Genomic DNA, 56,480 nt, shown 5'->3' with positions numbered 1-56,480 from the left:
GGACGTCGATGCCCGAGGGGGGCGGCGAAGGGTGGGTCGCGCTGCCCTGAGCCCCCCCGTGGGGGCGTTCGGATCAGTCCTCCCCCGGCGTCGGTGAGGCGAGGTCCAGGACGACGGCGGCCGTCCCGAGCGCCGGTACGTCGACCGGGACGGTGCCGTCCGGGTCCGGCCCGGCTTCACGCGGGGACAGGCCCAGGTAGGTGGTGCGGAAGGCGCGGGCCACCCTGAAGGGGGTGCTCAGGCGACAGGTGACCGGGGTGTCGGCCACCGACTGGAGACGCACCAGCAGACGGCCGTTGTTGGGGACTGTCACCCCGACGAGCCGCACCCTGGGGTCGTTCACCGTCAGGAACCGGGCCTGCGCCGGGACTTCGGCCCGGGCCGAGGCGCGGGCGCGGACCGGGACGAGGGGGTGGCCGGTGACGGCGGCGACGCGCACGCCGAGGGTGTCGGCGTCCTCCCCGCCCGTGCTGAAGCCGACGCTGTAGCGGAAAACGTGGTCGAAGCCCTGCTGAGCGGGGAAGTTGGTGTCCCAGATGTTGTTGTGCACCCAGGAGAAGACCGTGGCAGGCTCCTCCTGCGGCAGCGACTGGGGATAGGGGACGTAGGGGATGGCGATCCCGCCGAGCTGGACGAGCGGGGCGTCCGTCGTGGCCAGTGCGGCGTGGCGGGTGCCGTCGCTCAGGCTGATCCAACGGCGGACGGCGCGCATGTGGGCCGCCGAGCCCGGTACGGTCTCCCGGTCGGTGCCGAGGACGCCGCCGGTGGCCTCCGTGTGCACGACGGGGTGGTCGAGTGCGAAGGGGAAGGCGAAGTAGGCGCTTTCCTTCGTGAGAGTCGCGTCCTTGTCGATGCGGTTCTCGATGTCGATGCGGGCCGCTCCGTGCGGGAGGTGCACCCGCACCCGCAGTCGGCGGGTGCCGGCCGAGGCGCACTCGTAGACGAGGGTGTGCCCGGTGGCGTCGGTCGTGCGGTCGACGAGCGCCGCGGGCGGGGCGGTGCTGCGCGAGGCGAGCAGGTGCATCGAGTCGTCGGCCACGGTCTTGCTGGACTGGTGGTTGAACGCGCCGGGGGTGGCGTACTCGTCGTAGACGTAGCCGTTGAAGCCGACGACGGCGTCCTGGCGGACCAGCTCGCGGCCGGTGGCCCTGTCCACGATCGAGGAGACGCACGCCTCGCGCAGGTCGACCGTCACGCGCAGGTGGTCGTTGACCAGGACGGTGGCGTCGGCGGACCCGAGCGCCGTCCCCTCGACGTCGTGGCCGGCCGGGGACTGTGCGCCGGTGAGGACGTCCAGGCGCACGGCTCCGCACGCCGGCACGTCCGCGACGGGGACGTTGAGGAAGCGGCCGGCCGCGCGGTGGCGTTCGTTGCTCTGGGCCTCCTGCGCGAAGGGCAGCGGTTCGCCGGTGCGGGCGTCAAGGACCCGGACCGGCTCGTCGAGCGCGACCGTGCTCTCCGGGAGGAAGAGCCTGGCGGTCTCGCTCCGCGGCCAGCTGCACGTGTTGACGGTGTAGAAGGACGCCGCCGCGCCGGCGGCGGGGGCGAAGGCCTCGCCGAGCAGGGCGGACGCGGAGTCCAGGAGCGTCTCGGCGTCGTCGTGGGCGCGCATGGCCTGGGCGTACTTCCAGTGCCACTGCTTCTCGCCGGACCCGTGGCCGTGCTCCCCGTGGGTCCAGGGGTCGCCCGCGCCCCAGGTGTGCTCGTTGAACAGCGAGGCGGACCGGTAGACGGCCGGCGCGCCCGTGGTGACGGCCGTGCTGCCGGGGACGCCCATCAGGTGGGCGTAGCCGGCCACGGTCTGCGCCTCGGCGAGGGCCGCCTGGCCGCGCCGGGTGGAGGCGAGCGGGACGGCTCCCGCGCCGACGCCGTCGACCCACCAGTCGCTCCAGTCGCCCCGGTAGGTCTCCAGCCGGTCCCCGACGCGCTTCTCGGCGTCCTCGAAGAAGTCCTGGTTGCGGGAGGCCCGCAGTTGCGGGTAGGCCCACTCCTCGTTCCAGCGGCGCACGGTGTCGGAGATGATACGGCGCGGGGGGCCGTTGTCGGCGAACTTGCCCAGCACGCGCAGGTGCAGCACGTCCCACGGGTAAGGGTCGGCGGTGTCCGGCAGGCCCAGGGCGGGGAAGCCGGGGATGCCGCGTCCCTGATGGGGGTAGGGGAAGCGGGCCAGGGCGCTGAGGTAGGCGGGCAGCAGGTCGTCGACGTGGTCGTAGGACTCGTCGAAGCCGAGGATGGAGCCCTCCATGTAGGCCAGCCCGTGCGGGGTGTCCGTGCGCCAGACCAGGACGCTGTTGCCGCTCGGCGCCTGCCAGCGGAACAGGCGGGGCAGGTGTTCCCCGCCGACCAGGTGGGGCGCGGCGCGGCCCGCCCAGTTGTGCGCCACGGACAGGTGGCGGATGCCGTGGTCCGCGAGGACGTCGGGCAGGCCCACCACCTGGCCGGGCACGTCCGTCTGCATGGCCGTGGTGATGTCGATGCCGTGCCGGTCGCGCAGTTCGGCCACCGGACGCAGCAGTTCGTGCAGTTCGTCGGTGGAGCAGGTCTCGGTGTGCAGGTTGAACGGCATGGCCGTGAGTTCGACGCGTCCCTCGCGCACCCTGTCCAGGAAGCCCTCCACCTGGCGCCGGGGGCGGTTGGCCCGCCAGTCCTGGAAGGAGTGGAACCCCTCGACGGCCCAGCGGAACCGGGCGGGTTCAGGCCAGTCGTCGGTGTCGCGGCAAAGCTCCAGCAGCGAGTCGAGATAGGCGCGGCTCTCGGCCATCACCCGGCCCTGCGGGTCGGTGTAGCCGATGTCGAGGTGGGAGTGCTGCACCAGGTGGAGCGTCCAGTGGCGCTGCGGGTGGGCCTCGAAGGCGAGCAGGGTGCCCTCCTCCAGCTCCGGCAGCTCGATCAGCAGCGGGGTAAGGGCGTCCACCTCCGGGACCAGGAGGCGGGTATCGCCCTCTGGCCCCGGCACGAGCTCGCTGTGGACCGGGGTGCCCCCGCTGGTGGTGACGCGGGCCCTGGTGAGGGTCGGTCGCGGGCGGGCGCCGTCGGGGCTTTCCACCCGCAGCCGTATGGACTGAAGCAGTCCGCCTGTCGCGTCGTGGCGCAGCAGGGGCTCCCCCGACAGCCGCACCCGCAGGCCGCCGAGGCCGACGGTGGTGGCTACGCGCTCCTTGAGGAGGTCGCGCGCGATGTCGGAGTCCCACCAGGACGGCCGGGTCAGCGGTGGCTTGGGCATGTGCGTGGGTGTCCTTTGCGTCGAGGGGTGCGGTGGCGCGGCCGGCCGCGTCAGGAGGACCGGGTGGAGCCAGTGGGCGGCGTCAGGAGGACCGGGTGGCGCAGTGGGCGGCGTCAGGAGGACCGGTGGCGAGGGTGGGTGGCGTCGGCGAGGGTGGCGAAGATCTGGACCATGGCCGACTGGTTGAGCGTCGCGGCCGGCGCGGCGGGGTCGTAGTCGCCGCCGTTCGAGGGCTGGAAGCGGAACAGGCCGTTCGTGGCGTCGCGGTTGGTCCGGTAGGTACTGTCCGCGTACGCGCTCATGGTCTTGAGGTAGGCCCCGTCGGGACGGACGGCGTCCAGGTCGAGCAGGTCCTTGAAGTAGAACGCGTTGAAGACGGCCGGCTGGTCGTGAAGTCGGCTGCCCTCGGTCCAGTACGCCAGGGAGCCGCGGGCGTCCTCCACCGCCCTGCGCAGGTAGCCGGCGTCACCGGTGGCGCGGTGGAGGGCGGTGGCGGTGCCGATCATGGCGCCCGAGTTGTACGTCCACAGCGTCCCGTTGGTGCCGCCGTCGTCGCCGCGGTCGTTGGCGTACAGCCCGGGTGCGGTGCGCATGCACGAGTACACCCAGCCGTACCACTGCTCGGCCTTGGCGAGGTGGGCGGGGTCGCGGGTGTGCTCGTAGAGCCGGGCGGCGAGCTGGGCGGAAAGGGCGGTGACGTTGGTGGCCCGGACGGTGTTGCCGGGACCGTCGTACCAGTCCATGCCGCCGGGGCAGGCCTTGGTGGTGTCGTCGTCCCAGGCCCGGGAGACGACCGGCACGACCGCTTCGGCCCGCTCCAGGTACCGCTCGTCGCCGGTCGCCTCGTACTGGTCCAGCTGGGACAGGGCGACGACGGCGTTGTCGTCGTAGTACACGTCGCCGCCGGTACCCAGGGGGGCGGGCAGGTACGACTCGTAGCCCGGTCGCTCACCGGGGGTGTAGTAGAGCTCGGCCGTCTCGAAGCGCTCGGCGGCGTCGCGACGGTAGGCGGCCCCGGTGCGCGGGAGGTGCTGCATGTCGACGGCCGCCTGTGCGGCCTCGCGGAAGGGCCACAGGTAGGAGTGCTCGGGGTCGGAGGCCTGGCGGGGGGTGTGCTCCAGGTACAGCCCGTGGCGGCCGGGGCCCTCGTACAAGTGCTTCTGCAGGGCCCGGTAGGCGTCGGTGGCGTGGTCGGCCCACTGGGCGGAGGAGAGCGGGCGGGGTTGTGCGGGGCTCTGGGCGTCCGCGGGGGTCCGGGCCTGTGCGGGGGCGGCGGCCCAGAGCAGGCCGGCGCAGAGGACGGGGGCTACGGCGCGGGTGAGGAGCGATCTCGGCATGACGGTGTCCCTTCGCGGTGATGAGGACGTTGAGGGGGAGACGGCGGGCAGGCGTGCCGGCTCAGCGGTGGATCTTGAGGCTGCTGACGAAGAAGCGCTGGGCGGAGAAGAAGAGCAGCAGCGTCGGCAGCGAGACCAGCAGGGCGCCGGCCAGGACGATGGGAGGGCCGACGTTGGAGTAGTTGCCCTGGAGGTCGGCGAGCGCGGCCATGACGGGGCGGATGTTGCGGCTCGTGACCATGGTGATGCCGAACATCAGGTCGTTCCAGACGGCCACGAACTGGAACACGAACACGGCGATCATGGCGGACCGGGTCAACGGGACGTGAATCTGCCAGAACACCCGCCACCACGAGGCGCCGTCCATGCGCGCGGCCTCCACCACCTCACGCGGCAGTGTCAGGGCGTAGTTGCGCATGACGAAGAAGGCGAACGGGACCGCGATGGCCGTGTAGATCAGCACCAGGCCGATCTGGGTGTCGTAGAGCGAGGTGTGCGCGTAGGACAGGAACAGCGGCCTGAGGAAGACCTGGAGGGGCAGGAGGGTGCCGGAGTAGATCACCCAGAACCACAGGGCCTGCCGCCTGACCGGCATGACGATCGTGGCGAAGGCGGCGAAGCCGGCGATCACCGCGGCGGCCACGGCGCTGACCACGGAGTACAGGAGGCTGTTGCCGAGCGCGGGGCCCAGGTCGGCCTTCTCCCAGGCCTGGGACATGTTGTCGAACAGCCCGAAGTCCCGGGGCAGCCAGTGCGGGCTGCCCGTGTAACTCCCGGCGGGTACGAGCGCGTTGACGACCAGGAGCCAGGTGGGGATCAGCCACAGCAGGGCGAGCACCCCGATGACGGCGTTGCGCAGAAGTCGGCCGAGGGGCATCGTCAGTCGCCTTTCACGTCGAGCTGGCGGCGCAGGTAGAGCCAGGAGGCCGCCAGCACGATCACGGTGAGGACGACCGCGATGGCCGCTCCGGCGCCGGGCCGCAGCTCAAGGAAGGTTTCGTTGTACATGGAGACGGCGAGCGTCTCGGTGGCCCGTCCGGGGCCGCCCTGGGTGAGCACCCAGATCAGGTCGAAGGACTTGAGGCCGTTGACCAGGCTCATGCCGATCACGATGATCGAGACCGGACGGAGCTGGGGCAGGACGATGTGCCAGAACTGCTGCCGCCCGTCGGCGCCGTCCAGGGCGCCGGCTTCCAGGGTCTCGGGCGGGATGGACTGGAGTCCGACCAGGAAGAGGATGACGGCGACACCGGTGGCCTGCCAGGCGTTGGCGAGGATCATCACGACGGTGTTGCCGGGCCAGGTCAGCAGCCAGCCCTGGGCCAGCGAGTCGAGTCCCAGGCCGGTCAGGACCTGGTTGACGGCGCCGTCGGTGGTGAGCATGAAGTTCCACACCACCGCGACCGCGGACCCGGAGAGCGCGTAGGGCAGGACGACGCACAGCCGCGCGAGGCGCGAGAAGCGGCCGGCGTTGGTCATGCAGGCGATCGCGAGTCCGAGCACGAAGGGGAGGGCGACCGTGCCCACCACCCACATCAGCGTGTTCTGGATGGAGCGGGCCAGGGCCGGGTCGGACGCGAAGAGCGCGTAGTTGTCGAACCAGCTGAACGGCGAGGTCCGGGTGTCGCTGAAGAAGCCGCGATGGATGGTCCACACGAACGGCGCCAGCAGGAACAGGGTGACGAGCAGGACCGCCGGGGCCATGAAGCCGGCGGCCGCCACCCGTTCCCGCACGGCGACCCACCGGTGGGTCCGGGAGGTGGGCGGGGTGCGCCGGGGGGCAGTGGGTCCGGCGGCGGTCGGAGGGCGTCGGTCGGTCGCAGGAGTGCTCATGCTTCGTCTCGCTTCCAGGCCGCCCATTCGTCGTGCGCACGGTCTTGCATCCGGCGCAGGGTGGTGGCCGGGGAGGTCTGCCCGGCCATGAATCCGCCGAGGTCGTTGGTGTTGCCCTGAATGAGGCTGGGCGGACCGGCCTCCCAGTAGCGGACCAGGGCCGTCCGGCGGTTGCGGGCGATGTCCCGCTGGAGCTCGGCCACCACCGGGTTGCCGGCGCGCACCGTGGGGTTGGCGGAGCTGTCCTGGAGGAAGTCGCTCCACACTCGCTGGACGGAGGGCGTGAGCCAGGCGCCGACGTTGGCCGTCGCCGCCTCGTGCGAGGAGGCGCGGCCGGGCACGACGAAGACCCCCGACTCGGCGATCACGCTCTTGGGCGTGGAGGGCCGCACCGTCGGCAGGATGAAGGCGCCGTAGTCGGTGCCGGGCTTCATGCCGGCGGCCGACATGCCGGAGGCCTGCCAGGTGCCGTGCAGGAACATGCCCACCGTGCCCTCCTTCAGCGCGCCGGGCCCGCGGGCCTGGTCGAAGTCGGGGGGCGTCATCCAGCCCCTGCGCATGAAGTCGTGCCAGATGTCCATCGCTTGGCGGGCCGGTTCGTCGGTGTAGGAGGCCTCGCCGGCCACCAGGCGCCCGTAGAAGCCGGGGTCGACCTTGCTGACCAGTTCCTGGAACCACTCGATCGCGGGCCAGCCGCCCACCTGGCTGGCGAGGAACGGGGTGATCCCGTTGCGCTTGAGGACTTCCGCGCAGTGCAGCAACTGGTCCCAGCTGCCCGGGGCGGACAGGCCCAGTTTCCGGAAGACGGGCTTGCTGTAGAAGAGCACGTAGTACGACTCGTACAGCGGGATGCCGAACGCCTTGCCGCGGTAGGAGACCGCCTCCCGGGACGTGGCACGCACCCACCCCTTGGCCGCGTACCCCTCCCAGACGTGCGTCAGGTCGGTGAGCCCACCGGCCCGCGCCAGGCGCTTGAGCTGGTAGCCCGACGCCCACTTGACGAGGTCCGAGGCCTTCGAGGTCTGCAGGGTCATCTGTACGACCTGCTGGTACGAGGTGACGGACGGATTCGACAGCGGCCGCAGCGCGAAACCGGTGATCTTCTCCAGTTCCCGGCCGGCCGCGCGGTAGCCGTCGTCCCAGGTGGCGTTGTCGTTGGAAATGCTCGTGGTCCCCGGCTGCGCGGATGTGCTCGCTCCCCGTGCGCAGCCCCCCGCCGTGAGGGCGGCCGCACCGGCGGCCGCCCCGACGAGGAGGCGGCGCCGGGCAAGCGGCGCGGTCGCGCTGCTGGTCCTGCCCGATGCTGACATGGATCACCTTCACGGAATCGGGCCACCTGTATGGCCGGATGTGAATCACGGGGCGCGCGGGGCCCGTTGCGGCCCGGAGCTGCCCAGTGCGTGTTGCGTGGAGGTTAACGACACCATTCCGGCCACAGCAAGGCTTCGACTCGAAGAAAATCCAGCTCCATCGCACTTCTTGGCAAATACGCAGCTCACGAGCATGAGGGCGTAGCCGAGAGTCCACGGAACGGGCATGGACTCCTTTAGCCATGCACTGTTATCGTTAACGAGCATCGTGGAGCCGAGTAAGGAGCAGCTGTGCCCGCGTCTCGTTCGTACGACCTCCTCCCCAGCTATGAGCCCGTCGCCGGCGAGGTCGTCGCCGGCTGGCCCGCCCTGGCCGTCGGCCTGCCCCCGGGCCCGCTCGTCCTGGCCGTCGACGGTCCCGCGGCCCTGGACTGGGCCGCTGTGGCCGACGGCCTCGCCGAGGCGGTTCGCGCCACGGGCCGCGAGGCGGACCTGGTCGACGTGCGCGCCCACTACGGGCCGGCCGCCGGCGAGCGGCTGGCGGCCCGGTCCGTTCCCGACCACGACCCGTTCTTCACCCCGCTGTCCCAGGCCCGGGTCGAGGACCTGTTCGACTCCCCTCCGCGGCCCGAGCGCCCCGGCGGAGACGCGGTGGTCGTGGCGTACGGGCCGGGCGCCTCACTGTGCGAGCCGGACCTGCTCTGGTACGCGGACCTGCCCAAGCGGTACGCCGAGGCGGCGGTGTCGAAGGGCGAACTGCCGGTCGGCGTCAACCTGGGCCGCCCCGCCGCACCCGGCGACCTGGTGCGTCTGTTCTACACCGACTGGCCCGTGCTGGACCGGCACCGCGACGCGATCGCGGAACGGATCGACCGATGGATCGACGTCCAGGACCCGGCCGCCCCGGCCGCACTGGACGGGGCGGCCCTGCGCGCCACCCTTGCCCACCTGGCCCGGGGCCCGGTGCGCACCCGTCCGTACTTCAACTCCACCCCGTGGGGCGGCCGGTGGGCGGCGAGCGAACTCGGCTTCACCCCGCAGGCCGGCAACACGGCCCTCGGCTACGAGCTGATCGCGCCCGAGGCGGGCGTCCTGGTCGGCGAGCGGGGCGGACCGCAGGTCGAGGTCCCCTTCCAGCTTCTGTGCGTCACCCACCCCGTGGACCTGCTCGGCGCGGACGTGCACCGCCGGTTCGGCACCTCCTTCCCGATCCGGTTCGACTACCTGGACACGGTGGGCGGGGGCAACCTGTCCCTGCACCTCCACCCACGCGAGCAGTACATGCGGGACGTGTTCGGCTGGCCGTACACCCAGCACGAGACGTACTACGTCACCGCGAGCGAGGACGGCGCCCGGGTGCTCCTCGGCCTCACCGAGGGGGCCGACGTCGACACCCTGCGGCGCCAGGTGGAGGACTCCGTCGAGAACGGCGCCCCGGTGCCCGTCGAGGACCACGTCCAGTCCCACCCGGCGACGGTGGGCCAGCTCTTCATGATCCCGGCGGGCACACCGCACGCCTCCGGCGCGGGCAACCTGGTCCTGGAGGTGAGCGCCACCCCGTACCTCTACTCCCTGCGGCTCTACGACTGGCTGCGCAAGGACGCCGCCGGTGCGTCCCGTCCACTGCCCTACGAGCACGGGTTCGCCAACCTGGACACGGGCCGGCGCGGGGAGGACGTCGTCAAGGACCTCGTCCAGCAGCCGCGCACGCTGCGCGCCGCGGACGGCTGGCGCGAGGAGGTCGTCGGCGCCCTGCCCGAGATGTTCTACGCGGTGCACCGCCTCGTCGTGGAACCGGGTGCCGCGATCCCCGACGACACCGCGGGCCGCTTCCACATCCTCAATGTGGCCGCGGGCGAGGGCGCCGTCGTCGAGACGGCGGACGGCCGCACGCACCCGCTCGCCTTCGCCGAGACCCTCACCGTCCCCGCCGCGGTCGGCCCCTACCGCGTCCGCGCCCTGGGCGACACCGAGGTGCGGATCGTCAAGGCGCTGGTGGTGGAGCCGTGACCGGGTCCCCCACCGGCCGGGCCCCGCTGCCGGTCCCGGTGCTCGACATCGGCGGTACGCACGTCACCGCGGCCCTCGTGGACCCCGCCGCGAGCCGTGTGCTCCCCTCGACGGTGGTCCGCACACCCCTGCGCTCGGACGCGGAGGCCGACGTGGTCCTCGACGCCGTCGCCGCGGCGGCCCTGGCGCTGCCCGCCGGGCACGGCCCGCGCTGGGGTGTGGCGATGCCGGGTCCCTTCGACTACGCCACCGGCGTCGGCCATTTCCAGGGGATGGGCAAGTTCGAGTCCCTGTCCGGCGTCGACGTCGGCGCCGGCCTGCGCGCACGCCTGGCCGGCCGGGCGGAGCGGCTGTGCTTCCTCAACGACGCCGACGCGTTCGCCGTGGGCGAGTACCGCTCCGGTGCCGCCGCGGGCCACGATCGCGTCGTCTGCCTGACGCTGGGCACGGGGGTGGGGTCCTCGTTCCTGTCCCGCGGCCGTCCCGTCCACTCCGGCCCCGTGGTGCCGCCGAGCGGCCACGTGCACCGGTTGCCCGTGTACGGCCGGCCCCTTGAGGACACTGTGTCGCGCCGCGGCCTCCGCGCCCACTACGCCGCGCTCCGCGGGGCGGCGGCGGTCGGGGTCGAGGGTGCGGGGGCGCTTGTGGAGGCCGGCGCGGAGGCGCCCACCCACCCCGCCACCGGTTCCGGCGTGGACGACGCGCTCCTGCCCGACGTCCGGGACATAGCCGCACGCGCCGGGAAGGGGGAGGCCGCCGCCGGCGAAGCCTTCCGCTACGCTTTCGACGCACTCGGCCGGGCCCTGGCTCCCTGGACCGACCGCTTCGAGGCGACCGCGGTGATCATCGGTGGCTCCGTGGCCCGGTCGTGGGACCTGATCCACCCCGCACTCACCGCGGGGCTGGCCTCGGCCGGTGGACGGCGCGTTCCCGTGCTGCCGGCCCGGCGGCCCGAGGCGGCCCCCTTGCTCGGCGCCGCCCACTGGTCGCGTGAGGCAGGGGACGCTCCATGAGGACCGGGGCCGAGACGCAGACGGGCAGAGGAGGGGGCAGGAGCATGACCGCTCGCCGGGGTGGCGGGCCGACGATGCACGACGTCGGCAAGCTCGCGCAGGTCAGCGCCATGACGGTCTCACGCGTACTCAAGAACGACCCGGGCGTGTCGGAAGCGACCCGCGAGCGGGTCTTCGCCGCGGTCGACCGGCTCGGCTACCGCCGCAATCAGACCGCCCGCAGTCTCCGCCTCGGCGGCAGCGGCATGATCGGTCTCGTCGTCACCAACCTCGCCAACCCTTTCTACTCGCGCCTCGCGCTCGGCGTCCAGGAGGTGGCGACGGAGTACGGCTTCCGCATGCTGCTCAGCAACTCGGGCGAGGAGGCCGACCGGGAACCCGAACTCATCGACGGACTCGTCGACCACCAGGTCGAAGGGCTGATCGTCGTACCGGCGGGCAGCCGGCAGCAGCACCTGGCGAGCGCCATGCGGCACGTCCCGGTCGTCTTCGCCGCCCGGCCGCCCGCGGGTCTGGACACGGACTGCGTACTGGTCGAGGACTTCCACGGCGCGCGCGAGGCCACCGCCTGCCTCCTGGCCGACGGACACACCCGCGTCGCCTTCCTCGGCAACCCGCCGGCGCTCTACACCGGTGCCGAGCGCCTGCGCGGGTTCTGGGCGGCGCACGAGGAGGTCGGCATCGAGCCGGACCACTCCCTGATCCGTCAGGGCCTGGTCGACTCCGCGGCCGCGGAGCGGGCCACCCTGGACCTGCTCGGGCGGGTCGATGGCCCCACCGCGCTCTTCTGCACCAACAACCGCATCAGCCAGGGCGCCATCCGGGCCCTGTACAAGGCCGGGACCACCCTGCCCGTCGCCGGCTTCGACGACTTCGACCTGTCCGACGTCCTCGGGCTGCCGCTGACCCTCGTCTCCTACGACGCCGACGAGATCGGCCGCCAGGCCGCACGTCTGCTGATCGACCGCCTGGAACAGGACGACGCGGCGCCGCGGGCCTCCCGCCGCGTCACCGTCCCCACCCACGTGGTCCGCCACGGAGCCCCCTCCGGTACCGGGCCCGACCGCCCGTCGGCCGGCACCTGACACCCGCGTCCGCACCACGCACCCCCCGGCGCCGGACCCACTCCCCACATTGCGGGACGCACCCCCAGCCGATGCGGGACGCGCCCCAGCCGAGCCGAAAGGCCGACCCATGGGCTTCCCCAGCTTCCCCACCAGCGTCAAGGACCACCCCACCGTCCGGGAGGCGGTCCGACGACTCGACGACCTCGGTGATCCGCGCTTCGGCCGGATGCTGACACGCTGTCTGGACGACACCCTGGCCCGCACGGTCCGGCCGATGCCCGATGGCACGGCCTTCGTCGTGACCGGCGACATCCCCGCCATGTGGCTGCGCGACTCCACCACGCAACTGATGCCGTACCTGGCCTTGCTGCGCGACGACGACGGCCTTCAGGAACTGGTACTCGCCGTGCTGCGCCGCCAGTTCGCCCAGATGGCCCGCGATCCGTACGCCAACGCCTTCAACGCCGGACCGTCCGGACAGGCCCACGACCCGGCGGACCTGTGCGAGGACCCCTGGGTGTGGGAGGAGAAGTACGAGGTCGACTCTCTCGCGCTCCCCCTCCTGCTGGCCCACCGCTTCTCGGTGGCGACCGGGCGGACGGACCACGTCCCGGACACGCTGCGGACCGCGCGCACGGTCATCGCGCTGTGGCGCACGGAGCAGGACCACGAACGCCTCTCCACATACCGCTTCCGCCGCGAGGGCGGCTCCCCGAGCGACACGCTGCCGAACGCGGGCCGGGGCACGCCCGTCGCCCGGACCGGCATGACGTGGAGCGGCTTCCGGCCCAGCGACGACGCCTGCGCCTACGGGTACAACGTCCCCGCGAACCTGTGCGCCGCCGCCGCCCTCGACGCCGTCGCCGAACTGGCCCGCCCCGCCCGCGACATGGAGCTGGCCGAGAACGCAGCCCACCTCGCGGCGGAGCTGCGGGCAGCCACCGCGCGGCACGGCACCGTGGAGCACTCCGAGTTCGGCACCGTCTACGCGTACGAGGTGGACGGCCACGGCAGCGCGCTCCTGATGGACGACGCCAACATGCCCGGACTGCTCTCGCTGCCCCTGATCGCGGACGTTCCCGTCACGGACCCGCTCTACCTCGCCACACGGCGGTTCGTCCTCTCCCCGGCCAACCCCACCTGGCACCGGGGCACCGCCGCCGAGGGCATCGGCAGCCCGCACACACCCGACGAGCACATCTGGCCGATCGCCATTGCCGTGCAGGGCCTGACCGGCGGCGAGGACGAGCGCCTGACGGCTCTGCGCAGGCTCCTGTCGACCGACGCGGGCACGGGCCAGATGCACGAGTCGTTCCACAAGGACGACCCCCACCGCTTCACCCGCCCCTGGTTCTCGTGGGCGAACGCGATGTACGCCGAACTCGCCCTGGACGTCGCCGGCCTGGGCACCCGCCCGCTGTGGTGTACTCGCCGGCCCTGACCGGTCAACTCACGACCTGAGCGCCGCACGGCAGCACGTAGCAATGTTGCTCCTCGCCAAGGACGGCATGTTGGTCCGGGGCTTGGGGACCAAACCTGGCTCTCGTCATCCCCAACGGGTGAACGCCGAGATCGACTTCGCCAGGGGCCAGGAGTTCTACACGATCACCGAACCCTCTGGAACCGTCGGCGAGCTTCCACCCCACCAGGTGCACAAGCCCGTCGGCGGACAGGTGAGGGGCGGCTGCGGGTATGGGTGGGCTGACCGGGCCTCAGAGGGCTTGCCCTCAAAGTGCCGCTTCCGTCTCGCCGTACACTCCTGCCCTGGGGAGCGCCCCCGCACCGGCCGTGGCTGCGGCAGCAGCAGGAGCGAAGGCGGGTGTGCCGGCGGCGGGAGTGGTGGTGGCAGAGGCGGCGGTGCGCCGGCCGCGGCCGGCCAGGCGGCAGCCCACGCATCCCGGGTGGCCCGGCGCGGCGGACCGATCGCGTACCCGCCAGCTCCGCTCTGCAGGGGGCCGGGGTCCGCCGGGCTTACCCCACCCGGCCAGGTGCAGCACCCAGGTGGTGCAGGCCGACAGGGCGACCAGGCCCGCTCCCAGCGCGAGTCCCGGGTACCACGCGCCGACCATCGAGCCACCGGCAGCCAAGCTCCCCGCGAGCGCCATGGCGGTGCCCGTCCACCCGGCGACGGTGTGACCGTGGTCGTGGCCGGGGGCGTGGCCGCTGTCGGTTCGGTTCATGACTTTCTCCCGTGGCTTTGTATCTTCGGCAGCACAGCAAGCGGCCGAGAACTCTTAGCTTCTAAGCTAAGTTTCTTAGATGGTAAGGAGATGTCTGGTGGAGGGCAAGCCGCTGGAGGGCACGCCGCGTCGTGACGCGACCGCACAGGAGGCGCTGGACGCGATGGACCGCATGGTCGCCCTCGCCCTGGTGTCCCAGCACGACATCGCGCAGAGGCTGGGGCTGAACGTGACCGACCTGACATGCCTGGGGCACGTCATCGGCGCCGGGGAGCGGCATCTGAGCGCCGGGGACCTGGCGCAGCACGCGAATGTCACCACCGGTGCGGTCACCGGCGTGATCAACCGTCTCGAACGCGCCGGTTACGTGAGCCGGCAGCCCGACCCCGCGGACCGCCGGCGGGTGCGGGTGGTGCTCGACGAGAACGCCGCGGCCCGGGTATACGCCGTCTACGGCCCGCACTACCGGCGGCTGGCCGCTCTGGCCGCCGACTACACCCCGCAGGACAGGGCCGTACTGGCCGACTGGTTCACCCGCGCCCGGCAGGCCATGGAGGAATCACTCCAGGAGATCCGGGAGCCCACGCAGGCCGGCCCGCAGCCCTGACCCCCGCACGCAGGGCCCGGACACGGACCAGCCCCGTCCGGCGTGCACCGGGCGGGGCTGGTCCGCTGATGTGCGGTGATGAAGGGCGGTCGCCTACGCGGCGAAAGGCTCCGCAGGGCTTCAGCCGAACGATCGTCCCTGCAGGCAATGGGTGAGGCCCGGGGACACTGTCCCCTCCACCATCGCACCCCTTCCAACACGGAGCCGCCCGCCGGCATTCCCGTGCCGGTGCACCATGCGGTGGATCACGGTGCGGCGGCGTGACTCGAAGTGCCCGAGGGGGGAACGGCACCCGATCCGGCGGAGGGCAGCCACAGGCGAACCGTGCACAAGCACGCCCCCAAGCCCCGGGTTCTGACCGGCCTGACGGCCGGGACGCTGCCGGCGACCTTGGCGTGTTCTTCGAGGGCGCGCTGCGGGCCTGCTCGCGCGCCAGCGGTCAGCCCATCGGTACGCCGACGGCTGCGGTCACGGCTGTGTAGCCATCTCGACCGAACTGGACGATGCACATCGCCACTGGAGAGTGATGCTCAGGCCTGGACCTACGGACACCTCGGCCCCGGCCCCAGACCCGCCTTCCTCGACGACGAGCGCGGCCACGACTGGGCCCTCTCCACCGGCCGCGCCATGGCATCCAACCTCTTCCACGCGGCGCGGGCGCTCAACGCGATGCCCGTACCCGCCCCGCCCTCCTGGACACTCAGGAGAACCCAGTGGCCCCGTACTGCCGTCGAAACGCTGCTCTGCGACGTGCACGGAGCCACCTGCTGTTGCCGTCCGCCTATGCGGCAAGGGTCTCCTGCTCGGCGGAGAGGCGGGTGCGGCCGGCATGCTGCTCGAGGAGTGTGTCCGCCGTCCGCAGTGCCTGTTCGGCGGTGCGGGACCCGGTCATCACGCACAGCGTGTAGGTGGCGTCCTCCAGAGCCCTGCTGGTGCGGCCGGTGGGCCGCACGTCGTGTTCGATGCGTGCCTGGGCGAACCGGGCCAGCGCCGCCCTCAGGTCCTTCTCCGCCGGCAGGATCATGGTCATGCCTCTCCCTTCAAACAGAACCGCGCATACCCCGCGTAGGCCTGCACACGCAGGGCGCTCATTGCCAGTTGCACGACCGGCCCCGTCACCTGGCTGATACCGGCCAGGCAGAGCACCTCGTCGCGGTGGGTTACGGACGTCCTAGACGGTGACGGCTTCCTCCACAGTGCTCATCACCTTCAACACCGCCTCGACCCCGGTGAGCTGCAGAAGCCGCCGCAGTTGCTGCGTCGGCGCGGCCACGCGCAGGTCGGCTGCCTGGTGGGTGCGGATGAGCAGGTTCAGCACAGTGGAGTCCGCGAAGGTGATACCGGAGGCGTCCAGGACTACCTTCGGGTACGCCTTGGACGCGGTGCACAGCGCCTCGGCCAGCGGCGTAATCGTGTCCATGTCGTACGCGCCCCGTGCGCCGACCACCAGGGCGCCGCACCTCTCGTACTGCACCATCGTCGCCTGCTCCAGAACCCGCAGCCGACCCTCGTCGGTGCCGCCCTGGCACCCCGCTATCGCTCCATCGACCGACACCTCGGGTCCCTCCTCCGGCTCCCCCGACTGGATCACGTCACCTGATGCGCGAAAAGTATGTCATGCATTCTGCGTCATGCAAAGACGGTCCGTAGAATGCGGAGCATGGCTGAAGTGCCCGAATCTCACTCCGGATGGACGTTCGTCACCAACCACGCGCGCGTGCTGGCGGCCATCGCCGACAACCCGAACGTCCGGATCCGTGACATCGCCGCCCACTGCCGCCTCACCGAGCGCGCCGTCCAGCGGATCATCTCCGACCTCGAGCAGGACGGTTACCTCTCCCACACCCGCGACGGCCGCACCAACACCTACCGCATCGAGCCCGACAAGGTCCTGCGCCACCCGGCCGAAGCAGGCCTGACCGTGGCCGCGCTCCTCTCTCTCCTCGTCCACGCCGAGAACGGCCACACATCACAACCTGTCATGTCCGGCACCGAACACCCCCGGTAACCACCCCCCGGCGGCCGTGATCGAGGACGAGCACCATCACATCGACCACCCGTTTCTGCCGCGCTCGCGAGGCCGGCCGGCCCACCGGCCGGGCTCCCACCCCACCAACTCGCCGTTTATGTGGGCTGCCAGGTGTCTCATCGACGGCCCTCTCGCAGGAGACGCTCTGCAAGGCGAAGTAGGTCTGTCAGGTGGAGCACTCGTCCGCCGAAGCCGGGGAGGGGGACGTGTAGTGGCTGGGTCCAGCGGGCGGGGATAGCGTCCAGTCCGTAGTACGCGCCCGCGAGGCCTCCGGTCACCGCGGCGACGGTGTCCGTGTCCCCGCCGAGGTCGATCGCCGCGCGTATGGCGTCTTCGAAGCCGGTGGTGGTGCGCAGGGCCCAGACGGCGGAGCCCAGGCAGGGCCAGACGGCACCCGTTGAACTCGGTTGCCTGATCGGGGTGCCAGTCGGGCGAGAGGACGGTGGCGTAGCGGCTGCGGTGCTCGGGGTGGACATGAGCCAGGATGTCCGGCAGCGCGGTGAGGGGATCGGTGTCCTCGAACGTGACGCGGATGAGTTCGTGGAAGATTGCATTTCCTTCCCAGGCCGCGCGGTCACCGTGGGTGAGAGCAGCTATGCGGCGCGCGGCGTCCATGGTGGCTTCTTGGCCGACGGCCGCGAAGTGGACTGCGGAGGTCGATGCCCGCATCAAGGAGCCGTTTCCGGCCGCTCGTTGGTTGACCTGGAAATGGATCGCGGCGGCAAGGTCCCAGGGCATGCCGTTGGTCAGGACATCTTCGGTCTGGAGGCCCATGTCCTTGGGGTCTGATGCTGCCCACCGCTGGAAGCGGGCGAAGATGTCCGGAAGATCCAGTCCGCCCTGCTCCAGCAGCGACTCCGCGACCAAGACGGCCATCTGCGTGTCGTCAGTGGCCTCGCCGGGGTCCCAGCCACCGCCTCCGCACATCTCGCCACCGGCAGCAGGCGCGGGAAACCGCGCGGAGAACGCTCCCTGGGGACCGAACTCGAAGGGGCCGCCCAGGGCGTCACCCACCGCTGAGCCGACCACCACGCCCGCGGCCCGCTGACTCCGCTTCATTCGCGCAGGTTATCTGTGCCGCGCTGACGGCCGCACGGCCCTGTTCCTTCTTCGGCTCCCGGAAGCATCGGCGGCGAACGCCTCTCGTCTACAGAGGTGCGCCACCTGAGACACCGGCACAGGTCACATAACTCCGTCGAGGCCGGTGTCCTCGGGCAGCGGCACGAGGGCGGCCTCACGAACTTCGGGGAACGCGGCGGTCATGTCCGTGCCCTGCCGCGAGCGCAGCAGCACCCGTCCGTCCGAGTAGCGGGCGTGCTGGGCACCGTAGCCGTCCCTCCTGGGCTTCCCCGCCGCGCCTGCTGGCAGATCGGGGCTGGGCCACGAGGGCGGTAAACATCGGCTGCGGCAGCGTCCAGGTCATGGCAAAGGCCTTCCACCCCGCCCCTGCCCGTCACTGGTCAGACGGCGGCGCACAGCGTCACCGCGCCGGATCGGGGACGGGAGGCTCGCAGGACGGCGTAGTCGGGGGCGGTACGGGAGCAGGCGCGTGAGGTCGAAGCCTGTGTTGAGGTCGGTGGCGAGGGTCAACAGCCTCATCGGCTGAACGCTCAGCCTGGTCACCGTCGCCCACAGAGGGTCGCTGCCAGGCGGAGTGGGATCGAAGAAGAGGTGCAGACCCGCGGACGTCCATGAACCGGGCCTCCCTCAGGCCCCAGAGCAGTTCGGTCACGCTCGCTGGGAGGGCGGTGACCGCTGCGCGCAATCAAGGGCAGGACGTGGAAGTCAATACCTCCTCCCACGGCGGCGAACGGGCTCCCCGCCCGTATTAGCAGGTCGGCCGGCGGCTTCTCCGCACTTCGGCCGGACCGTCCTGCTCGATGGACGCAGCCCGGTATCGACCCGGGGCCGCGCGGCCGCTGCCCGCTCCGAGAGCCACACGGCCTGCACGACCGCAATTGGTCCAGGGGCCGTCATCTCTTCCCTCCTCACGGCCCGCGCGTCGAACCGATGAGTTTGCCCGTTGCACAAGGTCCACCTTGTAGCGTTTCCGCCCCGCCGGCGGATCAGGAAACATCATGTCTATGGTCGGAGAAGATGGAGGGCAGGATGAACAATCCGATTCGGCTGTACATGTCGATGTCGCTCGACGGCTATATCGCCGGCCCGGACGATCGGCCAGGGCAGGAGCTCGGACGCGACGGTGGACGGCTCTTCAACTGGCTCGACGACCGGGAGTCCGATGGTCCGAGCGGCCAGGTCTTTCGCGAAGCGATGGCGACCGGCGCGGTGATCTCCGGCCGTCGGACTTTCGAACTCGCTGGGCGGTGGCAGGGCGACCACCATGACGGGGTGCCGATCTTCGTTCTCACCCACCGGGTGGATGACGGGGACGTACCACCGGGCCACGCGCGTTTCGTCACCGATGTCGAAGAGTGCGCCCGTCAGGCGCGAGCAGCCGCGGGCGACCGGCCGGTCATGGTTCATGGGGCGGGGGCGGCCCAAGCACTTCTCCGATGCGGGCAGGTGGACGAGATGGAAATTCACCTCGTTCCGGTCCTCCTCGGCGACGGCCGACGGCTGTTCGACCACCTCGGTAGTGATCACATCGAGCTCGACCTTGTCCGACGGCTCGCGGACCGAGACGTCACGCACCTCCGATACCGGGTGTCTCGACGCGAGGAGGCCACGTGAAGACTCTCTTCGTCTCCTACCGCGTCACCGACCTGGACCGCTCGCTCGGCTTCTACACCACCGTGGGCTACGTCGAACTGGGCAGGATCGAGGTCGACGACGGAACCCGCCTAGTGATCCTCAAGTTTCCCGACGAACCGGCGGCCTCGCTCGAACTGGTCCACCGCCCCGGCGACGGGCCGGTCGACGTGGGCAGCGGTTTCGACCACCTCGCGATCCAGGTGGAAACCCTCGCCACCACCCTGGAGAGCCTGACCGAAGCCGGCCTGTCGCCGGAACCGCTCCAGTACCCGGGCGGACCTCACGGTCCGCAAACGTCGTGGCTCAAGGACCCGGACGGATACCGGATCGAGTTGGTGGAATGGCCGTCCGGACACCCCGATGGCATCACCGCAGCGGACTTCACCTGACACGGCCCCAGTTCTGCGAGGCAACGCGCCCCACGGCGACCGCGCCGCAACGCGAGGTGACCGCACACGCCACCTGACCTGTCCCGATGGATCTGAGCCACTGCGGCTCCCTGACCAACCGCGCCTCAGATCGAGCGAGACGTAGGGGCCGGGGTCGTCTCGCTCAACCTGGGTTTTCAGTCACCGAGTTGCCCTTCGGGGGTGCCATTGCCGGGGCTCAACGTCGTCGTGGCCCGCGCAGCGGTGCCGGCTCTCACCCGTGTGCTGACAGGACGTCGCGGAGAGCGAGGGGGGAGCGGCCGGTCAGCTGGGTGTAGTCGTTTCGGACTCGATCCCAGCGCTGCTCACGCACCGAGGCAAACATGGACGAAAAGGCGTACAGCCACCAGGGATCCAGGCCGGTCGCCGCAGCCTCGGTGATGTACATGTCAGCCGAGATGTCCAGGTAGGCGACAGGCGTTCCCCACGCCTCCGCCGTGATCGCGGCGATGCCCGCCAGGTCCACCGACTCGGGCCCCGTGATGTCATGGTGACGGCCGGTCGGTTCACCCACCGCGAGTACGGCGAGGGCGCGCGCGACGTCGTCGCGTGCCACCAGGGAGACCCGGCCATCCGCGGCTGGAAGCCGCAGTAGCCCGGTTGCGCGCGCCTCGGTGAGCCAGCCTTGGAAGAACTCGATGTACAGCGAAGCCCCGGCGAACGAGCACGGCACGCCCGAAGCCAGAAGCAGATCCTCGGTGAGCCCGTTGGTCACGGCGTAGCAGAACGGGGACGCCGTATCGGCGTCGACGCTACTCAGCGCCGCGACATGGCCGACGCCCTCGGCAGCCACGGCGGCGACGACGTTGCGATGATGCAGCAGCACCCGCGCATCGGGCCCGTCACTGGAGACGAAGACCAGAGTGTCCACGCCCTTCAGCGCCGCACGCAGAGCGGCCGGATCGGCATAGTCGGCAACGGCGACCTCCACCTGCGGAGGAAACGTCCCGGCAGGCAGCCTCCTCCTGGTCATCGCCACGACGTCCACGTCGGCCCGGTTCGCGAGCAACTGCACGACCCGCCCGCCCAGGTTGCCCCCCGCTCCCGTTACCGCGATGCGCATCGTTGCCCCCGTCGCCTTGTCACCGGTCGCACTCCCGCAGGCAGTCAAGCGCGACAGCGACTCAGAAGGCGCGAGGCAGAACAGCGGATGGTCAAAGTTGACTGAGACACACGGGTAGATGGCTCAGACAGACCGAGAGTGGCCCGCCGCCTTGAACGAGACAGGTCAGCCCAACTGCGGGACAAGGGGCATGCAGGCACGCGGAAGCCGGTGCATCGACTGCCCCGACGTCCGGTACGCCGAGTGGTGACCGGCACGCCTGGAGCCGTCCGCTTACGTCCCGCCTGCGGCCGACCGCCGGAGGCTCGCACCCTTCGGCAAGGGGCTCGTCCCGTTCTCCTGGTACGTGGGCCTGGCCGAGCACGGCGGCCGGAACCGCAAGTGCTCAGGACAGAGGCGCTCTGCGGCGCTGGCGTGGTTGAGGCTCATGACTCCTCCACGTCCGACACCGGTGAGATCGTCGCACCGGCCGACAGCAGTTTCTCCGCCAGCGCGCGACAGCGCCTTCCGAGCTCCGGAGGGTCGATCACCTCGAAGTCGTGCCCCAGCAGGAGGACGTGCATGAGCACGAAGTCGAGGCTGGCGGCGCCACTGAGCACCTCGCAGAGCTCGCTCCCTCGCCGTCGCACGACGGCCGCCGACGCCGGAATCTGCGCGCGCACCGTGTCGGCTGACGCGTGCACGAGGAAGCGCGCCTGGTGCGGGTAGACCCGGCTCGCCACACTCTCCTGCACGTACGTTGCCGCGTCGGGCGCCGCGCGCGGGCTAAAGCGCCAGGTCCGTGCGGACGCGTCGGTCATCCGGTCGACGCGGAAGCTGCGCCAGTCGTCGCGATCGAGGTCGTAGGCGAGGAGGTACCAGCGCCGGTCGGAGGCGACCAGGCGGTAGGGCTCGACCCGCCGCCGTCGCACCTCGCTCCCGGACGGGTAGTCGAAGCCGGCCTCGGCCTCGTCACGGCAGGCTCTGGCCAGCGTCATGAGCACCCCGGGGTCGACCGGAGTGCGGCCTCCGCCAAAGGACTCCACCGAGCCGGAGAGCGCGCGCACCTCGTGCCGAAGACGGGTCGGCATTACCTGGTCGAGCTTGGTCAGTGCCCGGAGTGCGGCGTCGCCGGCGCCGGCGACCGCGCCACCCGCGCCGGCGAGCAGCGAGACCGCGGTGGCGATCGCCTCCTGGTCGTCGAGAAGCAGCGGCGGCAGGTCCTGCCCCGCGCCGAGTTGGTAGCCGCCGCCGACACCCTGACTGGCGTGCACCGGATAGCCGAGCGTGCGCAGCCGCTCGACATCACGCCGTACCGTGCGCGGCGTGACCCCGAGCCGGTCGGCGAGCTCAGGGCCGGTCCAGACCTGGCGCTGCTGCAGCAGCCCGAGCAGGGTGAGTACCCGCTCCGTCGTACCCCGCTCGTTACCGCTTGCCACGTCCATGCCGCCCACCCTGCCAGAGATAGCGGACCGATCCTGTCCGCTAGGGGTGTCAACGTGGGCAGCATGGACGCAGACGAACTCGACTGGAACCGGACGCTGCGCGAGCAGTGGGAGGTTCACTGGAAACATCAGCTCCAAGCCCGGCTCGAGGGCCTCACCGACGACGAGTACTTCTGGTCGCCGGTGCCGGACGCCTGGAGCGTGCGGCCGCACGGCAGCTCGACGGCACCCGTCCACGTCGGTGCCGGGGACTTCACGATCGACTTCGCCTTCCCGCAGCCGGTCCCGGCGGCCTTCACCACGATCGCCTGGCGACTCGGTCACGTCATCGTCGGCGTGCTCGCCGCGCGCAACGCGGCGCACTTCGGCGCGCCGGCGGCCTCGTACGAGACGTGGGAGTACGCCGGCAGCGCGGCCACCGCGCTCGACCAGCTCGAGACCCAGCTCGACGTCTGGCTGGCCGGGGTGCGCAGCCTCGGCGACGCCGGGCTCCGGGTCCCGATCGGTGAGAAGGAGCCCTTCCCCGAGGCGCCCATGGCCGATCTGGTGCTGCACATTCACCGCGAGCTGATCCACCACCTGTCCGAGATCTGCCTGCTGCGCGACCTCTACCTGCACACGAAACCCGCTACGAACGGAGCAACCCGATGAGCCGCCGCATCCAGATCACCTTCGACGCCCAAGACCCCCGGACGCTGTCGTCCTTCTGGCGCGACGCACTGGGCTACCTCCACCCCGGCCCGCCCGGAGTCGACCTGCCCGAGGGCGCAGACCCGCTGGCCGCATGGGACGGCTTCCTCGCGCGGCTCGGTGTACCGGAAGAGCAGCGCAACACGAGATCGGCCATCGAGGACCCGGACGGGCACGGCCCACGGCTGTTCTTCCAGCAGGTGCCGGAGGAGAAGGCGGCCAAGAACCGCGTCCACCTCGACGTACGTGCGGCTCCTGGGCTGAAGGGACAGGAGCGGATGGAGGCGCTGGAGGCCGAGTGCGACCGGCTCGTCGCGCTGGGAGCGACGCGGATACGTCGCTACGAGCCCGCTCCCCCGATGAGCGCCGGCTTCATAGTGATGACCGACCCCGAGGGCAACGAGTTCTGCCTGGACTGAGGCAGCTCAGCTGTAGTCGCCGGGCCGCGGCCGGTCTTGACCGCTGCACCCGATTCTTGCCCGAGGTCGATCAAGGCCGCAGCCATGCTGGCCGGCGGCCCCGGCGGACGCCCGGCAGGCCGGCCAGCCCTGAGCCTGCAACATCAGGGCCTGGGCAGAGGGATGACGCCCATGGCGTTGTCCCCCTGCCCTTGTTCAGGGCCCGGAGCGGGGAACGTACTCAGCCCGCGCCGGAGGCGCTGGACCTCGTCGTGGGTGCGGGCGAACTTGCCGGTGAGTCGCTGGTTGAGCTCACACAAGCGGGCCATGTGGGCCTCGCGCGGGTCGGGCTGCCGGCCCGCCGCCCGGGCAGATGCCCGCCGCTTCTCGAACTGGTCGTACGGCCGCCCCAGGGCCACGGGATCCGGGCTACTGCGCCATCCGCTGAAGGACGTTGCTGCGTTACACAGACTTGATCGCACCCCCGTCGATGATGTGGTCTGCGCCGGTGGTGCTGCCTGCGAGCGGTGAAGCGAGGTACGCAACAAGGTCGGCGACCTCCGCAGGCTTCACGAGCCGGCCAGTGACCATCCCCATGGCCGCGGGGAGGTTGTGCAGCAGTTCCTCCCGACTCAGGCCCAGAGACTCGGCGAGCTCTGCTCCGTAACCGTCCGATGATTCCCACATGTCAGTCCGGACAGGGCCGGGTGAGACCGTATTGATGCGCACTCCCTGCGGGCCGAACTCTTCCGCTACTGCCTTCCCGAAGGCGGTGAGCGCAGCCTTGGCGGTGGTGTAGGTGATCGGGCCGGCATGCGGGATTCGGGCACCGTTGGATGAGACGTTGACGATCGCGCCGCGGCTTGCCAGAAGATGAGGCAGTGCGGCTCGCGTGGTGCGGACTGCCGCGAGAAAGTTCAAGTCGAACGCGCTGTTCCACTGCTGATCGGTGAAGGCGAGGAATCCGCCGGTCTGGCCACCGCTGTCACCACCCCCGACGTTGTTGACCAGCACGTCGAGCCGCCCAAGCTCTGCGTCTGCCCGTTCGATGAGCCGAGCAGGGCCCTCGGGAGTGGACAGGTCGATGGACACGCTGAGCGCCCCTGCGGCCTGGAGCTCGGGTGTGATGGTCCGTGCTGCGGCGAGCACCCTCATTCCTTCGCCGATCAAGGCTGAGACCGTGGCCAGTCCTATTCCTCGGCTTGCGCCGGTCACGACAGCGGCCTTGCCGTTCAGCTGCAGATCCATGAGGACCTCCATGTTCAATCGACGTCAGCAGTGATGCAACTAATCTAGAACTTGCAACACTGGTGTTGCAAGTAGTTCCAGAGGTGCGTCTGTCGAGTAACCTGCTGGGGACCATGAGGAGGTCACATGGAAGAGGAGAGGCAAGTACGGCCTATGCGTGCAGACGCCGAGCGGACAGCGAGGGCGATCCTTGAGGCCGCGGAAAGCGTGCTGAGCGCCAACCCCGCAGCCACCATGGAACAGATCGCGGCGGCCGCGGGCGTCGCCCGGACGACGGTGCATCGCCGGTTCAGCAGCCGCGAGGCCCTCATCGAGGCCATGACGGCCTGGGCCACTCAGCAGTTCCACGACGCCGTCACCAGCGCCCGCCCCCAAACCGCTCCCCCACTGGTCGCGCTGTATCAGGTGACCGCAAATGTGCTCCGCGTCAAGATCGGCTGGGGATTCGCCATGAACGCCGTCAAGCCTGAGGATTCCGAGGCCGCACGCGTACATGCGAACGTGCACGACCAATGCGACAGCCTCTTCCGGCGGCTGCATCACACGGGTGCTCTACGACCCGACACCAACCTGGCGTGGGCTCGGCGCACGTACTACGCGCTGATCCACGAAGCCGCGCAGACCCAGCCCACCGACGTCCAAGACGTGGATGAGCTGGCAACGCTCGTGGTGGACACACTGCTGACCGGCGTCGGCCGGCAGCCGCTGAATCCGAAGATCTAGAAGCGAGCCCGGAGACGTCGCCCACAGCTATGGGAAACGTTGACGGGATCGTGGGCAACCCTTCGGTGCGCAGCCTGCCGGCGTTCGCTCATCCGGCTGCGCGCCGCCCGGGGCCAGTCCCCCCTCCCCCGCTCCTACAGGATGAGGCCCAACTGCACAGGCCACGGTAGGAGTTCGAGTTGCAGGCCGCTTCCTGTCCGGTGTCAGGCGAGGCCTGCGGAGACGGGACGGTCACCTTTCAGTGGTGCGGGACGTCAGGAGAGTGATGCCGTCGGCGAAAGGTACGTGACCGTGACTTCCTCTGAGCTTCTGGCCTCGCGGTTTGAGGAGCACCGGCCTCACCTGCGCGCGGTCGCGTATCGCATGCTCGGGTCCCTGACCGAGGCGGACGACGCGATCCAGGAGGCGTGGCTGCGCTTGTCAGGCTCCGACGACCGCAGGATCGACAACCTCGGGGGCTGGCTGACCACTGTGGTCGGCCGGGTCTGCCTCGACATGCTCCGTGCCCGCAAGCGGCGCGGCGAGGAACCACTGGAGCAGCGGCTGCCTGATCCGGTGATCGGCCGGGAGGACAGTGCCGACCCCGAACAGCAGGCCTTGCTGGCGGACTCGGTCGGACTGGCTCTACTGGTGGTGCTGGAGTCCCTCAGCCCGGCGGAGCGTCTGGCGTTCGTGCTGCACGACCTGTTCGGCCTGCCCTTCGAGGAGATCGCGCCGATCGTCGAACGCACGCCCGCGACAGCCAAGAAACTCGCCAGCCGCGCCCGGCTGCGGGTCCGCGGCACCACGCCGCCCCCGGACCCTGACCGGGCCGGCCAGCGCAGGGTGGTGGACGCCTTCCTGACGGCGGCCCGCGGCGGCGACTTCGATGCGCTCCTGGCACTCCTCGACCCGGACGTGGTGCTGCGCGCGGACGGCGGCGCACTCACCGGCGGCCTGCGTACGTTCCGCGGCGCCACTGCCGTCGCCGGGCAGTTGGAGACCTTCCAGCGGATGGCGTCCGCCGCCACGACGCACGCCGCGCTGGTCAACGGCTCGGCCGGGCTGGTCAACACGCTCGGCGGGAAGCCACTGTCCGTCATGAGCTTCACCGTCACCACGGGTCGGATCGCCGCCATCGACATCCTCAGCGACCCCGCACGCCTGGCCCAGCTCGACCTCGCTCCCGCCCAGGACTGACCTCCTTCCCGCCGGGTGGAGCCGAGGCAATTGGCGCCCCGACATGCCGGCCTTCGATCGGCCGAAGAATGTCGCGCCGGGCGGTCACCTTCGCCCGGCGCGTGACGTCAGTGCAGTGAAGCGAGCCGATCAGGCGGGCCGTCGAACAGCCCGCGACAGAGAAAAGGAACACCACTCGTGGACACGACAACCAGCATCCTCGACACCCTCACCTCCCGGTTCTCCGACCCGCAGAAGCTGGTCCCCGAGCTCGGGGATGTCAGCACCGCCCTGTTCAAGATCATCGGCAACGGGGCAGTGCCCCGGAGCACGATCACGCTGATTCACCTGCGTGCCGGGCAGCTCGTCGAGAACACGTACCTGACGGTGATGCACACCGCCAACGCCCGTCGCGCCGCAGTCCCGGAGGAGAAGATCGCCGCCGTCGCCTCGTGGAAGGACGCGCCCTACTTCACCGAGGCCGAGCGGGCTGCGCTGGCTCTGGTGGAGGCGGTGCTCACGCCTGCCCGGCAGGGCGAGCGCGTGCCCGACGACCTGTATGCGTGGGCGGCTGAGCACTACGACGACAGGGCTCTGGCCACCCTTGCCATGGCGATCGGACAGGTCAGCTTCTTCGTCCCCCTCGCATTGATCGGCAAGCCCCTGCCCGGCGTCTCCATGGCCGAGCAGTGGCGGACGACCGGGACCGACTGACTCCCGGCACCTGCCCTCGCGGGCCCGGCACGCGGCCAGGACCGTTGCCGGGCCCGCCCGCGCACGGACCCCGCCCGCCCCCTACTACGCGACGAAGAAAGAGGGGACTTCATGAACGCCACTCCAGGCCGGCGCCACAGCTTGCAGCCGCAGCCGTGGTCGGCATTCGGCTGGTAGCGGCTGCTGTGCATCACGTAGCGGTCCGGATCGGTACAGCCGTCACCGTCGGCTCGGCTGCCATTGAAGTCGTCCTGGCCTGTCTTCAGTCGCGATCAAGCAGTCGGGTGGTCACCGTCACGGACGACAGTCACCCGACCTTCACCTCCTGCCGCAGAGCCGGAGCGCATGAGGCTCCGGCTGCGGCCGTACTCCGCGAGCGCGTAGAAGGCGGCTTTGGGTTCCCAGGGCAGGCCCGGGTACGCGATGCCGGTGCGGCCGCCGTCGAGGACCTTGACCACGCCGAAGGACGCCTTGTCGAAGTCACGGTCGTCATCGGCGGCCGAGTGCGGGAGGTCATAGCGGGCGAAGGTGTTGACGAAGGCCGCGTCGATCGCGGAGTCGTCGAGGAGGTTGATGAGTTCACGCAGGTATGCGGCTTGTTCTTGTTCGTCACGGGTTATGGGGCGGGTGAATCGCACAGGACGGGCGTGGTCGTCCCACACGATGACGGCATCGCCTCGACCGCCGACGTCAGCGGCCCCGCGGTAGGTGGTGCAGCCGAACTCCGTGACAGCAGCCGGTTTGCCGTGTGCGGTCAATGCCCGCAGGCCGTCGGCAAGCCGGTCGCCGGTCCGCGCGTCGCGGTAGCCGGCGTCGGTGGCGACTATGTCGAACGGTGCCCAGTCCACCCCCTCGAAAGGAAGTGAGGCGTAGCCGATCCGGCCGCCGAACGTGGTACGCACCGCGGCGACCGCCTTGCCGAGGAAGGCGTTGACCTGGGCGGGTATTCGGGGCAGCGCGGCCCGCAATTGCTGCGGGTCGGCCAGGACGGCGGCGCGTTCCTCGAACGTGTCCCCGGGAAGCATGCCGACGGTGAAGAGTGAGATCTCCGAGCCGGCAAGGAAGACGACCTCCGCACCTTCGCGTCGTAGCCGTTCGGCGCGTTCGGCGCTGTCCGTGAGGAAGTCCAGCAGTTCTCCGGTGGTCAGGCCGTTGGTGAAGGGCGAGTACCACACCTCGAGTTGAGCGTCGGCCGCGTGTCGCGCGGCCGCCTCAAGTCGGTCGCGGTCTCCGCCGGTGACACGTACAGCGTCACAGCCCAGCTCGTTGCGGATGATCTGCATTTCACGGCGAACGACAGCGGGGTCGAAGGGCTCTCGGGTGGTGGTGCCCGCGTTGGTGAAGCCTGTGTCGTAAGTGATGCCGAAGGTGCGCACGACGAACTCTCCTCACGAGGTACGGTACACGCCGTACCGTATTGGGTACGCGGCGTACTCTCAAGGTCGCGGGAGGGGACGCACGAGACCGCCGGAAGTACGCTCCCTACCGAGATTCAGATGTGCGGGGCGAGAGAGGACGGCCGGTGGCACAGGCCAGGAGGAAGCTGCGGCAGACCACGGCGACCCGGCGACGCGGGGCCGAGCTGGAGGAGGCCATCCTGCAAGCGGCCGCCGAGGTACTGGAGGAGTCCGGCGTCCCGGCCCTGACGATGGACGAAGTGGCCCGGCGGGCCGGAACGAACAAGAACGCGCTGTACCGGCGCTGGCCCAACCGCGTCGCGCTCGGTGTGGCGGCGTACCGCCGGCTGGCCGCTCCCGAGACTGCGCCGCCGGATACCGGCTCGCTGCGCGGCGACGCCCTGGAGATGCTGCGGCGCGCGAACAGCACCTGGTCATCCCCCTACGGGGAGATCCTGCGCGGTCTGATCGCCGCCGCCGGCAGCACTCCGGAACTCCTGACCGAACTGCGCGACCCGACGGCGCAAAGCGCGCACGAGGCAGCCTGGCTGACCATGCTCAGCCGGGCGGTGGCCCGCGGGGACGCCGCGCCCGAGGCGCTGCACCCGCGAGTCGCGTACACGCCCATGGCACTGCTGCGCAACGAGTACGTCATGCTCGGAATCCCCACCGTGCCCGACGCCGTCCTCACCGAGATCGTCGACGACGTCTTCCTGCCCCTGGTCCATGGACGAGGCTCCCGGGCCGGCACGTCAGCCTTGCACGGCCAGTCGTGATCAAGCAGGAGCCGGAGGCTGTGCAGCCAAAGCTGCATGCTGCTGCGCGGGGCGTCCAGGAGGGCGACACTCCGTCCTTCTCGGCCAGCGCGGCTTTGTACGCTCGCGACCCGCGCTTCGCCGCCGCCTTCTGCTCCTTGGCGTGATCCTTCATCGCGGCCACCTCCTCGGCCGAGAAGCCTTCATACGTGCTCTTCCCAGTACTGCTCCTGTGTCCTCCCCCAGCCCGTCGGTCACGCCCGCCCGGCCCACCGCGCCTCGACGAGCCCGTCTCTCCGCCCAGTACAACACCTGTCGCGCACAGAAATTCTTGACGCTCACTCAAGGAACCCTCGAGCCAGATCCACGCCGTGCTTCAGCACTCCTACGCTTTCACCCGGTGGCAGCCGGCCCGGAATGTCGGGGGCCGATGCCCTGTCCCGCGGTGACACACTTCATTCGTGGCGTGGACGCCTCCGAACCAATACGTCGTCCTGTACATATCCGGCCTGAGGTGGGTACCTGCCCCGCCGTACGAGATCAGCGAGTGGGAGTTCGGGGCACGAAAGTGGAATGGGTACGAGGCTGCGGGGCGTGGCTGCGAAGGGCGTGGGACGCGCCTGGACACGAGCGGAACACGGCGCTTCTGGTCGGGAAGAGCGCATTGGCGGCGACACTGGCGTGGTGGACGGCGCAGGACCTCCTGCACGCGGCCTCGCCGGCGTTCGCACCGTTCTCCGCCGTACTGATCATGAATGCGACGATCTACCAGTCGGTTTGGCAGGCGTTGCGTTACACCGCCGCGGTCACCGTGGGGGTGGCCGTGCAGGCGGCCGTCGGGTTCGTCGCCGGCCCGGACCTCGTCGCGTTCGTCATGGTCGCCGTGATCGCCCTGACCATCGGACAATGGCCGGCCCTGGGCGAGCAGCGCTCGCAGGTCGCCACCGCGGCCTTCTTCGCGTTCTCCACCTACGCCGCCGCGACCAGCACCGGCGAGCGGGTGACCGAGCTCGGGCAGATCGTCCTGCTGGTGCTCGTCGGATGCGGTCTCGGCCTCCTCGTGAACCTGACCATCGCGCCGCCCCTGCGGTACCGCGGCGCCGAGCACGGTCTCCAGGTCCTGGCCGCCGAGATCGAACGCCTGCTGGACGACATGGCCGACGGCCTGTGCACGGGCGACGTGGACGCCGAACGGGCCAAGCAGTGGCGTGCCGCCGGCGAAAGCGCGCAGCGGGCGGTGGGGCAGGCGCGGGCGGGACTGGTCACCGCGGAGAACAGCCTCCCCTTCAACCCGCGACGCCTGCTGCCCGCCCACCGCAGGTACCTGACGTTCGGGCGGTACCAGCAGAGCGTCGACGCCCTGGAACGCGCGGTGTACCAACTGGGTTCCCTCACCCGCAGCCTCGGGCGCTGGCGCGAGACGGAGAGCACCTACACCTACGCGCCCACCTTGCGCGCCTACGCGAAATTCGCGAGCAGTCTCCGCGACATCGCCCACATCATGGCCGCACTCGAGGCCGACAGCCTCAGCGAACAGTCCCAGGAGATGTGCCGCCTGGCCACGGTCGCCCAGGACGCCCTGGAGAACGTGCTCACGGCGGCCAGCGACGACTCACTTCCTCTGTCGGACCCCTCCCGGCCCTACGGAGTCCTCGTCGTCGAGGCCACCCGGCTGATGGAGGAGTTCCAGAACACCTGCGACGTCCTCAAGTCCACCGCCGACGATTGAGCACGAGCCGCGACCGGCGTCTGTGACCGGCGCGGGTGGTGGGCGTGGTCCGGTCCCGGGGCTCCGCATGACGTGGCGGGGCCTCCCCCGTGCGCCGGTCGCTCGTGTCGGATGCGCCGGTCGGGCGAGCGTGCCGGACCTCCCGGGTGCGGCGGTGACCGTCGAGTGCGGCGGCTCGGCATGATGTGGCGTCCGCGGGACTCCGTGGTCGAGGAGTCGGCGCCGGTGGGCCGCCGGGGAGGGGCGAGGATGCGGAGACTGCCGTCGCTCACCCGGTCGTTCGGCGGAAGTGGGCGGGCGGTGCGGGTGGCGCTCGCCGCGGCCGTCGGCTTCTACCCTGCGGCGTACCTCATGGACCGGCCGGTCGTCGCTCTGTACGCCCTCTTCACCCCCATCGCCTTCGGCGTCCTGTCCTCGCTGCCGGGCTCGGGGCACCACCGCGCGAGCAGCGTGCTGCGGGCCGCGCCCGCCGCGGCGGCGCTGGTCGCGCTCGGGACCGCCCTCGCGGTGACGACATGGGCGGCGGCCGTGGGCATGCTCGTCGTCACCCTCGCCCTGACGTTTGGTGCGGCCTGTGCCCCGCGGCTCGCGAGCGTCGTACCCGGGCTGCAGCTCTGCTACATCCTGGCCTGCTTCCCGCCCTACGCCCCCGCCAGCCTGCCCGAGCGGCTGCTGGGCCTGTTCTTCGGAGCCGCAGCTCTGGTGGTGGGTGAGCTGCTGCTGTTCCCGTCGCCGCGGCGTCCGTCCTACGCCGAGCGGGTCGCGGACGCCCTTGACCTGGCGGCCCACACGACCCGGCTCCTCCTCCGGGCCGAATCCGTCGACGACGGGACGGCACGCCGGCTGCGGACGACCGGGCGGGAGCTGCGGTTCTCCCGGCAACCCCGCGGGAGCCGGCCGACCGGTGCCGGCCGGACCGACCGGGCGCTGGCCCAGGCCGGATCGGCGGCCCGCCGGCTGCTGGACCAGCTGGCCGCCCTCGGGGAACTGCCGCCTGCCCCCGCCGACACGGCCTCGCAGACCCTGCTGCACGGTGTCGCGGCGACCTGCTCCGACGCCGCGGGCGTCCTGCGCGGCGGCCGTTCGGTCCGTGGCGCCGAGTTCCTCGAGGAGATGACGGCGCGGTTTCTGGACGAGCGGGTGAGGGAGCCGGAGGGCCGCGGTGTTCCTCCCCGCGCGCTCCTGCGGCGTCGGTCGACGCTGCTGACGGTGGCGGACTCGGCGGTGACCCTGCGCACCGCCGCCGGCCTCGCGACGGGCGGCGGTCGGACGGTGCCCGGGCTCCCCCACGAGCAGTTCTGGTACGCGCGGGTGCCGGTGGTGCCACTCTGGCTCGTGCGGATCCGCGGCAATCTCACGCCCCGCTCCGTCGTGTTCCAGAACGCGGTCCGGACGGCGCTGGGGCTCGCCCTCGCCCGTCTGGTGGCCGGGTCGCTCGATTTGTCGCACGGCTTCTGGGTGCTGTTGAGCGTGCTCACCCTGGCGCGGACGACGGCGGTCGGCACCTGGTCGGCCGTGCGGTCGGCCGCCACGGGCACCCTGGTCGGTGCCGTGCTCGCGGGCGCGCTCATCCTCGGGGCGGGTGATGCGGCCGCGGTCTACGCCGGTCTGCTGGTACCGATGATGGTGATCGCCTTCTCGGTGGGGCCCGTCGGCGGACCGGCGTGGGCGCAAGGGCTGTTCACTCTGGTGGTGTCGACGGCGTTCGCCCAGATCAGCCCGGTGACGTGGCGGCTCGAGGAGGCACGGTTGGTGGACGTGCTGACCGGCAGCGTGATCGGGCTGCTGTGCGGGCTCCTCGCGTGGCCGGCCGGCGCGCGCACCGAGATGCGGCGCAGTGCGGCGGCGCTGCTGCGGGCCACCGCGCCCGTGGTGCGGAACACCGCCGGCTCTGTGGTGGGCCAGGGCGCCGCACCGCGTGCCCACCCCTCGGAGCGGCCCACGACCGGCTCCCTGTGGCCGGTACTGCACCGGTTGCGCATCGCGGAGGCGGCGTACGCGCAGTTCCGAACGGAGCTCGCCCTCCGGCCGGACGACGACGGGCCGGACTGGCTGGCCGCCCTCGGCTACGGTTCGCGCGTGCTCTCCGGCGCCTACTGGCTGCCGCCCGCGCGGGGCGCGCCCGACCTCCCGACCGGCGCGCGGCAATGGGCGGAGACGGCCTCGCGGCAGGTGGCGGCTGCCGCGCTGAGGGCGGCCGATCTCCCTCCGCGGGGGGTCAGGTTCCGGGTCGCACCGCTCCCCCCTGTCGTCCCGTCCACGACCTCCCCCGGAGCCCTGTCCGTCCTGGTCGACCTCGAGGTGTGGCTGCACTCCCTCGCCGCGGACCTCGCCACCGCCACCGGTGCGGAGGACCGTCCGGCCACCGCAGACGGAACACCGTCGACCCGCGCCTGAGGCGCCTCAGGCTGCGGTGCGGCCCACTGGATGCGGCGAGGTCGCGATCCCCATCGAGCCGTGCCGCCGTCCGCGGCCGGTGCAGCGGCATGGGCTCGGGCAGCAGAAGACCTGCGGCCGTCCGCCCCGCTCGTCGGTCAGTCCTTCGGACGGTCAGGTCGACGGGATGCGGAGGACGAGGAGCGCCACGTCGTCGTCGTTGTCGGCGGGACGGGCACGCCGCAGCAGCTGGTCGGCGAAGCTGTCCAGCGGACGGTGGGCCAGGGAGGCCGCATGCCTGCGCAGGTTCTCCATCCCGGTGTCCAGGGAGTGGGTACGGGACTCGATCAGCCCGTCGGTGTAGAGGACGAGGGTGGATTCGGGAGGCAGGACGATGTGGGCGTCGGTTCGGGAGTGCTTCATTCCTGTGCCCAGGAGCAGACCGCGGGCCTCGTCCAGATACCGGGTCAGGCCGTTGTGGTCGACGAGGAGAGGCGGCGGGTGTCCGGCGTTGGTCCATCGAAGACGCCACACCCCGGCGGGGTCCGGCTTCAGGCGGGCCAGGATCATGGTGGCCATGCGGACATCGGTGATGTGCGCCAGGGCCTGGTCGAGTTCCTCGACGATGCCCTGCGGCGGCCGGTCCTCGGACCAGGCGAACGCTCGCAGCATGTTGCGCAGCTGTGCCATGCCGGCCGCGGCCTCGAGGTCGTGTCCGACCACGTCTCCGATGACCAGCGCCGTATCGCGGCAGGGCAGTGGGAAGGCGTCGTACCAGTCGCCGCCGATGTGGGACGCATCCGGCGCGGCCAGGTAGCGAGCCGTCATCTCGATACCCGGCAGCTCCGGGAGCTGGGGCAGCAGGTATCGCTGCATGGTCTCGGCGACCTGGGCCTGGCGCTGGTAGAGACGTCCGTTCTCCAGAGCCAGGCCGACGCGTCGGGCGATGTCCTCGAGCAGGGTGAGGTCGTCCGCGGTGAAGTCCTGGTCGCTGACGTCCGAGCGCCCCAGGGTGAGGGCACCGACGACCTCCCGGGGACCGCGGATGGGAGCGATGGCCGCGGTCCTGATCCCTGTGACCTCGAACAGTCTGCGCTGCTCCACCGCGATGCCGCTGTCGGGAGGACCCTGGTAGGTTTCCGGCCCGGCCAAGTTCGAGGCGACACCGCGCAAGGCCCGGGACAACGGCATGGGTGAGTGCTCGGAGACCGGCGGCATGGGGCCTTGAAGGTCCTCGCGTCTCACGAGCTTCCCCTTCTCGGCATGGACCACCAGGTGTCGCGAGACCTCTTCGGCAGCGGTGACCAGGTCGATCACGGCCCAGTCCGCGAGACGCGGCACGATCAGGGCGACTACGCGATGTAGTGCTTCGTCGACATCGATGTTGGAGATCAGCTGAGCCGTGGTGTCGGCGAGCAACGCCAGCCGCTCCAGCACCGGCATGGAAGCGGGCCCCGTGGAGCCCTCTTCCTCCTGGTCAGTACGGTCGGACATGGCCGCCCCTTTGGTCGCGAAGAAGGAGGGCTGCTGCTCTCGCCCACAGCCGGACCTGCAACCGGCCACGAGAGCCGAGGAGCCATTTGTAGCACGGACATCCGCGCCGTCGGCCGGCCGCGTGGTTCACCCGCGATCAGTCCGCCGTGGCGGGCGGCGTACTCAGCGAGGCGATGCATTCCCCGAGCAGGCGCCGCATCTGATCCTGATCGGCCGCGTTCAGATTGGCCAGCATGTCCTGCTCGACGCGGCGGACCGCGGCGCTGGCCGCCTGGAGCTGGCGGCGCCCGGCGGCCGACAGCTCTGTGGGCAGGGCCCTGCCCACGGGCGCCTGTGCGGCGCGGACGACCAGCCCCTGGCGTTCGAGGGCCTGCAGGAGCACGTTCATCGACTGCCGGGTGACGAAGGTGCCGCGCGCAAGCTCGGAATTGGACAGGCCCGGCCGCTGAGCGAGCAGTTCCAGACAGGAGTAGTGGGTGATCGTCATGCCCATCGGTTTCAGCACGGCCTCCATGGCGGAGTGCAAGGCGCTCGAAGCCGCCTTGAGCATGTACCCCAGTGACGTGTCCAGCTCGATTCCGGGCTCACCTTGACTCATGTCAGCAGTCTGACATACGGTGATGCATGTCAGAAGACTGACATTGATTGAGAGGTAAGGACCATGGCCGTCACCGGACCCGATTTCATCTCACTGCAGGTGCGCGACCTGGAGCGCTCCGCCGCCTTCTACGAACAGCATCTGGGGCTGAAGCGCTCGGCCGCGGGACCCCCGCACGCCGTCGTGTTCGACACAAAGCCCATTGCGTTCGCCGTACGCGATGCCATCGAGGGCGTCGCCCTGGACGCGATCGCGCAGCCCGGGCAGGGAATGGCCCTCTGGCTGCACGCACCCGACGCGCAGGACGTTCACGACGCCCTCGCCGCCGCTGGTACGACGATCGTCTCGGCACCCTTCGACGGGCCGTTCGGCCGCACCTTCACGTTCGCCGACCCCGACGGCTACCAGGTGACCCTCCACGACCGCGGCTGAGCCGAGCGCTCGGACAACGCCGGCCTCCGGTCGAAGGTGCCTGATCACGCGGGCGGGGCGCAGCGCCCCCGGGGCGCCGAGTCCCCGGTGCTCGGTCGCGGTCCCGACTGCGCGGGCTCAGTCCCGGACGGCCCGGGGCCGCACGAGAACTCGTCGGCCCACAGCGGATACTCCCGTTCGGCCCACGCCCGCGTGACCGAACCCGTTCGCATCCCCCGCCGGGCCTCGGGGTCGGCGAGGGCCATCCCGACGTGGCCCGCCAGGACGATGCCGAGGGTCAGGGCCAGCCAGTCGTGGACGAACGTGGCACTGGTGCGCCACACCAGGGGCGTGAGGTGGGTGAACCACATCATCAGCCCGGTGCCCAGCATCACCAGCGTCGCGCCCGCCGCCCACGCCGCGTAGATCTTCTGCCCCGCGTTGAACTTGTGGGCGGGACGGGAGGCCCGCCGTCGGTCCCTGCGCAGGACGGCGAGCAGCCAGAGCCGGTCGTGCGGGCCGAAGCGGTTCAGTAGACCAAGGTCCGCGCGCAGGGCGCGCGAACCCAGCGCGGCCAGGACCGGAACCGGAAGAGCCACACCGGACCACTGGTGCACGGTGACCAAGAGGGCCCGGCGGCCGACGAGTTGGGCGAGCTGTGGAACGTACAGGCAGGCCGCGGTCAACACGCACACGCCCATCAGCCCGGCCGTCACCCGGTGGGCCCGGCGTTCGGTGAGGCTGAACCGCGGCACGCGGGCGGAGGCGGCAGGGGAGTCAGGTCGTCGGCTCATCGTCCCGTCCGTTCGAACGGCCCACCCAGGCGTCGACGTCGTAGCCGCGCGCCTCCCAGTAGCCCGGCCGGACGTTCTTCGTGAGCGTGATTCCGGAGAGCCACTTGGCGGACTTGTAGAAGTACATGGGTGCCACGTACAGGCGCACCGGGCCGCCGTGCGCGTGGCCGAGGTCCTCGTCCCGCATGCGCAGAGCGATCAGGACGTCCGCGCGGCGGGCCTGTTCCAGGGTGAGGCTCTCCGAGTACGCGCCGTCGAAGCAGGTGAAGCGCACCGCGCCCGCCGTCCCGCGTACCCCCGCGGCCTCCAGCAGCTCGGACAGACGCACCCCCTCGAAGGCGGTGCGCGGGACCCGCCACCCGGTGACGCACTGGACGTCGCGCACCATGCGGGTCTGTGGCAGCGCCCTGAGATCGGCAAGGGAGTACGTGGTCGGTCGATCGACCAGGCCGTCCACCGTGAGCCGGTAGGTCCTGGCGTCCTTGTGCGGTACGGAGGAGGTGACCGAGTAGTATCGGAAACCGCCGCCGTTGGGGAGGAGGTCCGTCAGGCCGGTGGGGTCCCGTTGGGCGGCGCCGCCCAGGAACGCCTCCACACCGCGTTGCAGCGTGGGTGCGGCGACGACCCCGAGCGCTCCGAGGCCGAGGGTGCCGAGGAAGACGCGCCGGCCCACGGGTGCGCCGTTCCTCTCGGATGGTTCAGAGTTCACCTTGTCATGGGAGCACCACGGGGGGTCGCTGGTCCAGGGGATCCGCGACGACGTCAGACTTCGGTAATCCGACCGCCCTGGACCGGCGGCGCACCGGCCCTCCTCCGGCGCCCCCGGCGGAGCGCATCAGGGCGAGGTCGTCTGTCAGTCCGTGCACGGTCCCGTCGATAGCCTCGCCCCAGAGCCTTCCGAACGCGGTGTCGTCCTCGGCCCTGAAGTTCACCTGCACATGTCGCCACGTCATTCAGACACCCTGGGCGAGCGGTGCGCGTACGGTCCCGGGTCGGCGGGCACACGTCAGCGGTGACCTTGGCTGATTTCCTCTTCACCGTGCTCGGGGCGGGTGCTCTGGCGGCGGCGGTGCTCCCCCGGCTGGTGGCCCGGCGGCCGCTGTCCATGCCGCTGGTCTTCCTGGCCTGCGGGATCCTGCTGCAGCTGCTGCCCACCCCGTTGCCGGACATCGACCTGGCGCGCGACCGGGTGTGGGTGGAGCACCTGACCGAGATCTGCGTCATCGTGTCGCTGATGGGCGCGGGCCTCGCGCTCAACCGTCCCTTCGGTGCGCGCCGGTGGCGTGCCACCTGGCGACTGCTCGGCATCACCATGCCGCTCACGATCGCGGCGACGGGGCTCCTGGCCTGGTGGCTGCTGGACTGGCCGCCGGCCGCGGCGCTGTTGCTCGCGGCCGTGCTCGCACCCACCGACCCGGTGCTCGCCTCCGAGGTGCGGGTGGGCGCGCCCACCGACTCCGAGCACGACGAGGACGAGGTCCGTTTCGCCCTCACCAGCGAGGCGGGCCTCAACGACGGTCTCGCGTTTCCCGTCGTCATGGCGGCGATCGCGCTGACCGCGGCGGCGGGGACCGGCCTTTCCGGCGGCTGGGTGGGTCACTGGCTGCTGGTCGACGTGCTGTACGCCTGTGTGGTCGGCGTGCTGGCCGGCCTGGCCGTGGGCAAGTTGCTCGGGTGGCTCTTCTTCCGTGCCGCCCGGCAGGCCGTACGGCTGTCCGAGCACCGGGAGGGCTTCGTCGCCCTGGGCGCCACGTTCCTCTCCTACGGCGTCACCGAGCTCGCCCACGGATACGGCTTCCTCGCCGTCTTCGTCACCGCGTGCCGCATCCGCGCCGCCGAGCGCGACCACGGCTACCACTCGGTGCTGCACGACTTCGTGGAGCAGGTCGAGCGGCTGCTCACCGCCGGTCTCCTCTTCCTGCTGGGTGTCTGTGTGGCGCAGGGCGCTCTGGAGGACCTGACATGGCGAGGCGCCGCCGTCGGTCTGCTCCTGCTGCTCGTCACCCGGCCCCTGACCGGCTGGGTCGCGCAGTTCGGCACGGCGGCAGGTCCCCGGGAACGCCTGGTCATCGCCTTCTTCGGGGTCCGCGGTATCGGGTCGCTGTTCTACCTCGCACACGCACTCGGAACGGAAGGCTTTCACGTGCCCTCCGGTGAGCTGTGGGCCGTCGTCGCCTTCACCGTCCTCGCCTCCGTCGTCCTGCACGGAGTCACCGCCGCGCCCGCGATCTCCCGCCTCGACCGGCTGCGGCGGCTGTGGGCCCTGGACCGCCCGCACACGGGGCCGACACCGAGCCGGGACGACGTGGCCGACGAGCGTCCCTGACCCCGGCGGCGTGCGCTTCGTGGCGGTGCCGCGTCTCCCCCGTGGCCCACTCCCGGTTAATGGGTGGAAGGGTCGGCCACGGCTGTCTACATTGGCCACGTCCGGGATCCGTACGTGCTGCGCGAGGTGTTTTTGATGACGGTCCGAGTGCCGGCGGCCGACTTCGGCCGGCTGTCCCCCTCGAAGGCCATGACCGCATCGAACCGAAGGAACACCTCTCGTGGATCTTCCACGCATCTTCACCATTCGCGAACGTAGCCACCGCATTCACAACCCGCTCACCGCCGCCAAGCTCGCGGCGCTGGGCCGAGCGCTGCGATTGGCACCCGGGACGCGTGTGCTCGACCTCGCCAGTGGTTCGGGCGAGTTGCTGTGCACCTGGGCCCGTGACCACGGCATCACCGGTACCGGGGTGGACATCAGCACGGTGTTCACCGAGCGGGCGCGTGCCCGCGCGGCCGAACTGGGTGTCGCGGAACAGGTCGAGTTCGTGCACGGCGACGCGTCGGGCCACGTCGCGGACGAACCGGTCGGGCTCGCGGCCTGCGTCGGCGCGACCTGGATCGGAGGCGGCGTGGCCGGCACGGTCGAACTGCTCGCCGGCAGCCTTGCCCCGGGCGGGCTGATGCTGATCGGCGAGCCGTACTGGCGCCGGGAAGTGCCGGACCAGGAGACCGCCCGAGCCAGCCACGCCCATGGCAAGGAGGACTTCCTGCTGTTGCCGGAGCTGATCGAGCGGTTCGGTTCCCTGGGGTACGACGTCGTGGAGATGATGCTGGCCGACCAGGACAGCTGGGACCGGTACCAGGCCGCGCAGTGGCTCAACATGCGGCGTTGGCTCGATCGCCATCCGGATGACGAGCTGGCGGCCGAGATCCGGGCCGAGCTCTCCGCCGAACCGGCCCGCTACACGCGCTACCAGCGTGAGTACCTCGGCTGGGGCGTCTTCGCGCTGATGCGCCGCTAGGGGCCGTGGGCGGGGGGCGGGCAGCCTGCTGCCCGCCCCCCCTCGCACCTCAGGAGAGCCAGTCGGCGTACCGGGTCGGTGCCAGGTGGGCTTTCATGTCGGTGAGGACGTCGCCCCTGACGGCCGCGAACATGCCGGCGGTGGGGTCGGTGACGACCGAGCGGGCGTCGCCCTTGTGGGAGAGGGTCAGCCGGCCCAGTTCGTCGAGGGCGAAGACCTCGGGTCCGCCGATGTCGCGGATGCCGTTCAGCGGGGCGCCGAGCGCGACCTGTGCGACCGCCTCGGCCACGTCCCTGGCGGCGATCGGCTGGATGGGCGTGGCCGGGAGGCGGACGGTGTCGTCGTCGGCCGTCCAGGTCAGCACCGCGTCCATGAACTCCATGAACTGGGTGGCGCGCACGATCGAGTAGGGCACCGGCCCGGACCGCAGGAGCTCCTCCTGGAGGGTCTTGGCACGGTAGTAGTCCAGCTCCGGCACCTTGTCGACGCCGACGATGGACAGGATGACGAAGTGACCCGCCCCGCCCTCGCGGGCCGCGGTCAGCAGGTTGTCCATGGAGGTTTGGAAGAAGGCCGGCGAGGCGTCGTCGAAGGTCGGGCTGTTCGTCAGGTTGACGACGACGTCCGCTCCCGCGACGGCCTGGGCCACGCCTTGCCCGCTGATGACGTCCACGCCGGTGGACAGCGAGTGCGGCACCGCCTCGTGTCCGGCCGCGTTCAGCTTCTCCACGACCTGTGATCCGATCAGCCCCGTACCGCCTATGACCGCGATCCTCATGGCAATCCTCTCCTCGTGAAATGTGTGGCTCACGGACCACTGTGTGGGGGTCCGGGTGCGAAGGCTCCTTCAGGCGCCCGAAGGAATGAGTCTCAGGCGTCGACGAACGTGACCGTCTCCCGCACCGGAGCCCGCCCGGTGCGGGTGGTGCGGGCATCGGGGCGCTCGTATCCGATCGACATGCCGCAGAAGAGGGTCAGGTCCCGCGGGGGCATCACGGTTTCGGCGACGGTCCGGTGGAACTTGGCCCACGCCATCTGCGTGCAGCTGTGCAGCCCTTCCGCGCGCAGGAGCAGCATCACCGTCTGGAGGAACATGCCCACGTCGCTCCACTGCGGGCGGCCCAGGTCGCGGTCGATGTAGCAGAACATCGCGGCCGGCGCCCCGAAGGAGTCCCAGTTCGCCGAGGCGGCCCGCTGGCGTGCCTCCACGTCGGCCCGCGGGATCCCGAGGGCACCGTAGCGCTGTTCTCCGAAGGCACTCCGGCGCTCCTGGTACGGAGACTTGAGGTCGGTCGGGTACTGCTCGTACTCGGGTTCGTCCCAGGGGTCGCCCGCGGCCAGCCGGGCACCCGCCCGCTTCTTGACCGAGTCCAGCGGCCCACCCGTGAGGACGAAGGCGTGCCAGGGCTGGAGGTTCGATCCGGAGGGTGCCCAGACGGCGGCGGACAGCACGCGTTCGAGGACTTCCCGTGGGACGGGCCGGTCGGTGAATCGGCGTACGGACCGTCGACTCGCGACCGCCTCGTAGACGTCCATGAAGACGCATCTCCCTAATTGCTCACGATCATGGATTCGAACGCGACAGTATCATTCGCGACCATCTCGTGTATAACTTCGTTGCGTGAGCAGCCCGGCCACCGCCCGGGCCCGACACCTCTGCACGGAGACGCTTCATGGCCACACTTCTGCACATCGATTCGTCCGTCTTCCCCTCCGGGGCGTCCGCGTCCCGGTCGGTCACGGCCGCCTTCAGCCGGACCTGGGAGGAGCAGCACCCGGGCGGCACGGTGGTCTACCGCGACCTCGCCGCCGAACCCGTCCCGCACATCACCCAGGACGCCTGGTCGGCCGGTTACGCCGACCCGTCGGAGCGCACGGCCGGCCAGTCCGCCGCCTTCGCCGCCCGCCTGGAGCTCATCGAGGAACTGGAGCGGGCGGATGCCGTCGTCATCGGCGCTCCCATGTACAACTACACGGTGCCGTCGACCCTGAAGGCGTGGCTGGACAGCGTGCTCCTGCTCGGTCGCACGGCGGGCGAGGCGCCCTCGGCACAGGGGACTCCGGCCGTGGTGGTCGCGAGCCGCGGCGGCTCCTACGCGCCCGGGACGCCACGCGAAGGCTTCGAGTTCGTGCGGAACTACCTGGAGGCCGTCCTCGGGCGCACTCTCGGCCTGGACGTCGACTTCATCGTCCCGGAACTCACCATGGCTCCGCGCAACCCCGCCATGGCGGAACTGGTCTCCCTCTTCCAGGCCTCGAAGGAGCGTGCGCACAGCGAAGCGATCACCAAGGCCAAGGCGCTGGCCGATCGCCTCACCGCCGATGCCGACAGGTGAGGGTGGCGCGTCCGCGGTTCATCCGGAGTGAGCGGGCGGGGCCGGCTTCTGGCCGCCGGGGTGGGCCAGCACGGTCAGCAGACGTGTGAGCTGCTCCGAGCCGTCTGGCCCCAGGTCGGCGACCAGTCGCTCGGCCAGCGGCTCGGCCGCGACGTGCGCGGCGTCGAAGAGCGCAAGCCCTTCGGGGGTGATCTCCACCGACCGTGCCCGGCGGTCCCCGGGCACGGCCTTGCGCACGGCGAGGTTGCGGCGCTCCAGGTCGTCGACGACCCGCATGATCCCCGCCTTGTCCGTCCCCGTGGCCGCGGCCAGGTCACGTTGCACGGTGGGACCGCGGTCGACCAGCACGATCAGCACGGCGAAGTGCCGCAACTCGATGCCGAGCGGGCGCAGCGCCTCCGACATCAGGCCGGCCGCCCGCCAGTGCGCACGCCGCAGGAGCAGGCCGAGCGCGAACGGGGAGGCGTCACCGGGGCGGTCGTTGGCACGCGTCGCGGCGTCACGGCGGGAAGCTTGGGGGGCCATGGGGGCATCGTACAGCTGCCGAACGTTCGTGACCGTTTCACATGAAACGGATGCGAGGCCGAGTTGGCGGCGGCCGCGGCGGGCCGCGGCTGGAAGGGGCGGTACACACCGTGACCGTGCGTTCGTGCCGCCCGGGGCGCATCCTGGGAGGTGAGCCCTGACGGTTCCGCCTTCCAGAACCAAGGAGCGGGTCATGCCATCCCTGCACTTCCACATGGACTCGTCGATGACGCCGGCCGAGGTGATGGGGGTACTGACCAACTTCACCCCCTCGCGCGTGGAGCAGTGGCCGTCGATCGACGCCGCGCACTACCAGGTCCACGACAAAGGCGACACCTGGGCCGAGGTCACCGAGGGGAATGACAAGTCCTGGGAGAACGCGCGCTACGAGTGGGACCCGTCGCACAACCGGGTCACGGTCACCACACACGACTCGACGCCCTTCGGGCCCGGCGGGTGGGACTTCCGGCTGACGCCCACGAATGACGGCACCCGCATCGACGTCAGCCTGGAACGGCATCCCAGCTCCCTCAAGGCGAAGCTGCTCTCGCCGGTCATTCCGTTCGCCGGGCCGATGTTCCGCAAGTCCTTCAGGGAGCCCCTGAAGTCGACTTAGCCCCTGGTGCCGCCGGGCACACGCGGGGGCGGCCCCGCTGCCGGGTCGGTCAGTGCTCGGCGGTCTCGACCGCGTCCCTGATGCCTTGCAGGGCTTCCTGGAGCCCTTCGTTGATGTGTCCGCCCTCGGCCCGCTGCGTGTGCAGCTCGACCTTGAGGCGGGAGGAGGCTTCGCTGGGGCCTTCGCTGATGTGGAGGCGGCCGTGGTAGTCGTGCGGCCCGGGTGCGCCCCACTCCAGGGTCTTCCCGTCCTCAAGGACGTGGATCCAGGCCTCGCTGGTCACGTCCTGCTCAGGGGCGTCCGGAGGGTCGATGTGGGCGGTGACGGTGACCCGGTCGCCGTCGTGGGGATGCGCGGCCGTCAGGCGCGGCATGTAGGCGGGCAGGTTCTCCACGTCGGAGAGGTAGGCGAAGAGCTTGCCGGGAGGGACGTTCACCGTGATCGCGTTGTCGTAGTCACCCATGCCGTGCCCAGTGCCCCGGCTCCCGGGAGGGCAAAACCGGCGCGGGGACGGCTCACCCGACAGGACGCGCTCGGACGGCCGGGACGCGCGGACTGTGCATCGAGGATTCGCCCGCAACGGTGCGGCGAGGTCACCGCCGTCGCAGCCCATCGGTCAGCCCGGTGAAGTACTCCGGTGGAGGCTCGGCGGCGTCCGGCAGTCGCAGGCGGTGGTCCGCTCCCGGGAAGACCTCGACCGTCAGCGTGGCGTGGCGGGGGGCGTGACGCGTGGGCCACGGAAGTGCCCAGCGCGCCAAGCGTGTCGGCGACCGGGATCAGACGGTCGGCCATCAGGCGGTACAGGACGTGGCCCGCGCTCCGGGCCACCGGCACCAGCAGGGCGCCCCGAGCGGGCTCCACGCGCCGCCCGCGCTCAGCAGCAGCTTCGCGGCAGCGTCGGAGCCGCCGTAACCGGTGCCGACCGCCCGCAGCCGCCGGAACCGGGCGGCTACGGGCGCCGGGCCCGCAGCTCTCTGCCGGCGGGTCCCAGTCGTACGTCCCCGTGTGGAAGCCCCGCCGGCCTCGTGCGACCAAGGTCGTTCGGCCGGAGTTCTAGCCGAACGGAATCGTCAGTGTCGAATCCGCCGTCCCGGTGCGCAGCTTCGCCGGGGCGTTGCCGATCGCCGACCAGACCTCCAGGCGGACCGTGCCGCCCGTCAGGTTCCCCAGTGTGCCCGTCGCCGACTTGAGACCGCTGCTCTCGCCGTAGGTCTCCCAACCGGTCACTGGATCAGTCGCGAAGTACCGGTAGGTCTCCGTCCGTTCGAAGGAGCCGTCGCCCGTGAGGTCGTAGCTGATCCTCGCCTGCTGGCCGAGGCCGACCGCGTTCCCCGCGTCCAACTGGATGCGGAAGGCCGTGGACGCGCCGGCCGCGTAGGTGCCGTTGACCTTCTTCGCCTCGTAGACCAGCGGCTGGTACGGCGTGCCGTCGCGATTCGCGCCGCCCGCCGACGGGATGGTGTCGCTGCCGGCTGTGGACCCGGCCGCCGGTGTCAGTGCGCCTCCCGTACGGAGCTGGAAGACGTTCCCCGTGGGCGGATCCGGGTCCGGATCCGGGTCGCCGCCGCCCGTTCCGGTACCCGTAGCCGTGGAGCGGGCCGGGACCGTCAAGGTCGCGCCGTCGGAGAACGTGACGGTGCGGGGGGACGCGCCGAAGTTGTGCGCCGCGTAGGTACGGACGGTCCCCTTGCTGAAGACGGCCGATGCCGGGATGTCGCCCGTCACCGTGGTGTCCGGGGCGCCCACCGTGTCCAGGGTGCCGATCCAGTGATAGGTGTGCGCCTTGGACTCACCCTGCTCGGGGGTGTAACCGGCCTGGCCCGCGTCCCACTTGGCCTTGGCCGCGGCCGGGTCGGCGAGCGACTCGAATTCCCAGAGGATGTCACGCCACTCGACGGCTGGGCCGCCGTTCTCCCGCACCAGTTCGGCGAGGTTGCGCCGGATCGCGGCCTTGTGTCCGGACAGGTGCAGCGAACCCCCCGTGACGGGGAGGACGTTGATGCCGTGGATCTCCTCGGGGTTCGCCGTCCACCACGTCGCGTACGCCGCGCCGCTCCCCCACACCATCCCCGCCGTGTCGTGACCGAAGCCCGAGGGGAACACCCGTTCGTCGGCGTCGAACCAGTACTGCGCGATCGCCTCCGATTCGGTGGTGAGCAAATAGGCGCCCAGGTCTCGGAGTTCGGTGTTGTCGGTGGCCGATCCCCAGAGCACCAGGGCCGCGCTGAGGTTCGTCGACTCGGACGACGATTCCTGGTTGTTGCCCGCGGCGAAGCCCTGGTGTCCCGAGGCCCAGCTGTGGCCCGCGTAGACGTCGAATCCGCGGAGGAACGGGAAGGCCGTGTCGTCGCGGGCGGGGTTGGCCGCGTCCTTGATGAGGGTCTTCACCATGCCGCCCCACGCCGAGTCGGCTGCCCAGGCCCGGTCGTACTGGGCGACGATCGCGGCCGCGTAGACGTAGTAGCTGTAGTGGAAGTGGTGGTCGTTGAGTTCCGTGTCGCTGCCGTACGACGCGGGATAGCCGGTCAGCGTCTTCCAGTCCCTGTCGTAGGAGAACTCGCTCGCGCCACCGGCGGTGAACCACTCCTGGAGCCGGCCCTTGAGCAGTCCCAGGAGCTTGTCACGGGTGGCGGTCTCCCCGATCTGGTCGGCTACGGGGACCAGCTGGGCCAGCCTGCCGAGCGCCTTGCCCGTCCAGTACGTGTCGGTCGCCCCGGAGAAGGGGTCGGCCGCGTTGGCCACCTCGTCGAGGTGGGTCTTCAGGCGGGCCCGGTCGACGCCCGACGACTTCGGGAGTGCGGGCAGGACGGGCGACGCCTTCTGAGTGGTCGTGAACGTCTTCCCCTCGCGCACCTTCATCGTGCCGCGCGGCGACACGTACGTGTAAGAGGTCAGCGGATCCGACGTGTGCAGCCACTGATGGCGGTAGAGCGCCTGGATGGTCCCGGTCTCGCTGCCCTCCTGCGCCTGGGTGGTGAGGGTGTAGCCGGTCCTGACCGAGCCCGCCGCGTAGGACCAGCTCGCCTTGGAGCCGGTGACGAAGCTGTACGCGTACTTCTTGTAGGTGGCCAGCGCATCGGCCGAGGGCAGGACGGCGAGCGAGAAATAGTCCTTGGCGCCCAGCGCCGCGGTGACCGTGGAACCCGCGAGACTCCAGTCGCTGCCACTGGGGGCGAAGAGGGCGTAGTGGTGGCCGCCGACCGTGATTCCGAGGACGTTGCCCTGGTCGGCGAAGACCGTGGGCGTGGAGGCTGTGGAGATCTGCGCGTTGCCGCCGGACCCCTTGGCGTACACGAAGGGAAGACCGTGGCCGATGGTGGTGCGCAGGGTGCGGGTGCCGTCGGACCAGTAGGGCGTGACGGTCCAGTCGGACCAGGCGTCGGCCTTCGCGTCCGGGGAGTTCAGGCCGGTCAGGCCGAGGGTCAGGTCGCGCTTGTGCGCGTACTCGTACTGGCGGCCCTCGCCGACGACCGCAGGACTGGTGGGGTAGCCGATCTCCAGCCCACCGGCGGTTGCCTGGTAGGTGAGCGGGTGCCCGTACATCGGGGTGGAGTGGGGATTGTCGCCGTACCTCTGGAAGGCGAGGGACGACCACCAGTCGTTGGTCGGGACCGGTTTGCCCTTGGCGCCCGGAGTGACCTTGGGGGTCACCGGGGCACCGGTGTTGGTGGTTGGCCCGGAGGTTCCGGCGGGACGGGTGTCGGAGTAGCTGCCGGAGCCCACCGGCACGTCGGCCGCGGCCGCAGGAGTCGCGGCGGGGCCGAGACCCACGGCGGCCAACGCGGTGACCAGCGCCAGGGCGGCCACGGGTCTGCTTCGAGAGGCGGATCGCGAGCGGGAGACTGACATGGAGGAAACCTCAAAGTCTTGACGTAAGCGACGTCTTGAGAGCGCTCTCACACGAAGGAAAGTAAAACTCTCACAAACAAGCGTCAATAGTTGTTGCGTGAGGGGAGTGCTTCCCCGCGAGCGACATGACCTACGGCGCTTTTTGACAGGCACTTGACAAATAGGGGGCGCATCGCCAGCCTGCATAAGAGTCGCAATTCCTCGCAACTTTCCATGTGCCACCCGCAATCACTGCACATTGCACGCAGTGCTCGGACGGCAATACGCGCATCCGGCGCGCGCCTTGCCTGACAACCCCCATGACGTCAGGAAGGAACCACCACCATGTCCCAGCGTCCTCGCCCGAGACGCGGAACGATCACCGCGCTCGCCCTCCTGGTGGCCGCTGCGGCCGCGGTGGGCCCTCCGCCCGCCTCCGCGGCCCAGGCTGCCGACATACCCGCGTCCGACTACCAGCAGGTACAGATGGCGACCGGCGCGGCGGAGTTGGGCGAGCCCATGTCGCTCACCGTGCTGCCCGACCGGTCCGTCCTGCACACGTCCCGGGACGGCACCATCCGCCGCACCGACGCCGCCGGCAACACGAAGCAGGCGGGGAAACTGGACGTCTACACGCACGACGAGGAGGGTCTGCAGGGCATCGCCGTGGACCCCGACTTCTCCGTGAACCGCTACGTCTACGTGTACTACTCCCCCAAGCTCAACACCCCCGCGGGCGACGCCCCGGTCACGGGCGGCGCAGCCGACTTCGAGGCGTGGAAGGGGCACCTCAACCTCTCGCGGTTCACGCTCAAGGCCGACGGCACCCTCGACACCGCAGCCGAGAAGGTGATCCTGGAAGTCCCCAACGACCGCGGCCAGTGCTGCCACGTCGGCGGCGACATCGACTTCGACGCGGCCGGCAACCTCTACCTGACCACGGGTGACGACACCAACCCGTTCGACTCGGCCGGATACGCCCCGATCGACGAACGCACCGACCGCAACCCCCAGTTCGACGCACAGCGCAGCTCCGGCTCCACCAACGATCTGCGCGGCAAGCTGCTGCGGATCAAGCCGACCGCCGACGGCGGCTACACCGTGCCCGCCGGGAATCTCTTCGCACCCGGCACCGCGAGGACACGGCCCGAGATCTACGCCATGGGCTTCCGCAACCCCTTCCGGATGTCCGTCGACCGTCCCACGGGAATCGTCTACCTGGGCGACTACGGCCCCGACGCCGGCGGCACCGCCTCGGACCGCGGCCCCGGCGGCCAGGTGGAGTTCAACCGCATCACCGGACCGGGCAACTACGGCTGGCCCTACTGCACGGGCACGAACACGGCCGCGGAGACGTACAACGAATACACCTTCCCTAACGGCCCCTCCGCCACCAGGTACGACTGCGGCAGCGGACCCGCCAACAACTCCTTCCGCAACGCCGGCCAGGCCAAGCTGCCCCCCGCGAAGCCGAGCTGGATCAAGTACGGGCTGGAAGGCTCCCCGCCCGAGTTCGGCGGCGGATCCGAGTCCCCCATGGGCGGCGAGGTCTACCGCTACGACCCCGCCCTGAACTCCTCCGTGAAGTTCCCCCAGGCACTGGACGGCCGCTACTTCGCGACGGAGTTCGGACGACAGTGGATCAAAGCCGTCGAGGTCACGGGCAACGGCGGATACGGATCGATCGAGGACTTCCCGTGGCACGGGACGCAGGTCATGGACTCCGACTTCGGCCCCGACGGCGCGCTGTACGTCCTGGACTACGGCACCGGCAGCAACAACCAGGCGCTGTACCGCATCGAGTACCTGGCCGGCAGCAACCGCAACCCGGTGGCCAAAGCCTCCGCCGACCGGACCTCGGGCGGCCTGCCCCTCACCGTGAAGTTCTCCTCCCAGGGCAGCTCCGACCCCGAAGGGAAGCCGCTCACCTACTCGTGGGACTTCGGCGACGGCTCGACGTCCACCCAGGCCGATCCCAGCCACACCTACACCACCAAGGGCACCTACCGTCCCACCCTCACCGTCAAGGACGCCGAGGGCCTCACCGGCACCGCCAGCCTCGTCGTGACGGCCGGCAACACCGCCCCGTCCGTCACCCTCCAGCAGCCCCTCAACGGGCAGTTGTTCTCTTTCGGGGACACCATTCCCTTCCGGACACAGGTGAGTGATCCGGAGGACGGCGGCATCGACTGCTCCAAGGTGAAGGTCACCTATCTGCTCGGGCACGACAGCCACACCCACGCCATCACGTCCACGAACGGGTGCAGTGGTTCCCTCACCATCCCGGTCGACGGCGAGCACGACAGCGCCGCCAACCTGTACGGCGTCCTGGACGCGGAGTACACCGACTCCGCGGGCCTGACCACCCACTCGCTGCGCACCCTGCAGCCCCGTCACCGTCAGGCCGAGCACTACTCCGCCCAGTCGGGCGTCCAGGCCGCCGCCCACGGCAACGCGGAGGGCGGCAACACGGTCGGCTTCACCGACGACGGCGACTGGATCTCCTTCAAGCCCTACGCGCTCGCGGGCGCCTCCGGCTTCTCCGCCCGGGTCTCCTCCGGTGGAGCGGGCGGCACGCTGGAGGTTCGCGCGGGGTCCGCGACCGGAACGCTGCTGGGCCGTGCGAACGTGCCGGTGACCGGAGGGTGGGAGACCTTCGCGGACGTCTCGGCACCACTGTCCCAAGTGCCGCCGGACAGCACCGAGCTGTTCCTCGTCTTCCGCGGACCCACCGGCCAGGGCAACCTCTTCGACGTCGACGCCTTCACCTTCACCACGGGCGGACCCGCCACCAGGACCTGGGAGGCGGAGTCCTACACCTCGTCATCAGGAGTGCAGCCGGCCGCGCACGCTGCGGCCAGTGGCGGGCAGACCCTCGGATACATCGACAGCGGGGACTGGGCCGGGTACGACTCCGTGCCCACGGCGGGCGCCGCCTCGGTCTCCGCGAGGGTCTCGTCGGCCGGGGCGGGAGGAACGCTGCAATTCCGCTCCGGGTCGCAGAACGGCCCGCTGCTCGGCTCGGTGCCGGTCCCGGTGACGGGCGGCTGGGAGACGTTCACCACCGTCAGCACGGCGCTGAACACGACGGGGACCGGCCCTCTCTTCCTGACGTTCACCGGCGGCAGCGGGGCCCTGTTCGACATCGACAGCCTGACGCTCACCGCGTCGACGCGAAAGGGGTGATGAACCGTGTCCACGCTCACCAGACGCCTGCGTCGCGGAGCGGCGGTCCTCGCCACGGCCGTGGCGTGCGCCCTCGCCGCACCGGCACCGGTGACGCAGGCCGACCCACTGCGAAGAGCGGCCGCCTTCGACGTCCTGGTGTTCTCCAAGACGGCCGGCTTCCGGCACGACGCCATCCCGGCCGGCATCGACGCCCTGCGCGAGCAGGGCAGCCAGGGCGGCTTCACCGTCACCGCCACCGAGGACGCGGCCGCCTTCACGCCCTCCGGCCTGTCCGGTTACGAGGCGGTGGTGTTCCTCAACACCACCGGAGACGTCCTCGACGACTCCCAGCAGGCCGCCTTCGAGACGTACGTCGACTCCGGCGGCGGATTCGTCGGGGTGCACGCCGCCGCCGACACCGAGTACGACTGGCCCTACTACGGCCGGCTCGTCGGCGCCTACTTCGACAGCCACCCCGCGATCCAGCAGGCAACGCTGGCGACCGAGGACCGCACCCATCCCGCGACCGCCCACCTGGGTGCGACGTGGACGCGTACCGACGAGTGGTACAACTACCGCGCCAGTCCCCGTCCCGGCGTCCACGTGCTCCAGACCCTGGACGAGACGACCTACAGCGGCGGCAGCATGGGTGCCGACCATCCCATCACCTGGTGTCACAGCCAGGGCGACGGCCGCTCCTTCTACACGGGACTCGGCCACACCGCTCAGTCCTACGGCGATCCGGCCTTCCGCTCCCTGCTGCTGGGCGCCGTCCGCTACGCGGCCGGGCAGGCTCCGGCCGACTGCTCCTCCCCCGGCGGCGCCGACCGGATCGAGGCGGAGTCGTACACGACGGGCTCCGGTGTACAGGCGGCCCCGCACGCCGGTGCCGGCGGCGGGCGGACACTGGGCTACATCGACAACGGCGACTGGGTGGGCTACGCCAACGTCTCCACCGAGGGGGCCCGCTCCTTCTCGGCGAGGGTCTCGTCGGCCGGTGCGGGCGGCACCGTCGAGGTCCGGTCCGGCTCGGCCACCGGCACCCTGCTCGGCTCGGTACGGGTACCGGTGACCGGCGGCTGGGAGACCTTCACCGACGTCTCGACCACGCTCGGCGCCACCGCGTCCGGTCCGCTGTTCCTGCGGTTCACCGGCGGCAGCGGCGCGCTGTTCGACATCGACACCCTGAGCGTCACCACCGAGCCCACCGCCGAAGCCCTCAACCCGAACGTGCACCTCTTCTACTACCCCTGGTACGGGAGCCCTGCGACGAACGGCAGCTGGCGGCACTGGCAGCAGGGCGGCCAGACCCCTCCGGGCGCCATCGGAGCCGACTTCTACCCGGCTCTCGGCCCCTACGACTCCGGCGACTTCACCGGCGCCGTGACCCGGCACATGGAATGGATCGCCCGATCCGGCGCCGGCGTGCTCGTCTACAGCTGGTGGGGCCAGGGCAGCTACGAGGACCGGCTCGCCCGGGGTGTCCTCGACGCCGCCCGGAAGAAGGGCATCAAGGTGGCCTGGCACCTGGAGCCGTACGCCGGACGAACCGCCGCGTCGACCGTGGCCGACGTCCGGTACATCAACAGCACCTACGGCGACCACCCGGCCTTCTACCGCTCCCCCGAGCACGGCGGCAAGAACGCCTTCTACGTCTTCCAGAGCCTCGACATCACCGACTGGTCCCCGCTCGACCAGGTCACCGGCACCAGCAGTGTGCTCGCCCAGACCACCGACACCACCAAGATCGCGCACTTCTCCGGGATGTACACCTACGACGGGATCGCGGGCGCCACGGCTCCGGGCTGGAAGCAGGCCGGCGACCACGCCCGGGCCCACGACCTGATCTGGGCACCCTCCGTCGCACCCGGCTACCTCGACGACCGTGCCGTGCCCGGCAACACGACGCCCACCGTGGAGCGGAACAACGGCGCGGCATACGACCGGCAGTGGAACAACGCCCTCGATCCCGCCATCGGCGGCTCCCCGACCTGGGTGTCGGTCACGTCCTTCAACGAGTGGCACGAAGGCAGCCAGATCGAACCGGCAGCCGCCGTCCCGCCGGAGAGCCCCGGGTACCGGACCTACGACGGGGCCTACGGTCTCACGGGCGCGGCTGCCCAGACGGCTTATCTGGACCGCACCGCCTACTGGTCCGTCCGCTTCACCGGAGCAGGCTGAGTGCACGCATCGCGTCGCGTTCGACACGTGAGAGTTCGTGGAGGACGGAGCCGGCCTCCGTGAGGTTCTTCGCGTCGCCGGACTCGCCCGCTGCCGCGACGAGTGCGGCCACCCGCGTCCAGAGGGTGGCCGCCTCGGCGTACAGGCGGTGGCCGGTGCGCAGGTGGTCGTCGTCGATCTGCTGGGCGCACTCGGCGAGGAAGTCCCGGTAGAGGTTGCGGAACAGGGCGCCGCCGGTGCCGGCTCGCTCCATGAGGAGGGCGGCCCTTGGGAGGTCCTCCTGCGGATGGCCGGTACGTTCCAGCCATTTCGGCACTTGTGTGGCGGCCTTCTCGATGCCCCGGTGGCCCAGGTTCGCGATGGGCGGGTTCAGGAAGGCGTCGGCGCAGCTCTTGATCGCGGGGACGATCCGGTCCTGCGGTGGCGTCGGGCCGCCGGGCACGGTGAGGGTGAAGGACCGGTGCCGTGCGGTCATCGGGCCGCGCGCGGCCCTGGCACCGGCCAGGGCGGCGCGGCTCGTGGAGACGGATCCGCCCTGCTGGGAGGTGTCCACCAGGTAGGCGTCGTGTTCGTCGTAGCCGTACATGGCGACGATGTGTCCGCCGAAGTGCACCTTGGTGGTGAAGTAGTCCAGGTGGTAGCTGTCGAGTTGCAGACCCACCGGCCGGCCGGCGTCGATGTGTGCCGCGACGTTCTGCCACGCCTTGCGCGGGGAGGTGGTCTCCTCGACCCGCAGCTCGAGTCCGAGTGTGGCGGCCAGGTTTCTGGTGAGTTCGAACGGCTTGACCCGGCCGCCCAGGAAGGGGAAGTCCATGTTCTTGCTCGCCCAGTAGACGAAGGACAGGCCGGAGCCGAGCCCGAAGAGCATGGGCTCGGACAGGTCGAGTCCCTCGTGCCGCAGGAGGACACCCAGCGCCGCCGTCTCGCAGTGCTCCGTGCGCCGGACATCGACGTCTTTCACCATGGCCATGCGGCTCATTCTCCCCCGCGATACGAAGGCGGTCGGCCCATGGGCCGTTCCGCCCGGCACGCATGTGCCCCCATCCGCAGGGCAACCGACAGCTACGTCTCACGTCAGGAGGTCCGATCATGATGATCGTCGGAATCGTCGCCGTATGCGTCGTTCTCGCCGTGCTCGCGTTCCTCGTACCGCGCCTGTCCCATCGTCCGCAGCGCGGCACTCAGCGAACGCTGGGCGCCGGCTCCCGGGCCGGCGGCAAGGCGCCCGGCATCCTGGGCCGCGCATTCAGCAAGCCCTTCCGCAGCAGCTCCAAGGCCGTCGGTCGCAGTGGTTCGGCCGGTCGCCGGGCCCGTGGCCACATGCCGTTCTGACCCGGCGGATTCGGAGGCGGCGATGTCGCGGCCGGCGCGTTCCACGAGGCGTGCGGCTGGTCGGTGCCGGGGCGATGTCAGCGGCGGTGGACGCTCACCGCGTAGCCGCCACCGTCATACGGGTCGGCGTCCCAGGTGGCGAAGCGGTCGGTGAGGGTCAGGCCGGCTCCGGTGCAGTGGGCTTCGTACTGCGCAAGGGTGAGGCTCGGCGCCACGGGCAGATGGTCCCGGTCGAGGCCGAAGCCCGCGACGAGCAGGCCGCCCGGGCGCAGCGCGCGGGCCAGCACGGCCGCGACGTCCGCCTCGGTGCCCGGAGCGAGGAGCGGAAAGACGTTGCCCGCGGCGATGACGAGGTCGAAGCCGGGGGTGACACCGGCGGCGGCCGGGTCGAAGTCCGACAGGTCGGCTTGCAGCCAGGTCAGCCGTGGTGCGCTTCTCCGGGCCACGGCCAGCATGGAGGCGTCGCGGTCGACGCCGACGCCGTCGTATCCGAGCCGGGCGAGCTGGATCAGGACTCGGCCGGTACCGCAGCCCGCGTCGAGCACGCGGGCCCCCGGGGGCACCAGCGTGGCGCACAGCCGGGCCTCACCGTGTACGTCCTGCCCGTGTTCCGCCAGCTCCGCGAAACGAGCGGCGTACTGCTCACCGGACGTGCCACCGGTCAGCTGTTCCCATCGGTTCATGGCGGTGAGTCTAGGGTCCACGATCGCTTGGCTCGTACGTCAGTGCCGTATGTGCGGCCAGTCGGCGAGTTCCTCGGCACCCGCGGGCTGTGCGACGGCCTGGTCCACGGTGTCGTGGAAGGAGTAGACGGGACGCAGCCCGCCGAGGGTGAAGACGCGGAGCAGCCGCTCGTCGTCGCAGGCGATCCGCAGGGAGCCATGGTGTGCCTGGATGCGCTTGGTGACCGCGACGATCATGCCGAGGCCCGCCGAGTCCAGGAACGGAGTACCGCACAGGTCCAGGACGAAGTGCAGGTGGCCCTCGTCCAGGAGCCGGACCACCGCCGCTCGCACGACGGGCGCGAACGCGATGTCGATCTCACCACTGGCGCCGACGACGGTCCAGCCGTTCGTCACGTGGTGGGCGACCGATCCGTACTCGTACGGTCCTGCCAGGCTCTGGTCAGTCACTTATCCATCCCTCACATTGCCGTCCTATTTGCCCCGTCTCATCCAGGAAACGGGACGCGGCCACCCCCTCACAAGGGCCTGGATTTCAGATGGTGAGCGAGAGCCCCCGGGAGACCCGTTCCGCGGTGCCGAGCAGTCGCGCCACGGCGTCGCCGAGCGATGCGGCACGGCTGACGTTCACGGAGATCCCGAGCGCGCCGATGGTGTCGCCCTGGCGCACGGGCACCGCCACGCACGCCGTGCCCAGCGCGTACTCCTCGACGTCGGTCACGGCGGGGACCTGAGTCGCGGCGTCCAGGCGTCGCAGCAGGTCACGGCGGTAGGTGATGGTACGAGGGGTGAGGTCGTTCAGCGTGTGACGGGAGAGGTAGTCGGCGCGGGCCTCCGGATCCAGTTCGCGCAGCACGCACTTGCCGAGCGCCGTGGCGTGTCCCGCGTCCTCGAAGCCGACCCACAGATCGACACGGGGGGCTTTCGGGCCGTCCACGATCTCCGCGACCCGGATCTCGCCGTCTTCGTAGAAGGTCAGGTAGGCCGCGGCGGACAGGCCGTCGCGCAACTCGGCGAGCGTCGGACGGACCCTGCTGAGTGCCGCCTGCTCGCGGCTTCCGCCGTGCAGCGCGCCCAGCTTCTCGCCGAGGACGAACGTGCCGTCGTCGAGTTTGCGCACGTAGCCGTCGTGCACCATGGTGCGCAGCAGGTGGTAGGTGGTGGCCAGGGCCAGTCCCGTCTCACGTGCCAGCTGCTTGGCCGGGACGCCGCCCTCGTGCGCGCCGACCGCTTCCATCAGCCGGAAGGCTCGCTGCACCGACGAGATGAGTGTGGGACCGTCCTTACCACTCATCTCTCCACCCTGCTCGCGCGCACGGCCACCCGCAAGTCCGGACCGCCTCGACCTGCCTCGGCCGAACGGTCACCTGGGCTCCGGGTCCAGCCAGGGCCGCCGCCCCGGGCCGGTAGGGTGCGTGCCCGTGACCCCCATGACGACCGAGTAGAGGCTGGTCTCCGCGGTGATGAAGAGGCGGTTGCGCTTGGGTCCGCCCCAGGAGATGTTGGCCACCGCCTCAGGGACGTCGAGCCGCCCGATCAGCGTGCCGTCGGGGTCGTAGCAGTGCACCCCGTCCGCCATCGCGGCCGCCCAGAGCCGGCCGTCGGCGTCGAACCGGAGGTTGTCGAAGCGTGCGTTCGCGCGACGGGCGGCCTCGGCGAAGATCTTGCCGTCGGAGAGGGTGCCGTCGTCCCGTACGTCGAAGACCCGGATGCAGCCGGCCCGGGTGTCGGAGACGAAGAGCTGACGCTCGTCCGGCGAGAAGACGAGCCCGTTCGGCGCCGCGAAGCAGTCGG

At 70.7% G+C, this 56,480-nt stretch carries 51 protein-coding genes and 1 pseudogene (1 of these 52 only partly in view); 24 read left to right on the top strand and 28 right to left on the bottom strand.

Features of this window, described 5'->3' with window-relative positions:
- Positions 1-73: 73 nt before the first annotated feature.
- The 5 genes from DMH12_RS03190 to DMH12_RS03170 form a co-directional block, all read right to left on the bottom strand.
- On the bottom strand, positions 74-3,223 hold the full coding sequence (locus DMH12_RS03190) for a glycoside hydrolase family 38 C-terminal domain-containing protein (protein WP_125489993.1): 3,150 nt from the start codon (positions 3,221-3,223) through the stop codon (positions 74-76).
- A gap of 113 nt (positions 3,224-3,336) precedes the next feature.
- Positions 3,337-4,560 carry a glycoside hydrolase family 76 protein gene (locus DMH12_RS03185; RefSeq protein ID WP_125489992.1) on the bottom strand — a complete coding sequence of 408 codons (1,224 nt, stop codon included), beginning with the start codon at positions 4,558-4,560 and terminating at the stop codon, positions 3,337-3,339.
- 61 nt (positions 4,561-4,621) lie between these two features.
- Complete coding sequence (locus tag DMH12_RS03180; RefSeq protein ID WP_185832123.1) at positions 4,622-5,437, bottom strand: carbohydrate ABC transporter permease; 816 nt, start codon at positions 5,435-5,437, stop codon at positions 4,622-4,624.
- A gap of 2 nt (positions 5,438-5,439) precedes the next feature.
- Positions 5,440-6,393 carry a carbohydrate ABC transporter permease gene (locus tag DMH12_RS03175; protein ID WP_125489990.1) on the bottom strand — a complete coding sequence of 318 codons (954 nt, stop codon included), beginning with the start codon at positions 6,391-6,393 and terminating at the stop codon, positions 5,440-5,442.
- Positions 6,390-7,703, bottom strand: a complete 1,314-nt coding sequence (locus DMH12_RS03170; protein ID WP_125489989.1) for an ABC transporter substrate-binding protein — start codon at positions 7,701-7,703, stop codon at positions 6,390-6,392. The genes DMH12_RS03175 and DMH12_RS03170 overlap by 4 nt, the downstream gene beginning before the upstream one ends.
- A gap of 291 nt (positions 7,704-7,994) precedes the next feature.
- On the opposite strand from DMH12_RS03170, the gene DMH12_RS03165 reads away from it, so the two are divergent.
- The 4 genes from DMH12_RS03165 to DMH12_RS03150 all read left to right on the top strand — a co-directional run bounded on the left by DMH12_RS03165 (position 7,995) and on the right by DMH12_RS03150 (position 13,234).
- Positions 7,995-9,713 carry a hypothetical protein gene (locus DMH12_RS03165; RefSeq protein ID WP_125489988.1) on the top strand — a complete coding sequence of 573 codons (1,719 nt, stop codon included), beginning with the start codon at positions 7,995-7,997 and terminating at the stop codon, positions 9,711-9,713.
- Positions 9,710-10,726, top strand: coding sequence for an ROK family protein (locus tag DMH12_RS03160; RefSeq protein WP_125489987.1), 1,017 nt, complete (start codon positions 9,710-9,712; stop codon positions 10,724-10,726). The genes DMH12_RS03165 and DMH12_RS03160 overlap by 4 nt, the downstream gene beginning before the upstream one ends.
- Before the next feature lie 44 nt (positions 10,727-10,770).
- Complete coding sequence (locus DMH12_RS03155; protein WP_125489986.1) at positions 10,771-11,811, top strand: LacI family DNA-binding transcriptional regulator; 1,041 nt, start codon at positions 10,771-10,773, stop codon at positions 11,809-11,811.
- Positions 11,812-11,920: 109 nt separating this feature from the next.
- Positions 11,921-13,234, top strand: a complete 1,314-nt coding sequence (locus DMH12_RS03150; protein ID WP_125489985.1) for a glycoside hydrolase family 125 protein — start codon at positions 11,921-11,923, stop codon at positions 13,232-13,234.
- Between the two features lie 286 nt (positions 13,235-13,520).
- Here DMH12_RS03150 and DMH12_RS03145 read toward each other — a convergent pair whose 3' ends face one another.
- Positions 13,521-13,973 carry an HGxxPAAW family protein gene (locus DMH12_RS03145; RefSeq protein WP_125489984.1) on the bottom strand — a complete coding sequence of 151 codons (453 nt, stop codon included), beginning with the start codon at positions 13,971-13,973 and terminating at the stop codon, positions 13,521-13,523.
- Between the two features lie 112 nt (positions 13,974-14,085).
- Here DMH12_RS03145 and DMH12_RS03140 point away from each other — a divergent pair, with 112 nt between their 5' ends.
- Complete coding sequence (locus tag DMH12_RS03140; RefSeq protein ID WP_125490000.1) at positions 14,086-14,580, top strand: MarR family winged helix-turn-helix transcriptional regulator; 495 nt, start codon at positions 14,086-14,088, stop codon at positions 14,578-14,580.
- A 781-nt stretch (positions 14,581-15,361) separates the two neighbouring features.
- On the opposite strand, the gene DMH12_RS03130 is transcribed toward DMH12_RS03140, so the two are convergent.
- Together DMH12_RS03130 and DMH12_RS03125 are read right to left on the bottom strand one after the other, a co-directional pair.
- Complete coding sequence (locus DMH12_RS03130; protein WP_125489999.1) at positions 15,362-15,604, bottom strand: DUF5133 domain-containing protein; 243 nt, start codon at positions 15,602-15,604, stop codon at positions 15,362-15,364.
- A gap of 147 nt (positions 15,605-15,751) precedes the next feature.
- The gene (locus DMH12_RS03125; RefSeq protein WP_260473995.1) at positions 15,752-16,135 is read right to left on the bottom strand and encodes an STAS domain-containing protein; all 384 of its coding nucleotides are present in this window, start codon (positions 16,133-16,135) and stop codon (positions 15,752-15,754) included.
- 105 nt (positions 16,136-16,240) lie between these two features.
- On the opposite strand from DMH12_RS03125, the gene DMH12_RS03120 reads away from it, so the two are divergent.
- A complete protein-coding gene (locus DMH12_RS03120) occupies positions 16,241-16,588 on the top strand; it encodes a helix-turn-helix domain-containing protein (RefSeq protein WP_185832122.1) in 348 nt (115 codons plus the stop codon).
- Between the two features lie 137 nt (positions 16,589-16,725).
- Here the strand turns inward: DMH12_RS03120 and DMH12_RS03115 are convergent.
- A pseudogene (locus tag DMH12_RS03115) lies at positions 16,726-17,668 on the bottom strand (ADP-ribosylglycohydrolase family protein).
- A gap of 1,050 nt (positions 17,669-18,718) precedes the next feature.
- Between DMH12_RS03115 and DMH12_RS03105 the strand changes: the two are divergent.
- Complete coding sequence (locus DMH12_RS03105; protein WP_125489982.1) at positions 18,719-19,303, top strand: dihydrofolate reductase family protein; 585 nt, start codon at positions 18,719-18,721, stop codon at positions 19,301-19,303.
- Complete coding sequence (locus DMH12_RS03100; protein WP_125489981.1) at positions 19,300-19,713, top strand: VOC family protein; 414 nt, start codon at positions 19,300-19,302, stop codon at positions 19,711-19,713. The genes DMH12_RS03105 and DMH12_RS03100 overlap by 4 nt, the downstream gene beginning before the upstream one ends.
- 253 nt (positions 19,714-19,966) lie before the next feature.
- Here the strand turns inward: DMH12_RS03100 and DMH12_RS03095 are convergent, their stop codons facing one another.
- Positions 19,967-20,815 (bottom strand): NAD(P)H-binding protein, encoded by an 849-nt coding sequence (locus tag DMH12_RS03095; protein ID WP_125489980.1) that lies wholly within the window; start codon positions 20,813-20,815, stop codon positions 19,967-19,969.
- A gap of 425 nt (positions 20,816-21,240) precedes the next feature.
- Positions 21,241-22,239, bottom strand: coding sequence for a YafY family protein (locus tag DMH12_RS03090; protein ID WP_125489979.1), 999 nt, complete (start codon positions 22,237-22,239; stop codon positions 21,241-21,243).
- 63 nt (positions 22,240-22,302) lie between these two features.
- Here DMH12_RS03090 and DMH12_RS03085 point away from each other — a divergent pair, with 63 nt between their 5' ends.
- Together DMH12_RS03085 and DMH12_RS03080 are read left to right on the top strand one after the other, a co-directional pair.
- On the top strand, positions 22,303-22,890 hold the full coding sequence (locus DMH12_RS03085) for a DinB family protein (RefSeq protein WP_125489978.1): 588 nt from the start codon (positions 22,303-22,305) through the stop codon (positions 22,888-22,890).
- Positions 22,887-23,348, top strand: coding sequence for a VOC family protein (locus tag DMH12_RS03080; protein ID WP_125489977.1), 462 nt, complete (start codon positions 22,887-22,889; stop codon positions 23,346-23,348). The genes DMH12_RS03085 and DMH12_RS03080 overlap by 4 nt, the downstream gene beginning before the upstream one ends.
- 143 nt (positions 23,349-23,491) lie before the next feature.
- On the opposite strand, the gene DMH12_RS03075 is transcribed toward DMH12_RS03080, so the two are convergent.
- Positions 23,492-23,746 (bottom strand): hypothetical protein, encoded by a 255-nt coding sequence (locus tag DMH12_RS03075; RefSeq protein ID WP_125489976.1) that lies wholly within the window; start codon positions 23,744-23,746, stop codon positions 23,492-23,494.
- Between the two features lie 43 nt (positions 23,747-23,789).
- Positions 23,790-24,575: an oxidoreductase gene (locus DMH12_RS03070; protein ID WP_125489975.1), complete on the bottom strand. Its 786-nt coding sequence runs from the start codon at positions 24,573-24,575 to the stop codon at positions 23,790-23,792.
- 126 nt (positions 24,576-24,701) lie between these two features.
- Between DMH12_RS03070 and DMH12_RS03065 the strand changes: the two genes are divergently transcribed.
- From DMH12_RS03065 to DMH12_RS03055, 3 genes are all read left to right on the top strand, one after another.
- Positions 24,702-25,298: a TetR/AcrR family transcriptional regulator gene (locus DMH12_RS03065; RefSeq protein WP_125489974.1), complete on the top strand. Its 597-nt coding sequence runs from the start codon at positions 24,702-24,704 to the stop codon at positions 25,296-25,298.
- Positions 25,299-25,583: 285 nt separating this feature from the next.
- Positions 25,584-26,477 (top strand): sigma-70 family RNA polymerase sigma factor, encoded by an 894-nt coding sequence (locus DMH12_RS03060; RefSeq protein ID WP_125489973.1) that lies wholly within the window; start codon positions 25,584-25,586, stop codon positions 26,475-26,477.
- A 177-nt stretch (positions 26,478-26,654) separates the two neighbouring features.
- A complete protein-coding gene (locus DMH12_RS03055) occupies positions 26,655-27,170 on the top strand; it encodes a carboxymuconolactone decarboxylase family protein (RefSeq protein WP_125489972.1) in 516 nt (171 codons plus the stop codon).
- A 272-nt stretch (positions 27,171-27,442) separates the two neighbouring features.
- On the opposite strand, the gene DMH12_RS03050 is transcribed toward DMH12_RS03055, so the two are convergent.
- Complete coding sequence (locus DMH12_RS03050) at positions 27,443-28,546, bottom strand: hypothetical protein (protein WP_125489971.1); 1,104 nt, start codon at positions 28,544-28,546, stop codon at positions 27,443-27,445.
- A 146-nt stretch (positions 28,547-28,692) separates the two neighbouring features.
- Here DMH12_RS03050 and DMH12_RS03045 point away from each other — a divergent pair, with 146 nt between their 5' ends.
- From DMH12_RS03045 to DMH12_RS03030, 3 genes are all read left to right on the top strand, one after another.
- Positions 28,693-29,343, top strand: a complete 651-nt coding sequence (locus DMH12_RS03045) for a TetR/AcrR family transcriptional regulator (RefSeq protein ID WP_125489970.1) — start codon at positions 28,693-28,695, stop codon at positions 29,341-29,343.
- A 643-nt stretch (positions 29,344-29,986) separates the two neighbouring features.
- Positions 29,987-31,051 (top strand): aromatic acid exporter family protein, encoded by a 1,065-nt coding sequence (locus DMH12_RS03035; protein WP_260473994.1) that lies wholly within the window; start codon positions 29,987-29,989, stop codon positions 31,049-31,051.
- Positions 31,052-31,300: 249 nt separating this feature from the next.
- Positions 31,301-33,448 (top strand): FUSC family protein, encoded by a 2,148-nt coding sequence (locus tag DMH12_RS03030; RefSeq protein ID WP_125489968.1) that lies wholly within the window; start codon positions 31,301-31,303, stop codon positions 33,446-33,448.
- 153 nt (positions 33,449-33,601) lie between these two features.
- On the opposite strand, the gene DMH12_RS03025 is transcribed toward DMH12_RS03030, so the two are convergent.
- Positions 33,602-34,921 carry a PP2C family protein-serine/threonine phosphatase gene (locus DMH12_RS03025; RefSeq protein WP_125489967.1) on the bottom strand — a complete coding sequence of 440 codons (1,320 nt, stop codon included), beginning with the start codon at positions 34,919-34,921 and terminating at the stop codon, positions 33,602-33,604.
- 136 nt (positions 34,922-35,057) lie between these two features.
- Positions 35,058-35,519, bottom strand: coding sequence for a MarR family winged helix-turn-helix transcriptional regulator (locus tag DMH12_RS03020; RefSeq protein ID WP_125489966.1), 462 nt, complete (start codon positions 35,517-35,519; stop codon positions 35,058-35,060).
- Positions 35,520-35,582: 63 nt separating this feature from the next.
- Here DMH12_RS03020 and DMH12_RS03015 point away from each other — a divergent pair, with 63 nt between their 5' ends.
- Complete coding sequence (locus tag DMH12_RS03015) at positions 35,583-35,951, top strand: VOC family protein (protein ID WP_125489965.1); 369 nt, start codon at positions 35,583-35,585, stop codon at positions 35,949-35,951.
- A 44-nt stretch (positions 35,952-35,995) separates the two neighbouring features.
- On the opposite strand, the gene DMH12_RS03010 is transcribed toward DMH12_RS03015, so the two are convergent.
- Together DMH12_RS03010 and DMH12_RS03005 are read right to left on the bottom strand one after the other, a co-directional pair.
- Positions 35,996-36,724, bottom strand: coding sequence for a cytochrome b/b6 domain-containing protein (locus tag DMH12_RS03010; protein WP_125489964.1), 729 nt, complete (start codon positions 36,722-36,724; stop codon positions 35,996-35,998).
- Entirely contained in the window at positions 36,708-37,433 is a 726-nt protein-coding gene (locus DMH12_RS03005; RefSeq protein ID WP_125489963.1) for a molybdopterin-dependent oxidoreductase, read from the bottom strand. The genes DMH12_RS03010 and DMH12_RS03005 overlap by 17 nt, the downstream gene beginning before the upstream one ends.
- A 303-nt stretch (positions 37,434-37,736) precedes the next feature.
- On the opposite strand from DMH12_RS03005, the gene DMH12_RS02995 reads away from it, so the two are divergent.
- Together DMH12_RS02995 and DMH12_RS02990 are read left to right on the top strand one after the other, a co-directional pair.
- Positions 37,737-39,050, top strand: coding sequence for a sodium:proton antiporter (locus DMH12_RS02995; protein WP_125489962.1), 1,314 nt, complete (start codon positions 37,737-37,739; stop codon positions 39,048-39,050).
- 220 nt (positions 39,051-39,270) lie between these two features.
- On the top strand, positions 39,271-40,017 hold the full coding sequence (locus DMH12_RS02990; protein WP_125489961.1) for a cyclopropane-fatty-acyl-phospholipid synthase family protein: 747 nt from the start codon (positions 39,271-39,273) through the stop codon (positions 40,015-40,017).
- Positions 40,018-40,066: 49 nt separating this feature from the next.
- On the opposite strand, the gene DMH12_RS02985 is transcribed toward DMH12_RS02990, so the two are convergent.
- Together DMH12_RS02985 and DMH12_RS02980 are read right to left on the bottom strand one after the other, a co-directional pair.
- Positions 40,067-40,795 (bottom strand): SDR family oxidoreductase, encoded by a 729-nt coding sequence (locus DMH12_RS02985; protein ID WP_125489960.1) that lies wholly within the window; start codon positions 40,793-40,795, stop codon positions 40,067-40,069.
- 92 nt (positions 40,796-40,887) lie between these two features.
- Positions 40,888-41,553, bottom strand: coding sequence for a nitroreductase (locus DMH12_RS02980; protein WP_125489959.1), 666 nt, complete (start codon positions 41,551-41,553; stop codon positions 40,888-40,890).
- Between the two features lie 137 nt (positions 41,554-41,690).
- Here DMH12_RS02980 and DMH12_RS02975 point away from each other — a divergent pair, with 137 nt between their 5' ends.
- Positions 41,691-42,353, top strand: coding sequence for an FMN-dependent NADH-azoreductase (locus DMH12_RS02975; RefSeq protein ID WP_125489958.1), 663 nt, complete (start codon positions 41,691-41,693; stop codon positions 42,351-42,353).
- An 18-nt stretch (positions 42,354-42,371) separates the two neighbouring features.
- On the opposite strand, the gene DMH12_RS02970 is transcribed toward DMH12_RS02975, so the two are convergent.
- Positions 42,372-42,878 (bottom strand): MarR family winged helix-turn-helix transcriptional regulator, encoded by a 507-nt coding sequence (locus DMH12_RS02970; protein WP_125489957.1) that lies wholly within the window; start codon positions 42,876-42,878, stop codon positions 42,372-42,374.
- A 193-nt stretch (positions 42,879-43,071) separates the two neighbouring features.
- On the opposite strand from DMH12_RS02970, the gene DMH12_RS02965 reads away from it, so the two are divergent.
- Complete coding sequence (locus DMH12_RS02965) at positions 43,072-43,494, top strand: SRPBCC family protein (protein ID WP_125489956.1); 423 nt, start codon at positions 43,072-43,074, stop codon at positions 43,492-43,494.
- 49 nt (positions 43,495-43,543) lie between these two features.
- On the opposite strand, the gene DMH12_RS02960 is transcribed toward DMH12_RS02965, so the two are convergent.
- Together DMH12_RS02960 and DMH12_RS02955 are read right to left on the bottom strand one after the other, a co-directional pair.
- Positions 43,544-43,957: an SRPBCC family protein gene (locus DMH12_RS02960; RefSeq protein ID WP_125489955.1), complete on the bottom strand. Its 414-nt coding sequence runs from the start codon at positions 43,955-43,957 to the stop codon at positions 43,544-43,546.
- Between the two features lie 590 nt (positions 43,958-44,547).
- A complete protein-coding gene (locus tag DMH12_RS02955) occupies positions 44,548-47,343 on the bottom strand; it encodes a glycosyl hydrolase (RefSeq protein ID WP_125489954.1) in 2,796 nt (931 codons plus the stop codon).
- Positions 47,344-47,667: 324 nt separating this feature from the next.
- On the opposite strand from DMH12_RS02955, the gene DMH12_RS02950 reads away from it, so the two are divergent.
- Positions 47,668-50,508 carry a carbohydrate-binding protein gene (locus DMH12_RS02950; RefSeq protein WP_125489953.1) on the top strand — a complete coding sequence of 947 codons (2,841 nt, stop codon included), beginning with the start codon at positions 47,668-47,670 and terminating at the stop codon, positions 50,506-50,508.
- 6 nt (positions 50,509-50,514) lie between these two features.
- The gene (locus DMH12_RS02945; protein ID WP_260473993.1) at positions 50,515-52,671 is read left to right on the top strand and encodes a ThuA domain-containing protein; all 2,157 of its coding nucleotides are present in this window, start codon (positions 50,515-50,517) and stop codon (positions 52,669-52,671) included.
- Here the strand turns inward: DMH12_RS02945 and DMH12_RS02940 are convergent.
- Positions 52,655-53,641: a BtrH N-terminal domain-containing protein gene (locus DMH12_RS02940; protein ID WP_125489952.1), complete on the bottom strand. Its 987-nt coding sequence runs from the start codon at positions 53,639-53,641 to the stop codon at positions 52,655-52,657. The genes DMH12_RS02945 and DMH12_RS02940 overlap by 17 nt on opposite strands.
- Positions 53,642-53,760: 119 nt before the next feature.
- Between DMH12_RS02940 and DMH12_RS02935 the strand changes: the two genes are divergently transcribed.
- Positions 53,761-54,003: a DUF6411 family protein gene (locus tag DMH12_RS02935; RefSeq protein WP_125489951.1), complete on the top strand. Its 243-nt coding sequence runs from the start codon at positions 53,761-53,763 to the stop codon at positions 54,001-54,003.
- A gap of 77 nt (positions 54,004-54,080) precedes the next feature.
- On the opposite strand, the gene DMH12_RS02930 is transcribed toward DMH12_RS02935, so the two are convergent.
- From DMH12_RS02930 to DMH12_RS02915, 4 genes are all read right to left on the bottom strand, one after another.
- The gene (locus DMH12_RS02930; protein WP_125489950.1) at positions 54,081-54,686 is read right to left on the bottom strand and encodes a bifunctional 2-polyprenyl-6-hydroxyphenol methylase/3-demethylubiquinol 3-O-methyltransferase UbiG; all 606 of its coding nucleotides are present in this window, start codon (positions 54,684-54,686) and stop codon (positions 54,081-54,083) included.
- A gap of 39 nt (positions 54,687-54,725) precedes the next feature.
- Positions 54,726-55,136, bottom strand: a complete 411-nt coding sequence (locus tag DMH12_RS02925) for an STAS domain-containing protein (protein WP_125489949.1) — start codon at positions 55,134-55,136, stop codon at positions 54,726-54,728.
- 85 nt (positions 55,137-55,221) lie between these two features.
- On the bottom strand, positions 55,222-55,980 hold the full coding sequence (locus DMH12_RS02920; RefSeq protein WP_125489948.1) for an IclR family transcriptional regulator: 759 nt from the start codon (positions 55,978-55,980) through the stop codon (positions 55,222-55,224).
- A gap of 69 nt (positions 55,981-56,049) precedes the next feature.
- Positions 56,050-56,480, bottom strand: partial view of an SMP-30/gluconolactonase/LRE family protein gene (locus DMH12_RS02915; protein WP_125489947.1) — the 3' portion only. 529 nt of this gene lie beyond the right edge of the window; 431 of the gene's 960 nt are visible here — the last part of the coding sequence; the start codon falls outside the window, past its right edge; it ends in the stop codon at positions 56,050-56,052.

Origin of the sequence: Streptomyces sp. WAC 04229 (assembly GCF_003947455.1) — a bacterium.
Taxonomy (GTDB): domain Bacteria; phylum Actinomycetota; class Actinomycetes; order Streptomycetales; family Streptomycetaceae; genus Streptomyces.
Note: the sequence above shows the minus strand (reverse complement) of the source record. Positions and strands in the feature narration are given on the sequence as shown.

Coding starts and splice junctions, on each gene's coding strand:
- DMH12_RS03190 (WP_125489993.1), bottom strand. CDS start 3,223: ATGCCCAAGCCACCGCTGACCCGGCCGTCCTGGTGGGACTCCGACATC.
- DMH12_RS03185 (WP_125489992.1), bottom strand. CDS start 4,560: ATGCCGAGATCGCTCCTCACCCGCGCCGTAGCCCCCGTCCTCTGCGCC.
- DMH12_RS03180 (WP_185832123.1), bottom strand. CDS start 5,437: ATGCCCCTCGGCCGACTTCTGCGCAACGCCGTCATCGGGGTGCTCGCC.
- DMH12_RS03175 (WP_125489990.1), bottom strand. CDS start 6,393: ATGAGCACTCCTGCGACCGACCGACGCCCTCCGACCGCCGCCGGACCC.
- DMH12_RS03170 (WP_125489989.1), bottom strand. CDS start 7,703: ATGTCAGCATCGGGCAGGACCAGCAGCGCGACCGCGCCGCTTGCCCGG.
- DMH12_RS03155 (WP_125489986.1), top strand. CDS start 10,771: ATGACCGCTCGCCGGGGTGGCGGGCCGACGATGCACGACGTCGGCAAG.
- DMH12_RS03150 (WP_125489985.1), top strand. CDS start 11,921: ATGGGCTTCCCCAGCTTCCCCACCAGCGTCAAGGACCACCCCACCGTC.
- DMH12_RS03145 (WP_125489984.1), bottom strand. CDS start 13,973: ATGAACCGAACCGACAGCGGCCACGCCCCCGGCCACGACCACGGTCAC.
- DMH12_RS03130 (WP_125489999.1), bottom strand. CDS start 15,604: ATGATCCTGCCGGCGGAGAAGGACCTGAGGGCGGCGCTGGCCCGGTTC.
- DMH12_RS03120 (WP_185832122.1), top strand. CDS start 16,241: ATGGCTGAAGTGCCCGAATCTCACTCCGGATGGACGTTCGTCACCAAC.
- DMH12_RS03105 (WP_125489982.1), top strand. CDS start 18,719: ATGAACAATCCGATTCGGCTGTACATGTCGATGTCGCTCGACGGCTAT.
- DMH12_RS03095 (WP_125489980.1), bottom strand. CDS start 20,815: ATGCGCATCGCGGTAACGGGAGCGGGGGGCAACCTGGGCGGGCGGGTC.
- DMH12_RS03090 (WP_125489979.1), bottom strand. CDS start 22,239: ATGGACGTGGCAAGCGGTAACGAGCGGGGTACGACGGAGCGGGTACTC.
- DMH12_RS03085 (WP_125489978.1), top strand. CDS start 22,303: ATGGACGCAGACGAACTCGACTGGAACCGGACGCTGCGCGAGCAGTGG.
- DMH12_RS03080 (WP_125489977.1), top strand. CDS start 22,887: ATGAGCCGCCGCATCCAGATCACCTTCGACGCCCAAGACCCCCGGACG.
- DMH12_RS03070 (WP_125489975.1), bottom strand. CDS start 24,575: ATGGATCTGCAGCTGAACGGCAAGGCCGCTGTCGTGACCGGCGCAAGC.
- DMH12_RS03065 (WP_125489974.1), top strand. CDS start 24,702: ATGGAAGAGGAGAGGCAAGTACGGCCTATGCGTGCAGACGCCGAGCGG.
- DMH12_RS03030 (WP_125489968.1), top strand. CDS start 31,301: ATGCGGAGACTGCCGTCGCTCACCCGGTCGTTCGGCGGAAGTGGGCGG.
- DMH12_RS03025 (WP_125489967.1), bottom strand. CDS start 34,921: ATGTCCGACCGTACTGACCAGGAGGAAGAGGGCTCCACGGGGCCCGCT.
- DMH12_RS03020 (WP_125489966.1), bottom strand. CDS start 35,519: ATGAGTCAAGGTGAGCCCGGAATCGAGCTGGACACGTCACTGGGGTAC.
- DMH12_RS03015 (WP_125489965.1), top strand. CDS start 35,583: ATGGCCGTCACCGGACCCGATTTCATCTCACTGCAGGTGCGCGACCTG.
- DMH12_RS03010 (WP_125489964.1), bottom strand. CDS start 36,724: ATGAGCCGACGACCTGACTCCCCTGCCGCCTCCGCCCGCGTGCCGCGG.
- DMH12_RS02985 (WP_125489960.1), bottom strand. CDS start 40,795: ATGAGGATCGCGGTCATAGGCGGTACGGGGCTGATCGGATCACAGGTC.
- DMH12_RS02980 (WP_125489959.1), bottom strand. CDS start 41,553: ATGGACGTCTACGAGGCGGTCGCGAGTCGACGGTCCGTACGCCGATTC.
- DMH12_RS02975 (WP_125489958.1), top strand. CDS start 41,691: ATGGCCACACTTCTGCACATCGATTCGTCCGTCTTCCCCTCCGGGGCG.
- DMH12_RS02970 (WP_125489957.1), bottom strand. CDS start 42,878: ATGGCCCCCCAAGCTTCCCGCCGTGACGCCGCGACGCGTGCCAACGAC.
- DMH12_RS02965 (WP_125489956.1), top strand. CDS start 43,072: ATGCCATCCCTGCACTTCCACATGGACTCGTCGATGACGCCGGCCGAG.
- DMH12_RS02960 (WP_125489955.1), bottom strand. CDS start 43,957: ATGGGTGACTACGACAACGCGATCACGGTGAACGTCCCTCCCGGCAAG.
- DMH12_RS02955 (WP_125489954.1), bottom strand. CDS start 47,343: ATGTCAGTCTCCCGCTCGCGATCCGCCTCTCGAAGCAGACCCGTGGCC.
- DMH12_RS02950 (WP_125489953.1), top strand. CDS start 47,668: ATGTCCCAGCGTCCTCGCCCGAGACGCGGAACGATCACCGCGCTCGCC.
- DMH12_RS02940 (WP_125489952.1), bottom strand. CDS start 53,641: ATGGCCATGGTGAAAGACGTCGATGTCCGGCGCACGGAGCACTGCGAG.
- DMH12_RS02935 (WP_125489951.1), top strand. CDS start 53,761: ATGATGATCGTCGGAATCGTCGCCGTATGCGTCGTTCTCGCCGTGCTC.
- DMH12_RS02930 (WP_125489950.1), bottom strand. CDS start 54,686: ATGAACCGATGGGAACAGCTGACCGGTGGCACGTCCGGTGAGCAGTAC.
- DMH12_RS02920 (WP_125489948.1), bottom strand. CDS start 55,980: ATGAGTGGTAAGGACGGTCCCACACTCATCTCGTCGGTGCAGCGAGCC.